This window comes from Ornithinimicrobium murale (assembly GCF_003352835.1).
In the GTDB taxonomy this organism is placed as follows: domain Bacteria; phylum Actinomycetota; class Actinomycetes; order Actinomycetales; family Dermatophilaceae; genus Ornithinicoccus; species Ornithinicoccus muralis.
The window spans coordinates 57,672-115,342 of record NZ_QLVD01000001.1 but is presented as its reverse complement, the minus strand read 5'-3'; the positions used below and the strand labels follow the sequence as shown (position 1 = coordinate 115,342).

Here is a 57,671-nt window from a genome sequence, read left to right as displayed (position 1 = left end):
GACGTCCTCGCGACCTGCGTTGACACGGTGCCGCTGACGGTGCTGGACACGGGGTTCTGCCTGGAGTCCGACGAGGAACTCAGCTTTGACACGGCGGCCCCACGACGCAACGGTGCCACCCTGGCCGCGCTGGAGGCGGCGGATGAGGTGGTCGCCGTCGGCGCCGCCGACCCGGTGTCGTTGCAGCGACTGGTCCGGGGGTTGGACCAGCTGGCCGAGGTGACCAGTGCGCCGACCAGCGTCGTGGTCAACCGGCTGCGCTCCGGTGCCGTCGGACGAGACCCTGCACGGCGGGTGCGGGAAGCTCTGGAGCGCTTCGCAGGAGTCACCGACGTGGTCCTGGTCGCCGAGGATCAGGCAGGAGTCGATGCGGCGGTGCTGGCCGGACAGACCCTGCGGGAGGCCCGGCCGGGCAGCCCGGCCCGCACCGGCCTGCGGGAGCTCGCTGCACGGGTGGGTGGCCGACCCCTGGCGCCACCGCGCCACAGCCGGCTGGCACGGCGCGACGCCCGTGCCTGAGGTTCGATGGTCGTGCGCTGCCGCGATGTGCTCGCGGTCTGACACGATGTGCTCGTGCTAGATCGCCTGACGCCGGTGGACTCCTCGTTCCTCTACCTCGAGGGACCGGCCACCTCCATGCACGTGGGTTCGGTGCTCGTCTTCGACATGCCGGAGGGCGGCTTCGACCACGACACGCTGCTGGACCTCGTGGCCAACCGCGTCGCCTACGTGCACCGGTACCGCCAGCGGGTGCGCCAGGTTCCGGCGGGGCTCGGTGGCCCGGTGTGGGTCGATGACGCTGACTTCGACCTCAGCTATCACGTCCGTCGGTCGGGGTTGCCGCGACCGGGGAGCATGGAGCAGCTGTCCGAGTTCGTCGCCCGCGTGCAGTCTCGCCCGTTGGACCGGGCTCGACCCCTGTGGGAGATCTATCTGGTCGAGGGCCTGGCGGACGACCGGTTCGCTCTGGTCAGCAAGACACACCAGGCCATGGTCGACGGCGTGCACGGGCTCGACATCGGCCAGGTCATCCTCGATGAGTCACCCAACGACGTCGTGCCGATCGCGCAGACCTGGACGCCGTCGCCCGAACCCAGTGACGTCGAGCTGATCACCCGATCAGCGATCAACACCGTCACCTCGCCGCGTCGACTGTGGGACGGGGTGCGCGGGGGCGTCACCGATCTGCGGCACACCGGCGGCAGGGTCGTGGAGGCGGCTCAGCAGGCCGGCACAGCACTCGTGCGCACCGCCGCCAGCCCGGCACCGGACACCCCGCTCAACACACACGTCGGATCGACCCGCAGGGTGCACCTGATCGATCTCGACCTGGAGGACTTCCGGCAGGTCCGCGGCCGACGCTTCGGGGCCGGGGACCTGGGTCACGTCACGGTCAATGACGTTGTCCTGGCCACGCTCACCGGGGCGCTGCGGGAGTGGCTGATGACGCGTGGGGAGCCGATCAGCTCCTCGAGCACGCTGCGGGCCATGGTCCCGTTGTCCATCGAGGACGGCGAGGTCGAGTCGCAGGTCGGCGGGCCGGTTGTCGCCGCGTTCGTCGACCTGCCGGTCGGTGAGCCCAGCCCGGTGATGCGGTTGCAGCAGGTCAGCTACCGGATGGCCAAGCAGCTGCGCGACGGTCGGGCCATCGGAGCGGCCGGGATCGCCGGGCTGGCTGGGTTCGCCGCCCCCACCCTGCACTCGATGGCGGCCCGAGCGGCCAGTGCGATGTCCCGCCGCGTCTTCAACCTGGTCATCAGCAATGTGCCCGGGCCGCAGGAGGCCCGCTTCGCCGGCCCGGCCAGGCTGTGGGCGACCTACCCCGTCATCCCACTCGCCCAGCGCCAGGCGCTCGCTATCGGCCTGACCTCCTACGACGGTCGGGTCCATCTCGGACTGAACGCCGACCGGGAGGCCATGCCGGACCTCAACGTGCTCGCGGAGTGCATCGACTCCGCCCTCGCCGAACTCGTCGCGACCGACGACTGACAGGAGACCGACATGGCACAGATTCCCCAACAGATCCGGTGCTACCTGCCGTTGACCGCCCAGCGGGTCGCCGAACTGGACGAGCAGGGCGCACTGGTGGGTGACCTCGTCGCCTTCCTCGTCACCGAGTCCGTGCGGCGCTCGGATCCCAACGGTGACGAGGAGGCCTGGGAGTACGCCGCCCTGCAGGATGCCGCGGCCTACTGCCAGCAGGAGGGCCTGCCCGTAGTGGTCGCCGCCGTGGACGTGGGGCGGGACACCATCGACGACAGCGGGCCGATGGGGTCGCGGGTGCTCGTGCACGGTCCGGTGGGACTGCCACGCGTCGCTTCCCTGCACGTGGGTGACGACCTGGTCGGGGAGGTGGCCATGGTCTCGACCGATGCCGAGGTGATCGAGCTGTCCTGGTATGACGCCACAGAGCTCGCGGATGTGCGTTCTCTGCTGTCGGCCTGAGACGATAGAGACTGGACTCGATGACGAGCCGACCCAACCGACTGGAGGAACAGACCGATGGATGCCGTGACGACGGTCCCCGATCCGATCAATGAGCCGGTGCAGGAGTATGCCCTTCACAGCGCCGAGCGGGTTGAGCTTGAGGCGACGCTGAAGGAGATGGCGGCTAACCCCGTCGACCTGACCCACGTCATCGGCGGCGAGCGCGTGACCGGTGCTGGCGAAGCCATCGACGTCGTCCAGCCCCACGCCCACTCCGAGGTGCTGGGCACGCTGCGCAACGCCCAGGCAACTGACGCGGCAGCAGCCATCGATGCCGCGGCGCAGGCGGCGCCGGCGTGGGCGGCCATGGACTTTGACGACCGTGCGGCGATCCTGCTACGTGCTGCGGAACTCCTGTCCGGACCCTGGCGATCCCGGATCAACGCTGCCACCATGCTCGGTCAGTCCAAGACGGTTCACCAGGCCGAGATCGACGCGGCCTGCGAGCTCATCGACTTCTGGCGGTTCAATGTCCACTACGGGCGCCAGATCCTCGCCGACCAGCCGATCCGCAACGCCCGCGGGGTGTGGAACCGCACCGACCAGCGACCGCTCGAAGGTTTCGTGTATGCCGTCACGCCCTTCAACTTCACCGCCATCTCCGGCAACCTGCCCACCGCCCCCGCTCTGATGGGGAACACGGTGGTCTGGAAGCCGGCGACCACCCAGCAGCGCGCGGCATCCGTCGTCATGGATGTGCTCATGGAGGCCGGCCTGCCGCCCGGGGTGATCAACATGGTCACCGGGCACGGCCCCGAGGTCTCGGACGTGGCGCTCCAGCACCGCGACCTGGCCGGCATCCACTTCACCGGCTCCACGCGGGTGTTCCAGATGCTCTGGGGGCAGATCGGAGCCAACATCGCCGACTACCGGTCCTACCCGCGCATCGTGGGCGAGACCGGGGGCAAGGACTTCATCGTGGCCCACCCCTCCGCGGACCCGGACGTGTTGCGCACTGCGATGATCCGCGGAGCCTTCGAGTATCAGGGGCAGAAGTGCTCGGCAGCCTCCCGTGCCTACGTCCCGGAATCGCTCTGGGCCGACCTGCGCGATGAGCTGGCCGACATCACGAACTCGATCCCGGTGGGCGACGTGCGCGACCTGAGCAACTTCATGGGTGCGGTCATCGACGACCGGGCATTCGCCAAGCACCAGGATGTCCTCGACCGCGCCAAGGCCGACGACGCGGTGACGGTCGTGGCCGGCGGCACCTACGACGACTCAGAGGGCTACTTCGTGCGACCGACCGTGCTGGAGGTGAGCGACCCGACCCACGACACCTTCACCACCGAGTACTTTGGCCCGATTCTGGCGGTGCATGTCTACCCCGACGACCAGTTCGAGCAGATGCTCACACAGATGGAGTCGGTGGCCGGCTACGCCCTCACCGGTGCGGTGATCGCCCGGGACCGCGCGGCCGTGGCCCAGGCGACCGAGAAGTTGCGTTTTGCCGCGGGCAACTTCTACATCAACGACAAACCGACCGGTGCGGTCGTGGGGCAGCAGCCCTTCGGTGGCGCCCGGGCGTCCGGCACCAACGACAAGGCCGGCTCGATGCAGAACCTCATGCGCTGGAGCAGCGCCCGCTCCATCAAGGAGACCTTCGTGCCGGCAACTGACTGGCGCTACCCGCACATGGGGTAGGGGCGCCTCAGGCCGGGTTCTGCTCGAACCACTCCACGGACAGTCGGGACTCCAGCCGGAGCGCCCGGGCCAGCACCGGCGCAACGGCGGCCTCGATCTTGCTCCCGAGAAAGGGGACGTTGGCCTTCAGCTCGCCCTCCACGGTGTGCTCGGTCCCGGCACCGCCGGGAGCGAGCGACACGCTGCCGGACATGCTGACCGGGGTCCTGGGGATCTCGAGGTGGAGCGATGCGGTGTGGCCACCATCCTCGTCACCGCTCAGCCCCCAGACCTGGGTCTCCACCACGTCGACCGCGTCCCCGACGAACTTCCGGGCGAAGTCCGGGAAACCGTCGGTGGGCAGGCGCCGCCGCGTGATGATCGTGCGGGCGTCGTCCTCGACCTCGATGGCTACCTCGTGCTCGAGCGCACCACTGCGGCTGCACTTGAGCTCCTGGTAGTCGGCGGAGCAGATCATCTCGAACACCTGCTGCGGCGTGGCGCCGTGCTCGACGGTCTCGTGGATCCTCATGGGATCACTTTAGGGTGCCGCGCCGTCGAGGACGGCGACGGCGCGACGGAGCACCCGCAGGAGCCGTTGGCGCACGACGGGTGTCGGCTCGTGCGGGAGGTCCTGCACCAGACCCTGAAGACCGCGGGACAGCAGCCGAAGACCGTGGGCGACCCGGACCGCGAGCGGCTGGTCGGGCAGGCTGGAGAGTTGGGTGGCCGCTCGCTGGCAGAGGGCCGCCAGCGCCGAGCAGGAGGCACGATCGGCTGCCGCCAGGTCGGCGGGCCCGAGTGCGCGGACATCCGGAGGGGGTGGAGTGCGCGAGGGTCGTTCGTGCCCCTGGGTCACATCCACGATGGAGTCCACGAGGCGGTCCAGGAGGTGGCGCAACAGGGTCTCGGCAGCGGGGTCCGCCAGGTGCACGTCGGCCGCGCTCAGCTCCTCGGCTGTGCCGAGCAGCACCAGGGGTGAGCGGGTCGCGGACATGCCGCACACCCTACGGTTGACCGGGGACACCGTGCCGTGGCTGTCCACCGGACATCCCGGAGCCAGCCCCTGCCCGTCCGCGGTGCCGAGGAGCGCTAGGCTCAGACTGGCGCACGACGAGGTGCGACGACGCGGCACGCAATCACAGGAGACACGCCTGATCATGTCGTTCGACGACACGTTGCTCGATCGGTTCTACCGACACGTTTCGCACACCACCCTGCGGGAGCGGGACCACGAGGTGAGGCAGGCGATCATCGGTCAGGTCGCGGAGCTCTCGGCAGCTCGCCGCCCCGGCACCACCACGGTCCGGGTCTTCAACCCCTCGCGGGCCGACGACGGTTGGACCTCTCGGCACACCGCGCTGCAGGTCGTCACGGACGACATGCCCTTCCTGGTGGACTCGGTGCTCGGTGAGCTCAATCAGCGTGGCCTCTCGGTGCACCTGCTGGTCCACCCCCAGATCGTGGTGCGACGCACTGGTGAGTCCTCTCGGGTGCTCGACATCGCCGCCACGGAGGCCGGCCCGGAGGACACGGTCGAGTCCTGGATGCACCTGGAGATCGATCGCCTGCCGCGAGAGGCCTCACGCGAGGATCTGCAGGGCCGCCTCGAGGTCGTGCTGGAGGATGTGCGCCGGGCCTGCCAGGACTGGCAGGCCATGCGGGAGAAGGCACGGAGCATCATCTCCGAACTCGAGGCCGGTGTGCCCGACTCTGTTGACCCGGCCAGCGTCCAGCCCACGATCGAGTTCCTGACCTGGCTGGAGGACAACCACTTCACCTTCCTGGGCTACCGGGAGTACGAACTGGTGCAGGACGAGGGGACCGACGCCCTCCGCTCGGTTCCGGAGACCGGCCTGGGGATCCTGCGCTCCGATCCCGGGCAGCCCGGCAGTGTGAGCCGCTTGCGGCCGGAGGCCGTCGCCACCGCACGGGACCCGCGGCTGCTGACGATCACCAAGGCCAACTCGCGCGCCACGGTGCACCGGCCCGTCTACCTCGACTACGTCGGAGTGCGGAAGTTCGACGAGCAGGGTGCCGTCATCGCCGAGCGGCGCTTCCTGGGGCTGTTCACCCAGAGCGCCTACGCCGAGTCGGTGAGCCGGCTGCCGGTCATCGGCAACAAGGTGCGCGCGATCCTGGACCGCAGCGGCTACGCCTCGGACAGCCACTCCGGCAAGGACCTGATGGGGGTCCTGGAGAACTACCCCAGGGACGAGCTGTTCCAGGCCGACACCGACTGGCTGTCCGACAGTGCCAACGAGGTGCTCCACCTGCAGGAGCGCCGCGGGTCCCGGTTGTTGGTCCGCAAGGACGAGTTCGGTCGGTTCGTCTCCGTGCTGGTGTATATGCCCAGGGACCGGTTCAACACGGCGGTCCGCGTGCGCATCGAGGGAATCCTGAAGGAGGCCTACGGCGCCGACACCGTCGACTACACGACCAAGGTGGGCGAGGCCACCCTCGCGCAGGTGCACTATGTGCTGCGGATGCCGACCGGTGGCAACATCCCGGTCGTCGACACCGAAGCACTGGAGGCACAGGTCCTGGGAGCCATGCGCACCTGGGAGGAGAAGTTGACCGACGTCGTCCAGGAGCACGAGGAGGACGAGACGGTCGGGGACACGGCCGCGAGCTTCTCGGCAGCCTTCCCGGAGGGCTACAAGGAGGACTTCGACCCGGCCACCGGCTACGCCGATCTGGCGCAGATCCGCTCGGTGGTCGAGGACCCGAAGCGGGGCATGCGGCTCCACCTGTATGCCGAGGAGGGGGCACCGCCGCAGGAGCGACGGTTGAAGCTCTACCGGCAGGATGCGATGACCCTGACCGAGGCCATGCCGATCTTCAGCCACCTCGGCGTCGAGGTCACCGACGAGCGGCCCTACGTCGTGGAGGAGGAAGAGGACGACATCGCCATGCGCATCTACGACTTCGGGCTCCGCGCCAAGCGGGCCGAGGTCTGGGAGGGCAACGACCTGCGCACCGCGGACGAGGTCGCCTCCGACTTCGAGGAGGCCTTCTCCGTCGCCTGGAGCCGGCAGGGCGAGAGCGACAGCCTGAACAACCTCGTGCTGGACGCCGATCTGTCCTGGCGCTCCATCGTCATCCTGCGCACCCTGGTCCGCTACCTGCGCCAGGTGGGCGCTTTCAGCCTGGACTACCTGGAGTCGGCGCTCGTGGCCAACCCGCGCATCGCCCGGATGGTCGTCGACCTCTTCGCGGTGCGTTTCGACCCCTCGACGGCGGCGGACAACCAGACCCGCGACCAGGAGGCGGCAGAGGTCATCGCCCGGATCCACGAAGCGCTCAATGACGTGGCCAGCCTCGATCAGGACCGGATCATTCGCCAGGTGGTCTCGGTCGTCGAGGGCACGCTGCGCACTAACTTCTACCAGGCGGACGAGGACGGTCGGGGCAAACCCCACGTCTCCCTCAAGCTCAGCCCGCGCGACATCGACGGGCTGCCCGATCCCCGCCCCGCCTACGAGATCTGGGTCTATGCTCCGCGCATCGAGGGGGTGCATCTGCGCTTCGGCGCGGTGGCGCGTGGTGGCCTGCGCTGGAGCGATCGCCGGGAAGACTTCCGCACCGAGGTGCTGGGCCTGGTCAAGGCGCAGATGGTCAAGAATGCTGTCATCGTCCCCACCGGCTCCAAGGGTGGCTTCGTGGCCAAGCAGCTCCCCGACCCCAAGGACCGGGAGGCCTGGCTGAACGAAGGCATCGGCTGCTACAAGATCTTCATCAAGGGGCTGCTGGACGTCACCGACAACCGCGTTGGCGGAGCCATCGTGCCCCCGGAGAACGTCGTGCGCAGGGACGCGGACGACAGCTACCTCGTGGTGGCCGCGGACAAGGGCACTGCCAAGTTCAGCGACATTGCCAACGGGGTCTCGCGCGAGTATGGCTTCTGGCTCGATGACGCTTTCGCCTCCGGCGGGTCCGCGGGCTACGACCACAAGGGCATGGGCATCACCGCACGCGGTGCCTGGGAGTCGGTCAAGCGGCACTTCCGTGAGCTCGGGCACGACACGCAGACGCAGGACTTCACCGCCGTCGGCATCGGCGACATGAGCGGTGACGTCTTCGGCAACGGCATGCTGTTGTCCGAGCACATCCGACTGGTCGCAGCCTTCGACCACCGGCATGTCTTCCTGGATCCCACACCGGAGGCCGCCAGTTCCTACGCCGAGCGGCGCAGACTCTTCGACCTGCCCGGCTCGAGCTGGGCCGACTACGATGCGTCGCTGATCAGCGAGGGGGGTGGGGTCTACCCGCGGTCGGCCAAGGCGATCCCGGTCAGTCCACAGGTGCGTTCGGCGCTCGGGCTGGAGGAGGGCGTGAGCTCCCTGACGCCCAATGAGCTGCTCAGCGCCGTGCTGAGGGCGCCGACGGACCTGCTCTGGAACGGCGGCATCGGAACCTATGTGAAGTCAGCGGCGGAGACCGACTCCGACATCGGGGACCGGGCCAACGACGCCATCCGGATCAATGGTGGCGACCTGCGGGTCAAGGTCGTGGGTGAGGGAGGCAACCTCGGATTCAGCCAGCAGGGCCGGATCGAGGCGGCCCTGGCCGGGGTGCACATCAACACCGACGCTATCGACAACTCGGCCGGCGTGGACACCTCCGACCACGAGGTCAACATCAAGATCGCCCTGGCCCCCGTGGTCGCCGGCGGCGAGATGACCCTGGAGCAGCGCGACGAACTCCTCGCGTCGATGACGGAGGAGGTGGCCGCCACCGTGCTCCGGACGAACTACGAGCAGAACGTCCTGATCGGCAACTCCCGTGACCAGGACGGGGTGATGGCCCCCGTCCACCGTCGGCTCATGGCACACCTGGAAGAACACGCCGGGCTCGACCGGGACCTGGAGTTCCTGCCGGACGACCGTGGCATGCACGAGCACGAGATGAACGGCACCGGGCTCACCTCGCCCGAGTTCTCGGTCCTCGTCGCCTACTCCAAGCTGAACCTGAAGTCCGAGCTCATCGACTCCGATCTTCCCGACTTCCCGTTCTTCGAGGACGCACTGCACTCCTACTTCCCGGGTCCCCTGCAGGATCGGCTCGGGGACAGCCTGGGGGAGCACCCCCTGCGGCGGCAGATCATCGTCAACGACCTGGCCAACGCCATGGTCAACCGTGGTGGCATCACGTTCGCCTTCCGCTGCATCGAGGAGACCGGAGCCACGGTTCCGCAGATCGCACGGGCGTTCGTGGTGTGCCGAGAGGTCTTCGACATGAGCGGCTTCATGGCCGCCGTCGAGGCGCTGGACAACCAGGTGCCGACGCAGCTGCAGACCAAGCTCTACCTCGAGTTTCGGCGGTTGATGGACCGCAGTGTGCGCTGGTTCCTCAACAACCAGTCGCTCACCGGTCAGCTGGATCATGAGATCGCCCGGTTCAGCGAGGCGGTGCGAACGCTGCGCACGCAGTTGGGTGGACACCTCCAGGCTGCGGAGCGCGAGCGCTTCGAGCACCAGGCGCAGGAGGCCCGCGACGGTGGTGTTCCCGAAGAGCTGGCGCTCTGGTATGCCGGGCTGCTCGACTCCTTCTCGGTCCTCGACATCGTGGAGGTCGCCGAGGAGACGGGTCGTTCCCTGGAGGAGACCGCTGCGCTCTACTTCGCTGTCTCCGAGCGGTTCCGCGTCGATGCTCTGCTCAACTGGGTGGGAGAGCTGCCGCGGCAGGACCGGTGGGACAGCCTGGCCCGAGGCGCGATGCGAGACGACCTCTACGGCGTCCTGAAGGCCCTGACGCGCACCGTGCTCGGTAGTTCCGACGGCACGGAGCAGGGTGTTGAGGTGCTGGGTGCCTGGAGCGAGGCGAACGCCGAGGCCCTCACGCGCATCCGGCAGGTCCTGAGCAATGTCGACCGTCTGGAATCCCCGGGCATGGGGCCGCTCTCGGTCGCCCTGCGGACGCTCCGTGGTCTCGTGCGCCAGGGAAGCAGCAACTGACACTGTCCTTCCCGGACCCGGGGCAGTGCGCCCGGGTCGGAAGGTCAGGCACGGCGCTATCCGCCCCTGATTCCGGCTGGGGCGGCTGCGGGGGTTACCCTGCGGACGTGCCGACCCTTCGTGACGTCCTGGGCCATGAGGTTGCACTGCCACGTGCCGACGCGGACTGGCTGCACCGGCTCGTCGGTGACTGGCAGATGGTGGCCGACCTGTCCTTCTCCGACCTGACCCTCTGGGTGCCGGCTGGCGGAGACCGAGACGACTGGGTGCTCGCCGCCCACGCCCGGCCGACCACCGGGCCCAACTTCTATAACGACGACGTGGTCGGCAGCACCCCCGAGCCCGCCCGGCGCGAGGTACTGGACACCGTGCTGCGCACCATGCGCCCCCTGGACCCGCCGCAGGCCGACTCGGTGCGCGAGCAGTACGTGCCCGTCGTCCGGGCCGGCCGGTCCGTCGGAGTCCTCGTGCGGCATACCGACCTGCACAGTATGCGACAGCAGGGCGGCCTGGAGGTCAACTACCTGCAACTCGCCCAGTCGCTGCTGCGGATGATCGGGCAGGGTGCCTTCCCCAGCGAGATGGCACCCACCGGCGTCGGGCGGGGGACTCCGCGGGTGGGGGACGGGGTGCTGCGTCTCGGTGCCGAGGGGCTGATCGAGTATGCGAGCCCGAATGCGATCTCCGCCCTCCGGCGGTTGGGCCACACCGATCAGGTCGCCGGAGCCGACCTGTCCGAGATCGTCACCGCCAGGCTGCCCACGGGCGTGACCCTGGACGAGACGATGCCGCTGGTGCTCACTGGTCGGGCACCGTGGGGCACCGAGATCGAGACGGTTCGGAGCAACCTGACACTGCGGGCAGTGCCGCTGTTGGACCAGGGCGCCCGCTACGGGGCGATGATCCTGCTGCGTGATGTCAGCGAGCTGCGGCGCCGGGAGCGCGAGCTGATGACCAAGGACGCGACGATCCGGGAGATCCACCACCGCGTCAAGAACAACCTGCAGACGGTGTCCGCCCTGCTGCGGCTCCAGTCGCGACGGATGGACAACCTGGGCGCCCGGGCCGCCCTGCAGGAGGCGGGCCGCCGGGTGTCCACGGTCGCGCTGGTGCACGACACGCTCAGCCACGGCTTCGATGAGACAGTGCTGTTCGACGAGATCGCCGTGCGGATCGCCCGGGCCACGGTGGAGGTCGCCTCGCAGGGTGGCGCCCGGGTCGCGGCCGAGCACCGGGGATCCTTCGGTCGCATCCGCGCAGAGGACGCCACGCCGTTGGCGATGATGCTGGCCGAGCTCGTGCACAACGCCGTCGAGCACGCCTTTGACACCAGCACCCCCACGACCGACGGCGACCCGGTGGGAACGGTCATCGTGGAGGCAGCACGATCGGCTGGCTCAGGGGGCGAGGCGACCGCGGCACCGGGAGGTGACCTGCTCACGGTGACGGTCACGGACAACGGCCGTGGGCTGCCGGAGGACCACCAGCCTGGCACTGGCCTGGGGATGCAGATCGTGCAGGCACTGATCAGCGACCTGCGGGGCGAGATCCACTGGGAGACGCAGGAGCCGCACGGAACCGTCGTGCGGTTCGTCGTGCGGCTCCGTGGTCTGTCAGCCGAGGGGTGAGGGGCGCGTCTGCAGCGCTGCGAGCTGTCTCAGCCGGCGCGGCGAGCGCGAGCCTTGCGGCGCTTGAGAGCGCGACGCTCGTCCTCGGAGAGGCCACCCCACACGCCGGCGTCCTGGCCGGACTCGAGCGCCCACTTCAGGCAGGTGTCCATCACCGGGCAACGACGGCAGACGGCTTTGGCCTCCTCGATCTGCTGCAGGGCGGGCCCGGTGTTGCCGATCGGAAAGAACAGCTCGGGGTCCTCGTCCAGGCAGGCAGCGCGATTGCGCCAGTCCATCTATGTGCTCCTCGTTCATCTCCCGGGCGGTCGCGGTGGAGGCCCGGGGTGGTGTCCGGGTGCCCCGTGATCAGCGGCACCCTGTTCTGGTGTAGCGTGAACGTCCAGAGATCTGTGCTGAAAAAGACAGTGCCGCTCACGCCGCAGGTCACCACTTTGTGTCCTGGTTGTTCCTTCCTGTGTCAACGCAGGCTGCGAGCACAGTGTTCCTATCTTCACAGGTAGTTGAAGCACGCACAAGCGTTTCTGGAGAGAAACTCCTGCTGAGCACTGAGTGATGAGTCACACCAGTCCCATGGCTCTCGACGGCCCGATCAGTGGTAGTCACCCGGCCGAGCCACGGGTGACTCGGTCACGCTCTCCGCGCCCTCGGTGACCCGCCCCGATCGTGCGCTTTAGTCTGAAGGCGGCCCGACGGCATACGTCGGTGCTGTGCGGCCCCACCGGGGGTCGTTCCAGTCTCGTGCCGGATTTCGGCCCTGAGGAGGACCTGTTATGACCCTGGCCATCACCAACGCCCACGTCGTCCCGGTGGAGGGTGACCCGTTCGCAGGCACCGTCGTCGTGGAGGACGGCACGATCACCGCCCTGGGGACGGACGTCTCGATCCCGGAGGGTGCTGAGGTGGTCGATGCTGCTGGCCAGTGGGTGCTGCCCGGCTTGATCGATGCGCACGTCCACCTCGGGGTCTGGGAGGAGGGTGAGGGCTGGGCCGGTCAGGACACCAACGAGATGACGGATCCGGTCATGGCGGCCGCCCGCGCCCTGGACGGGATCAACCCCCGCGAGCAGGGTTTTGACGACGCACTCGGTGGCGGCATCACCTCCGTCAATGTCAACCCCGGCTCCGGTAACCCCATCGGTGGCCTGACCGTCGCGCTCAAGACCCACGGTCGCTATGTCGATGAGATGGTGCTGCGCAGCCCGTCCGGCCTCAAGGCGGCGCTCGGTGAGAACCCCAAGCGGGTCTATGGCGAGCAGAACAAGACTCCGTCCACGCGTCTCGGCGTCGCCCTGATCCTGCGGAAGGCCTTCACCGAGGCACGCAACTACCTGGAGAAGACGACCAAGGCGACCCAGGACGGTGAGTATGCCGAGGGGCACCTGGTCAACCAGGCGCTCGTCCAGGTGCTCGAGCGGGAGATCCCGTGGCGGCAGCACTGCCACCGGGCCGATGACATCGCCACGGCGATCCGGATCGCGGAGGAGTTCGGCTACCAACTGGTGCTGGACCACGGCACCGAGAGCTATCTGGTCGCGGATCTGGTGGCAGAGAAGGGGATTCCGGTTCTGTACGGCCCGATGATCGTCAGCCGTTCCAAGGTCGAGGTTCGTCAGCGGACCGCCGCGGCGCCGGGCATCCTGGACCGCGCCGGGGTCCGTGTCTCACTCATCACCGACCACCCGGTCGTCCCGATCGAGCACCTGATCACCCAGGTCGCCCTCGCGATCAAGGAGGGTATGGACCGGGACGCGGCGCTGCGAGCGGTGACCATCAACCCCGCTGAGGTGATGGGGGTCGCCGACCGGGTCGGCTCGCTGGCTGTGGGCAAGGACGCCGACCTGGTCCTGTGGTCCGGCGACCCGATCGACCTGCAGTCCCGCGCGCTCCGCGTGTGGATCGAGGGGCGCGAGGTCTACAGCTATGACCAGGAGACACGGACCGGGACGGTCCTGGCCCGCTGACCGTCCAGGCTTTCGTGCCCGCTGATCGTCGGCTCCGCTGATCGTCTGCGGGGCCCGACGGCTCGGGTCAGGCGGCCTTCGGACGCTTGCCCTTGGGCTTGCCGCCGTCGAGCTTGACGAGCTTGCGCTTCTTGACGGTGTAGCCCTCCGGGAGGGTGCCGTCGGACAGCATGCGCAGTGGGCAGCGTGCGCACTTGGGCTTGCTGACACAGCACTTCTTCTTGGGTCGGCGCGTGGCCTTCTTGGCCTTGCGCGCCCTGTCCTTCTTCGACACCTTGTCAGAATACGCCCGCAGGTGAGGCTGACCTCACCTGCGGGCGTTGCTGGCGCGATCAGGGTTGCGGGCATGGGTCTGGGGGGGCTGCTCGACCGTGGGCGTCCTCTGCTCGACCGTGCGAGTCGTCTGCTCGACCGTGCGCGTCGTCTGCTCGACGACGGCGGCCGGTCAGTGATGGGTGTCGGCGGGGTGCCCGGGGCGCACCAGCACGCAGTCCGGGCAGAGGCCGTGGCCGGGCAGCCGGTAGTACAGGCAGCAGCCGTTGCGTCGGAACTGGTCGCCGGCCTGCCGGTCATCCTCGGACGAGCGGAAGGAGCCGCCCGCGGCCAGGAAGGGCACCGTGAGCAGGGCCCGGGCCACCCGGTCGAGGTGCTCGGCCCGTCCGGGCACCTGCCGGCCGATCACCCGCGCAGCCGCCAAGAGGCTGGAGGCCGCGTTGCTGACGAGCACGTTGGCAGAGGTCCGGCCGTGCTCGCCGCACGCGTCGGTCACCGCGGCCACCGCGCCGTGGACCACCAGTGCCTCCAGCGCGGCCACCGTTTCGGTCGTCCCGTCAACCGCGTGGCCAACCCCCCGCTGGCCGGCTCCCTGCTGACCATCCCAGCTCACGGCGATCGGTGAGGGGTTGCGGTGGCTCCGATCCACCCAGATCCGGTCGGCGCTCAGGTCGGGCACCCGGTCGCGCAGCGCCACGGCGGCCAGCGCGATCGACCAGAACCGCGACACCAGGCCCACCTGGGCGGCGGAGACCGCGGTCCTGGGCTGCACCTCGGCGACCGGCAGCCCAGTGCCGACGGCCAACCCGGCGCGGGTGGCGGTGAACCGCTCCTGCAGGTGCTCGGCGTCCAGAGCGGTTCTCAGGGGGAGCAGGCCGTCGGTCTCGAGCTGCACCACGGCGAAGCCGCCGAGCTCGGTGAGCTCGGCGGCCAGGCGTGCTGCCGTGAGGGTGATGAGGCGTGACCGTTCGCTGGGTGCGGGTCAGTCCTGCTGGGCGTCCAGCACCGCGCGGGCGGCGGAGAAGCGCGCGATCGGCACCCGGAACGGTGAGCAGGAGACATAGTCGAGGCCGATCGACTCGAACAGCGTGATCGAGGCCGGGTCGCCGCCGTGCTCACCGCAGACACCCAGCTTCAGGTCGGCCTTCGTGCGGCGGCCGCCTTCGGACCCCAGCCGGACGAGGCCGCCCACGCCGTCGACGTCGATCGAGGCGAACGGGTTCTCGGGGACGATGTCGTCGTCGACATACGGCGCCAGGAACGACCCCTCCGCGTCGTCGCGGGAGATGCCGATACCCGTCTGGGTGAGGTCATTGGTGCCGAACGAGAAGAAGTCGGCGTGCTCGGCGATCTGGTCGGCGACGACGGCCGCTCGGGGCAGCTCGATCATCGTGCCGACCGTGTAGTCGAACTGCTGCCCGCTGGCCGCAAACTCCTCGGCCAGCGTCTCCTCGATGATCTGCCGCACCCGACGCAGCTCCTCGGCAAAGGCGACCAACGGCACCATGATCTCCACGATCGGCTCCCCGCCACGCTCACGCACCGCGAAGGCCGCCCGGGCGATGGCGCGCACCTGCATCGCCGGGATCTCGGGGTAGAGCAGCGCCAGGCGGACGCCACGCGTGCCGAGCATCGGGTTCATCTCGGTCAGCTTCTTGACCTGGGCCAGCAGCAGTCGCGCGTCGCGCAGCTCCTCCTCCGTGCCGCCCTGCAGCTCCAGCCGTTGCACGGTCAGGGCCTGCTCGACGAGGTCGGGCAGAAACTCGTGCAGCGGCGGGTCGAGCAGCCGGATGGTGACCGGAAGGCCGCTCATCGCCTCGAAGATCGCCTCGAAGTCGGCCTGCTGCATCGGCAGGATCTTCTCCAGGGCGGTGGCGCGGGCCTCCTCGTCCCCGGCCAGGATCATCTCGCGGACGGCCGGCAGACGGTCCTCGGCCATGAACATGTGCTCGGTCCGGCACAGGCCGATGCCCTGCGCGCCGAACTCGCGGGCGCGCGCGGCGTCCTCGCCGTTGTCGGCATTGGCGCGGACGTCCATCCGCCGCACCTCGTCGGCCCACCCGACCACGGCCGAGAAGTCCTCGTTGACCTGTGGTGGCACGAGCTCCAGAGCCCCGGCATACACCTCGCCGGTTGAGCCGTCGAGGGTGATCGTGTCGCCCTCACGGAGCACAGTGTCACCGATGGTGAGGGTCTTGGCGGTCGCGTCGATCTTGGCGGCCGAGGCACCGGCCACGCAGGGCTTGCCCATGCCGCGCGCAACGACTGCGGCGTGCGAGGTCATGCCACCGTGGGCGGTCAGCACGCCTTGCGCGGCGATGGTGCCGGCGATGTCGTCGGGCGTGGTCTCCCAGCGCACCAGGATGACCGCCTCGCCGGCCTTGCCGCGGGCCTCGGCGGTGTCGGAGTCGAAGACGATCTCACCGACGGCCGCGCCGGGGGAGGCGTTGAGGCCCTTGGTGATCGGTGTCTGGCCGTGCTCGGGGTCGATGGCCGGGTGGAGCAACTGGTCGAGCTGGGAGGCCTCGATCCGGCGCAGTGCCTGCTCCCGGGTGATCACACCCTCCTCGACCAGGTCCCGGGCCACCTTGAACGCGGCCGGCGCGGTGCGCTTGCCGTTGCGGGTCTGGAGCAGGTAGAGCGTGCCCTCCTCGACCGTGAACTCGATGTCCTGCATGTCGCCGTAGTGGCCTTCGAGGCGCTTCATGGTCTCGAGCAGCTGGCCGTAGGCCTCCGGGAGGACCGTCTCCATCTCCGCGAGGGGACGCGGGGTGCGGATGCCCGCGACGACGTCCTCGCCCTGGGCATTGACCAGGAACTCGCCGTAGAGCTCCTGGGCACCCGTGGAGGGGTTGCGGGTGAAGCAGACACCGGTGGCGGAGGTGTCGCCCCGGTTGCCGAAGACCATCTGCATGACGTTGACCGCGGTGCCCAGGGTGTCCGGGATGCCGTGCGCCTTGCGGTAGACGCCGGCACGGGGGTTCATCCACGACCGGAAGACGGCGTCGATGGCGCGCTGCAGCTGCTCGCGGGGGTCGGTCGGGAACTCACCACCCATGTGCTCCCGGGCCACGCCCTTGAACTTCTCGACCAGTCCCTGGAGGTCCTCGATGGACAGCTCGGTGTCCTGCTCGACACCACGGGTGCGCTTGAGCGCGGTGAGCTCGTCCTCGAAGGCGTGGGCCGGGACTCCCTCGACGACCTCGCCGTACATCTGGATGAACCGCCGGTAGGAGTCCCAGGCGAAGCGGGCGTTGTCGGCCTCGGCGCCGAGGGCCGCGACCGTGTCGTCGCTGATGCCGAGGTTGAGGATGGTGTCCATCATGCCGGGCATCGACACGACGGCGCCGGAGCGGACGGAGACCAGCAGCGGGCGCTCGGAGGAGCCCAGCGTGCGGCCGGTGCGTTGCTCGAGCCGCTCCAGGGCCGCCTGCGTCTCGTCCCAGAGCGTCGCGGGCCACTCCCCGCCCGCGTTCATCGAGTCGATGGACGCGGTCGTGGTGATCGTGAACCCGTCCGGCACCGGGACGCCCAGGCGCATCATCTCGGCGACGTTGGCCCCCTTCCCGCCGAGCAGGTTCTTCATCGACGCATCGCCGTCGGCGAGGTCGTAGAGGTATCGGGTGGTCTGGTCGGCTGAACTCGACTCTGGGCTCATGTCAGGCGTCTCCTCGGTGACGTCGTGTGCTCTGGGCCGGCCCGCACCGACCCACCTGGGCAGACTACTGGCACCCGGGAGCGACCCGTGGCGGCGGGGACGTGAGTTTCCTGACAGTGGTCAGCTGCCCGTGGCGGCCTCACGCCGCCGGTCGACGATCTCGATCACGCGGCCGGCGGCCTCCTCCAGGGCCAGGGCGGTCGTGTCGATGACGGGGCAGCCGAGCCTGCGCTGGATCGACCCGACCTCGTCGAGCTCGTCATAGATCCCGATCAGCTCGGTGTAGCCGTCGCCCTGGCGGTGCCCGCCGAGCGCCCGGACCCGCTTCTGCCGGATCTCCCGGAGCCGCTCGGGGTCCAGTGTCAGGCCGACGACCTTCCAGCGATCCGCACCGAACAGCTCGTCGGGGGGAGCGATGCCCCGGACCAGCGGGATGTTGGAGGTCCGATAGCCGAGATACCCCAGATACATCGACAACGGTGTCTTGCCGGACCTGGACACACCCACCAGCACGATGTCGGCCTGGCTGAGCGGGTTGGTCAGGTGACCGTCGTCGTTGGCGATCGCGAACTCCATCGCCTGGATCCGCTTGAAGTAGTCCTCGCCGACACCGACGGGACGGATCACGCGCTCCGGTGCCGCCCCGGTGGCCGACTGCAGCGCGCTGAGTGCCGGCTCGAGCAGGTCGGCGTGCGCGATGCCGCGCTCCGCGCACAACTGGGCGACCAGGGCACGTAGCTCGTCGTCGACGACCGTGGAGAAGACCGCCATGCGGTGCCGCGTCGGATCCAGGTTCCGGATCACGGCGCGCAGGCCCTCGGCGGAGGTGATGCGTGGGTGCCGGATGATCCGCACGTCATAGGTCGCGTACTGGGCGGCGGAGGCCCGGGCCACGCGGGCGGCGGTGTCACCGGTCGAGTCGGCGACGACGTGCAGTTCCAGGGGGGGACCACTCATAGCCCCAGTATGTCGGCACGCACCGTGGCCGGTCGGCCCACCTCGGTCTCCTCCCGGACCCGGCGGCTTTCGTGTCACACTGCCGCCGTGCCAGGGAACGTGACCGAGGACCTGCCCGTGGTCGCCGTCGTCGGGGCGACCGCGACCGGCAAGTCCGACCTCGGTGTTGCCCTGGCCGAGCGACTCGGTGGTGAGGTCATCAACGCCGATGCCTCCCAGCTCTATCGCGGCATGGACATCGGCACCGCCAAGCTCACCCGGGGTGAGCGTCGGGGCATCGTGCACCATCAGCTCGACGTCCTGGACATCACCGAGGAGGCCAGCGTCGCGGCCTACCAGGCCACCGCCCGCGCGGACCTGGCCGCGATCCGCGCACGGGGACACGTGCCCGTCGTGGTCGGTGGCTCGGGGCTCTATGTGCGGGCACTGCTCGACCTGCTGGAGATCCCACCGACCGACCCCGCGGTGCGCGCCCGGTGGGAGGAGGAGCTCGCGCGGGTCGGCGCCGCGGCGCTCTACGCACAGCTTGCCGACCGGGACCCCGAGGCAGCGGCCCGGATAGAGCCCCGCAACGGTCGCCGGATCGTGCGCGCCCTGGAGGTGATCGAGCTGACCGGACGCCCGTTCAGCGCGACGCTGCCGCGCCGTGCGCATGCGCAGCCGACCGTCCAGCTGGGGCTGGCAGCCGACCGGTCGGTGCTGGATGAGCGGATCGCCCGCCGGGTGGACAGCATGTGGGAGCAGGGACTGGTGGCGGAGGTGCGCGGACTGGAGGAGCAGGGCCTCCGTCAGGGGCGCACCGCCTCGCGCGCTATCGGCTACGCCCAGGTGCTGGCGCTGCTCGACGGCACGCTGGACGACGCGGGAGCCCGGGAGGGCACGGTCACCGCGACGCGCCGGCTGGTGCGCAGGCAGGAGGCATGGTTCCGTCCTGACCCGCGCATCACCTGGCTGCCACACGACGCCGAGGACCTGCTCGACCGCGCGCAGCAGATCGTCACCGCCTCCCGCTAAGGTGCTCCTGACCGCAGCTCCGGCCACCCGCCGACCCAGGAAAGAGGGACGTGTTCTTCAGAGCCCGCAGCGACAGCCTCTGAGTCGCCACTGACACCCGCAGGCCCGCGCCCCGACGGCGCCGGGCCGGTGTCGACGTGCTCTGACCCTCCACTGCTTCCTGAGGTGACTCATGCCTTCGCGCACCCCTGATCCTGTCCCGTCCGCTCCCACCACCGGCCGCCCGCTGGTGCTCTCCAACGCCCTGGACGCCGCCGGACGCAACGCCGCCGACCTGGCGACCGATGTGCTCGCGGTTGCGGTGCTCGGCGCCACCGCCGCCCAGATGGGACTGCTCAATGCCCTGGGCACCCTGGCGTTCCTCGTCCTGGGCATCCCCGTCGGCGTTCTGGTCGACCGTTCACCCACCGTCCGGTTGCTGCTCGCCTCCGGGCTGGTGCGGGCGGCGCTGCTGGGCAGCCTCGTCCTGGCCTGGGCGCTGGGCGACCTGACCCTGCCCCACCTGTATGCCGTGGCGACCCTCGCCGGGACCGCCGCGGTCGTCGTCGAGACGACCCAGACGGCCATCGCCCCCCGGGCGGTCGGCCCGGCCGGCGTGTCCCGGCTGGTCGCGCGGATGCAGTCGGCCGAGTCGGTGATCTCGCTCGTGGTCCCCGCTGCCGCGGGCGTGCTGGTGGCCCTCACCGGTGCCGGACCCACGCTGGCCGTCGCGGCGGCGCTGACGGCGCTCGCGGCCCTCGTCGTGGTGCGGCTCCGACTGACCGCCGGACCCGCGGGCCAGCCTGCGGCCGGGGCAGCATCGGCAGCATCCCCGGTGCGGGCCCTGACCCGGTTCCTGCAGGAGGGACGTCTCGGGTGGTCGACCCTGCGGGCCCGCCGGACACTCTGGCGGCTGACCCTGGGGTCGATGGTGGTCAACCTCGGTCTCGCGGTCCACTCCGCCGTCGAGGTGGTGCTCGTGCTCCGCGAGCTGGACCTCGGCCCGACCGTGCTCGGGCTGCTGGTCTCGGCCGGCGGTGTCGGAGGCCTGCTCGGCTCCTTCGTGGCGGTGCCTCTCGGCGACCGGATCGGTGTGCCGCGGGTGGTGCGCGGGGCCGTGGTGCTCCTCGCCCCGGTGGCGGCGTTGACGCTCACGGCGCTGCTCGACCGGGACCGGGCCACCGCGTGGTTGCTGGCCGGGTCCTTCCTGTGGGGCGTGGTGATCGTCGTCTACAACGTGCTGCTGGCCGGTGTTGCGGCCGAGCTCACGCCCACCGCCCTGATGGGCAGGGTGTCGGCGACGCGGCGCACCCTCACGATGGGGATCGTGCCGGTGGGCGGCGTCGCCGGTGGCCTGCTGGCCGACCAGGCCGGGCTGGCAGCGACCATCACCGCCTGGATCGTGCTCAACGCGGTGGGAGCGGGCATCGTGGCCACGGTTCCCTTCCGCCCGGCCGTCGACCGGGCGTGAGCCGGTGTCAATCCGTCAGCGGCGCAGCGCCGTACAATCCGGCATGCCACTTCGCCAGGACAACTCCCACCCTCACCCACCGGGCCGCGACGCCGCGAGCCCCGGGCGCCAGATCCACGGACCCATCAGCCGGCCCCCGCTGCGCCGCGCGGCGGCCGCGGTCCTGGCCCTCGGCATACTCCCTGCCGTGCTGTCCGGCTGTTCCGGTGACGACGAGCCGGACTCGCCGGCGGCCAGCGTCGAGGACGGGGCCGCACTGATCACGATCGCGGACTTCGAGTACGCCACCACCGGGACGATCGAACCCGGCGCCGAGGTCACGGTGACCAACCAGGACGAGGTCGGCCACACGGTCACCTCGGACGAGGAGGGGTTCTTTGACGTCGAGGTCGGCCCCGGGGAGACCGTCACCTTCACCGCGCCGGACGAGCCGGGGGACTACTCCTACCACTGCATCCCGCACCCGGCGATGGTGTCGGTCCTCACGGTGGGGTGAGGTCGGTGGCCGAGCGAGTGGTCCGGGGGCTGGTCGTGCTGGCCCTGGTCCTCGACGCGGTGGTTCATCTCAGCCTCGCGTCACAGATGCAACTCGCGGCGCCGGGCGGGATCGGCGGTGGTTGGTTGTTCCGGATCCAGGCGGTCGCGGCGCTGGCAGCGGCGGCCTATCTGCTGCTGCGGTCCTCGCGAACTGCCTATCTGGTGGCCGGCGCGGTGGCGCTGTCCGCGTTCGTGCCGGTGCTGCTCTACACCTATGTCAACGTGCCGGCCCTCGGCCCGATCCCCTCGATGTATGACCCGTTCTGGACCACCCCGAAGGCCATCAGCGCAGTCGCTGAGGGGCTGGGGGCGGTGCTCGCCGGGATCGGGGTGTGGCTGACCTCGCGGCCGGTCAGGGGCGCACGACACGGATGAGGCGGAACCCGCCGCTGGTCGCGGGGCGGTCCACGGTCAGCTCCGGGAACTCTGCCGACAGCCACTTCATCAGGGAGTCTGCGCCAAGGTTCTTCTGCACCACCAGCCAGGCCTGCCCACCCGGTGCCAGCCGGGGGAGCCAGGTCTTCAGCATCTCGTGCAGCGCCGCCTTGCCGACCCTGATCGGGGGATTGGACCAGATCAGGTCGTAGGCCGCATGCTCCGGGACCGCGTCCGGGGTCATCGCGGTCACCATGGCACCGAGCGCAGTCGCGTTGCGGCGCACCAGGTCCAGGGCGCGCTGGTTGACGTCCACGGCGTGGACGGTCGCGGCGGGGGAGCGCAGGGCCAGCGTGAGGGCGATCGGTCCCCACCCGCAGCCGAGGTCCAGGAAGGTCCCGGCCTTCGGTGGCTCGGGAACGTGCTTCAGCAGGACGGCGGTGCCCTTGTCGATCCCGTCGGGGGAGAAGATCCCGCTCGCGGTGTGCACGGTCACGGTCTGTCCGGCGAGTTCAACCACGCGCTCTCGCAGCTGGGTTGGCGTCGCTGGCTCCGCGGAGAAGTAGTGGTCCTGTGCCATCGCGGGCAGTCTACGGCCTCACGGGGGACGAAATCGGTGGTCACCGGTGTTGAACAGTGAGATCCTGAGGAGAACATGACTGAGACCAACAAGCACCACCCGAAGCGGAGCGGCCTGCTGGACCACCGCGCTGCCGCACTCAACGCCGACCCGGCCGACCCGACCTACGAGGAGGGCCTGGAGTCCTTCGACGGGGAGCAGTTCGACCGCGAGGAGCGCGAGGCTCTGCGCCGCGTGGCGGGGCTCTCGACCGAGCTCGAGGACATCACCGAGGTCGAGTACCGCCAGCTGCGACTCGAACGCGTGGTCCTGGCCGGCATCTGGACCGAGGGCACCCAGCTCGATGCCGAGAACTCTCTGCGTGAGCTGGCCGCGCTGGCCGAGACCGCTGGCTCCACGGTGCTCGAGGGGCTGATCCAGCGTCGCACCAACCCCGACCCGGCCACCTATCTTGGCTCGGGGAAGGCCCAGGAGCTGCGCGACATCGTGATCGCCGAAGGGGCCGACACCGTCGTGGTCGACGGCGAGCTCGGTCCCTCACAGCGGCGTGCCCTGGAGGACGTCGTCAAGGTCAAGGTGATCGACCGGACCGCGCTGATCCTGGACATCTTCGCCCAGCACGCCAAGTCCCGTGAGGGCCGCGCGCAGGTCGAGCTGGCGCAGCTGCAATATCTGCTGCCGCGGCTGCGCGGGTGGGGTGAGTCGATGTCCCGGCAGGCCGGTGGCCGAGTCGCCGGCGGTGAGGGCATCGGCTCCCGCGGCCCCGGTGAGACCAAGATCGAGCTGGACCGGCGCCGGATCAACCAGCGCATCGGCAAGCTCCGGCGCGACATCTTGGGCATGAAGACCATGCGCGACACCAAGCGCGCCTCGCGCAAGGTCAACCACGTGCCCTCGGTCGCCATCGTCGGCTACACCAACGCAGGCAAGTCCTCCCTGCTCAACCGGCTCACCGGTGCTGGTGTGCTGGTGCAGGACCAGTTGTTCGCCACGCTGGACACCACGGTCCGCCGTTCCGAGACCGCGGACGGCCGTTCGTTCACGCTGACCGACACGGTCGGGTTCGTCCGCGCGCTGCCGCACCAGCTCGTCGAAGCCTTCCGGTCCACCCTGGAGGAGGCTGCCGACGCCGACCTGCTGCTCCATGTGGTCGACGGGGCGCACCCCGACCCCGAGGGCCAGATCGTCGCGGTGCACGAGGTGCTCGCCGACGTGGACGCCAGCGAGATCCGGGAGATCATCGCCGTCAACAAGGCCGATCTGGCCGACCCCGAGGTGCTGGACCGGCTCGAGCGCGCCTACCCCGACGTCGCGATCGTCTCGGCCCGCACCGGCCAGGGCGTGGAAGCGCTCATCGCCAGGGTCGAGGCCGCGCTGCCCCGGCCGGAGATCGAGGTCGACGTGCTGGTGCCCTATGACCGCGGCGACCTGGTCAGCCGGCTGCACGCCGAGGGCGACGTGCTGACCGAGGAGCACACCGCCGACGGCACGCGCATGACCGCCAAGGTCGCCGAGGACCTGCACGGCGTCCTGGGCTCCTACGCCGTCTAACCCATTTTTGGGGAGGTTCGGAACGGCTCCCGCGCGTTTTGGGGAGGTTCGGAACGGCGCGACGCCACTCTGTGGGCGCTCAGGGGAGGGGTGCCCTCTCCCGCAACGTCATGTGATGGGTACAGTAAGCGCGTGTTAGTTCTTCAGGAACAGCTTCTGCTGGTGCGCCGGCTCCATGTGGACCTTGGGTGCCTGGCCAGCGACCTGTGTCGTCGGTGAGTCGATCTCGCAGCCGACCACTCCGCATACCCGAAGGACTCTGACCCATGACTGACCACCTGCCTGTCCTCGACCTGTCCCTGGCCGACGATCCCGCCACCGCCGCGCAGTTTCGTGAGCAGTTGCGCGAGGCCACCCACGACTACGGCTTCTTCTATCTCGTCGGCCACGGCATCGCTCCGGCCCTGACCAGCGAGATCATCACCGTCTCGCGCGAGTTCTTCGCCCTTCCCGAGGCAGACAAGCTCGAGATCGAGAACGTCCTGAGCCCGCACTACCGCGGCTACACCCGCGTCGGAGGCGAGCGCACCCAGGGCAAGGTTGACTGGCGCGAACAGATCGACATCGGCCCCGAGCGCGAGGCGGTGCCACCCGGGCCGGGCGTTGCCGACTACTGGGTGCTCCAGGGGCCGAACCTGTGGCCGGCGGCGCTGCCACGCGTCCGGGAGGTCGTCGAGACCTGGAACGAGACGCTGGCGGAGGTGTCCACGCGCCTGCTGGCCGAGTGGGCCGAGTCGCTCGGGCAGCCTCGGGACGTCTTCGACGACACCTTCCGGGGCACGCCGGCGACGCTGACCAAGATCGTGCGCTATCCCGGCCGGGTGGAGGGCGGCACCGAGCAGGGTGTCGGGTGGCACAACGACTCAGGTGTGCTCACCCTCCTGCTGGTCGAGCCGGACAAGGCGGGGCTCCAGGTCGAGCGTCACGGGGAGCCGCTGGACGCACCGCCGATCGAGGGTGCCCTCATCGTCAACATCGGCGAGATGCTGGAGTGGGCCACCGACGGCTACCTCAGGGCCACGAACCACCGGGTCCTCGCACCGGAGCCCGGCACGGACCGCATCTCGGTGCCGTACTTCCACAACCCGGCCCTGGATGCCGTCTTCCCGAAGCTGTCCTTGCCGTCCGACCTCGCGGCGCAGGCTCCGGGCGTGACCCTCGATGAGAGCAACCCGATCGTGGGCGTCTATGGCGCCAACGCGCTGAAGAGCCGGGTCCGGGCCCACCCGGATGTCACCGAGGCGCACAACCCGCATCTCATGACCGAGCGGCGCCGCAGCGCCTGAGGCCGCCGACCGGTCCGAACCTCCCCAAGAATGGGTGGGAGCCGGTCCGAACCTCCCCAAGAATGGGTGGGATGGCAGGGTGGGCGCGTGAACGCCGAGCAGCAGCGAGTCAACGAGTCCGAGGACCCCCGTGCGCTCTGGCGTCGCTGGGGCCCCTACGTCTCAGCCCGCCAGTGGGGCACGGTCCGCGAGGACTACTCCGCCGATGGCAACGCCTGGGAGCACTTCCCGTTCGACCACGCCCACCAGCGGGCCTACCGCTGGGGTGAGGACGGTCTGGCGGGGCTGTGTGACATCGACGGTTACCTCAACCTGGGGCTGGCGCTGTGGAATGGGCAGGACGACCGACTCAAGGAGCGGCTCTTCGGCCTGACCAATCCGCAGGGCAACCATGGGGAGGACGCCAAGGAGTACTGGTGGGCCCTCGAAGGGACGCCCACCCACAGTTTTGCGCAGTGGCTGTACCGCTACCCACAGGCGCCCTTCCCATATCAGGACCTCCTCCACACCAACGCGGCCCGCGGCTTCGCGGAGGACGAGTACGAGCTGTCCGACACCGGTGTGCTGGACGAGAACCGGTTCTTCGACGTGGTCGTCACCCATGCCAAGGCGTCGCCCACCGACATCGTCGTGGAGATCGCCGCGACCAACCACGGGCCCGACCCGGCGCCGCTGCACCTGGTGCCGCAACTGTGGTTCCGCAACACGTGGGCGTGGGGTCTGGACGACCGTCGTCCCGGGATTCTCCTGGGGGGCGGGGAAGGGGAGTATGCCGAGGGGCAGGTCACTGTTTTGGCTCGCCACCAGGCACTGGGCGAGGTTCGCCTGACGGCCGAAGGATCTCCACGGGTGCTGTTCTGTGACAACGAGACCAACAATGCAGCGCTCTATGGGGCGGGCTCGGTCCCGGCCGGCCACACGGCCTACCCCAAGGACGCGATCGACCGGACCATCGTCCACGGTGAAGCGGCCACCAACCCCGACCAGACCGGCACCAAGGCAGCGCTGTGGTGGCGGTTCGACCAGGTGCCGCCGGGTGAGACCGTCCGCATCCGCCTGCGGCTCACCCAGCTGTCCGGTGGGGCTGCTGAGGGCGATGCCGAGCAGGTGCTCATGGACCGCCGACGGGAGACTGACGAGTTCTATGCCGAGGTCATCCCGGAGGGCACTTGCGAGGAGGACCGGCACATCGCGAGGCGTGCCTTCGCAGGGTTGCAGTGGGGCAAGCAGCTCTACCTCTACGACGTGCCCCGGTGGTTGTCCGGGGACCCGGCCGGGCCACCGCCACCGCCGCAACGGGCTGATCGACACACGGGCCGCAACACGCACTGGCAGCACGTCAACCTGGCCGAGGTCATCTCGATGCCCGACGAGTGGGAGTACCCCTGGTTCGCGACGTGGGACCTGGCCTTCCACACCGTGCCACTGGCCCACGTCGACCCGGCCTTCGCCAAGTTCCAGCTCCTGCTGATGTGCCGCGAGTGGGCGATGCACCCCAACGGGCAGCTGCCGGCGTACGAGTGGAACTTCTCCGACGTCAACCCACCCGTGCACCCGTGGGCGGCCTGGCAGGTCTACAGCATCGACGGCAACCGGGACCGGGACTTCCTGCAGCGCATCGTGCTCAAGATGCTGCTCAACTTCCCGTGGTGGGTGAACCGCAAGGACGCCGACGGGTCCAACGTCTTCGAGGGCGGTTTCCTCGGCATGGACAACGTCGGCCTCTTCGACCGCTCTGAGGAACTGCCCGGTGGCGGGCGGCTGGAACAGGCCGACGCCACGGCCTGGATGGGGATGTTCTGCCTGCGCATGCTCCGAATGTCGATCGAGCTCGCCCGCGAGGACCCCGCCTGGGACGAGGTGGCCACCAAGTTCCTGGTCCATTTCCTGGCGATCGCCGAGACGATGGAGGACACCGGGGTCGATGATGTCTCGTTGTGGGACCCGGACAGCAACTTCTTCCAGGACGTCCTCGTGGACTCCGACGGAACAGCGCACCGGATGCCAGTCCGCTCGATGGTCGGACTGCTCCCGCTGACCGGAGTGGCGATCCTACCCAACTGGGTGGCCCAGGAGCTGCCGGACCTCACCGACTTCCTGCGCGGGTGGACCGAGCGCCGCCCGGAACTGCAGGATGCCTTGCTGCACACCAACTTCCATGGCTATTCGGTGCGCACACTGTCGATGGTCAGTCAGGAGCAGCTCACCTCGCTGGTCGGTTATCTGCTCGACGAGGAGGAGTTCCTGGCGCCGCACGGCATCCGCTCGCTGTCCGCGGTGCACCGGGACGGACTCACGGTGCGGGTGGGCGGCGACGAACTCGGGCTGCGCTACGAGCCCGCAGAGTCACGCTCCGGCATGTTCGGCGGCAACTCCAACTGGCGCGGACCGATCTGGTTCCCGGTAAACACGATGCTGACCGACGCGCTGCGGATCTACGGCCGCGGTGCCGGCATCGACCTGCAGGTGGAGTTCCCGTCAGGCTCCGGGCGCAGGTTGGCGCTGACCCAGATCGCGACCGAGGTCGAGCAGCGTCTGGTCTCCCTGTTCCGGCAGGGGCCTAACGGGCGCCGCCCGAGCACCCCGATCCATCACCCGAGCGGCCCGCTGTGGGACGTGCACCCGACGTTCAGCGAGTACTTCAACGGCGACGACGGCACGGGACTGGGCGCCTCGCACCAGACGGGCTGGACCGCGATGGTGGCGCACTTCATCTGTGCGCCGGAGGGGATCCGTAATCGATGATAGGTCTTGGGTGGCGTACCTTATCCTTGTGCTCGGCGCTATACGATGGTTGACTGTGGTCACGCCGTCATTGGGGCGGGGAGAGCGAGGAAGGGGCGGAGGATGAAGGGCAACGGGCCAGTTCGATTTCTGGGGACCTTGGCGGTGACAGCACTTTTCATGCTCATTGGGGGGGGGTGGGGCCAGCTGCTGCAACCGCAACATGGGAATCGTGTGGGCAGAATGAGACGTGCGGAATTAATACGAAGCAGAATGGTGTTTCCACGCATTATATCGATGGTGCTGTGGTTTCCTACAAATCCACCACAGGCTGGCACTATTCACGGACGCATGTAGGCGCGGGAACCCGGCACGTTGAAGCATGGACCGATGGTCAGTTTACGGCGGGGCAGAGTTCAAACTGCTACTGCGCTCCAGGCGACGTGTGCGGAGGCTGACCTTGGTGGGCAGCGCTGTCTGCAGCGCTGCCCTTCTGGGCGGTTGCTCGGGAACCATTGATGAACCGATCGGATCGGTCGACACCCTCCCGTCGACGGCACACCAATCTGCTTCCTGGGAGACCGGTAACGCAGCTCCCGGGGCCGATTGGCCGAGTTACAACGAGGCGGAATTAGTCGCACTGCATGAAAGAACGGTCAAGGAATTCGCCGAGTTCCGAGATATCGATCCGCTGCCCGACCTTGAGCGTGGGCCATTTCTGAACCAAGCAGAATGGCCACAAGCGCAGACGGAGTGCTTTCAGGACCAGGGGTTTGATGTCTCAGTGAATGGTGGTGCTGTCTCCTTTCCTCGGGTGCCTCAGGAGCAGTCGGAGGCACTTGACCTGGTGCTATACACCTGCATGGTGAAGGTGCCCGCGGACCCCCGGGTGAGCGATCAGTTGCCGCGCGTTCAAGCGGAGAAGCAGTATGCCTATCTTGTTGAGGTGGTCGCGCCGTGCATCCGCAACGAGGGCTACGCAATCGCCGAGGCCCCGACAGAGATCACGTGGCTGGAGTCGTACTACAGTGGTCAGTCCCCCTGGGACCCATACGGCGAGGTGCCCGGTGAAGCGGCTCTGGAGCTTGTCCAGACATGCGGTGAACACGCGCCCGGCATCTGGCCCGAGATCCCATGATTCGCGCACGGCTTCCCCCTTCAACCGCCTGACACTGGGGCGGTGTAGGCGGTGAGTGCGCGGGCTCCGCCACCACCAGGGGGCACCGTCATCGAGTTCGGCTCCCCATGGTGGCGGGCAGTGGCCGGAGCGGCTCCTCTGCGGGTTCGCCGGCGCCGTCCTGCAGGCGATAACGAGCCTAGACCATGATCTGATCGGGCCGATCCCGGGCGTTTTGACATCGACCAGGTCGTAGTCCTCCATCCAGTGCCGGTCCGCGGCGGTCGCCGGGTGGTCGGCACCGTTCGTCACGTCGATATCCCGCATCCCGTCGGCTGCCTCCATCGAGATCTCTGCGGCACTGACCAGCCCCAGTCCGAGCCGGGCCGGTTTCTCGTCGGCAGAGGTTGCTCCCAGTCCCACCCGCCAGAGAAGTTCCCCGGTCCGTGGGTCTAGCCGGACCAGGTCGATGTCGACATCCTGATAGGTGAGTTCACCGTCGACAGCCCCCACCAGGACCGAGTCGTCGGCAAAGCTGTCGAACGACCAGCCAGTGTTGGTGGACTGCCGGGGCCGAACGCCTCCGTCGTGGTGATCTCCCACGCCAGGTGGTCGTCAACGACGCGTCCGACCTGCGTGCTCTCCTCGGCGCCACGGCTGAGCCGGAGCGGTCCGATCCCGGTCCAGCCAGCCACGCCAACACCGTCGGTAGGGGGTGTGGCGAAGCTCCCGTCCGCGGTCAGCGCCTGCTGACTCCACTCGCCGTCGACCGGGACCGTGGCGCACGCCAGGGTGGCATCGTGTGGGACCGGGAGGGCAGGGCGGCATGGCTCAGGGCCCGCTCGAAGAGCCGGCTTCGCCGCCGTGCTGAGGTGGGGTGGTGGCGGTCGCGATGCTTGTGTCGTTGGTGTTCTGCGAGGACTCGACCTCACTACCCTCGCGGGCGGTGATCGCCAGAACCAGGCACGGTAGAACGGTCAGCAGTGTGGAGTGGCGCATTCCCGCAGCAGCGCAGTCGTGGTCCACAGCGCAGAAGTTGTCCACAGTCGCCCTGGTGTGACCACCGGTGTCGGCTCCGCGGCATACCCTGGGGTCATGCCAGCCGATCTCGATGCCCTCCTGCACGCAGCGGTCCAGGGAGTCGGCGGCACCGAGCGGCCCGGGCAGGTCCAGATGGCCCACGCCGTTCGGGATGCGGTGGAGCGCGAGGAGCACCTGCTCGTGCAGGCGGGGACTGGCACCGGCAAGTCGCTGGCCTATCTGGTGCCCGCCATCGCGCACGGCATGGCGACCGGGAAGCCGGTCGTCGTGGCCACGGCCACCCTCGCGCTGCAGGCCCAGATCATTGATCGCGACCTGCCGCGCATCGCCGAGGCCATTGAGTCGGTCGTGGGTCGGCGGCCGACGTTCGCGCTGGTCAAGGGGCGGGCCAATTATCTGTGCCAGCACAAGCTCGGCGGTGGCTTCCCCGACGAGGATGAGGACACCCTGATGTCCGTCGGGCAGGTCGACAAGGAGCGTTCCCGCCTCGGCGAGGAGGTGCTCCGGCTCCGCGAGTGGTCCGAGCTGACCGAGTCCGGCGACCGCGACGAGCTGGTGCCGGGCGTCAGCAACCGTGCCTGGCGGCAGGTCTCGGTCTCGGCGCGGGAGTGCCTCGGACAGAGCTGCCCACAGGTGGGGGAGTGCTTTGTCGAGTTGTCGAGGGCCGCTGCCCAGCAGGTCGACGTCATCGTCACCAACCACTCGTTCATGGCGATCGACGCCTTCGAGGGCCGGCAGATGCTGCCCGACCACGACCTGTTGATCATCGACGAGGGCCACGAGCTGGTCGACCGGGTCACCTCCACGATCACCGATGAGCTCACCTCGGGCACCATCGCCGCCGCCGCCAAGCGGGCCGCTCGCATGGGGGAGACCGCCGAACTCAACGAGGCCGCCACCCGACTACAGACCGTCCTGGACGAGTTGCCCGAGGGGCGGATGACCGGTCTGCCCGACCGGCTCGTGCTGGCGCTTACCTCCGTGCGCGACACGGCGCGAGCCCTGCAGTCCGAGCTGAAGCCATCCGGCAAGGAGGAGGCCGACGGCGCCCGGCAGGTCGCCCGCGTCGCGGTCGACGAGGTCTTTGACACAGCCGGTCGCGTCCTGGAGGAGCGCGAGCTGGACGTCGCCTGGATCACGCAGGACCGGATGCGGGGAGCGGTCCTGCGAGTGGCCCCGATGAGCGTGGCGATGTTGCTGCGCGACAAGCTGTTTGCCGACCGCACTGTTGTGCTCACCTCCGCGACCCTCGAGCTGGGTGGCAGCTTCGACTCCGTCGGCGGCACCTTGGGACTCACCGGCCGCGGTGGGCCTGCCTGGAACGGCCTCGACGTGGGCAGCCCCTTCAACTACAAGCAGCAGGCCATCGCCTACGTCGCCAAGAACCTGCCGCCGCCAGGCCGGGACGGCACCTCCGACAAGGTCTTTGACGAGATCGAGGCCCTGGTCCGCGCGGCAGGTGGTCGGACGCTGGGCCTGTTCAGCTCCCGGCGAGCCGCTGAGGCGGCCACCGAGGAGATGCGCAGCCGGCTGGAGGGCGCGGGCATCACCGTGCTCTGTCAGGGCGATGACCAGACCCCGACGCTGGTGCGCCAGTTCGCCGCCGACGCCTCCACCTGCCTGTTCGGCACCATGTCCCTGTGGCAGGGAGTCGACGTCCCCGGGTCGGCATGCCAGTTGGTGATCATCGACCGGATCCCCTTTCCCCGGCCCGACGACCCGCTGTCCTCGGCCCGCTCCGAGGCGATCGCCCGCATGGGAGGCAACGGTTTCATGCAGGTCGCAGCCACCCACGCTGCGCTCAAGCTCGCCCAGGGCGCCGGGCGGCTGGTGCGGCGCGGCCAGGACCGCGGTGTCGTGGCCTTCCTCGACTCACGGATGATGACCGCCCGCTATGCCGGGTTCCTGCAGAAGTCGCTGCCGCCGTTCTGGCCGACCACCAACCGGCAGATGGTGCTCGATGCGCTCAAACGGCTCGACCAGACCGCGCCCGAGACGTTGCCGGTCGCCGAGCCGGTGCTGCGGGGGACCGGTGCGGCGGCGCCCGCGTCGGCGACCGAGGGAGCCAACGGGGCTGACCGGGCACCGGTGGCGGATCCACCGCCGGTGGCCCGCAGCGCTCGCACGGCCGTGACCGGTGGGCACGCCTGGACCGATGAGCAGGACGAGGAGCTGCGCGATGCCGTGGAGGCCGGGATCGACCTGGCCGAGGCCGCCGACCACCTGCAGCTGCCCCCCGATGCGATCACAGCACGTCTGAACCAGCTGGGTCTGGAGCTGCAGGCCGATGGGATGCTGGAGCTGTGAGCGAGCCCGACGTCCCCGATCTGGTCCTGGTCTCGGGCCCGGAGCAGATCCTGGCCCAGCGCGCGGTGAACACGGTCCTGACCACCCTGCGAGCCCACGATCCCGAGCTCGACGTGGTGCGGATCGCGGCCACAGACTACGAGCCCGGTGCGCTCGGCGTGCACGCCAGCCCCTCGCTGTTCGGCGGCTGGACCGCGCTCGTCGTGGAGGACTTCGACGAGGCCGACGACGCGCTGGTCGAGGATGCGCACTCCCTGGCACAGGCTCCGCCCGACGGGGTCACGCTGATCGTGCGGCACAAGAGCGGCAACCGTGGCAAGCGGGTCCTGGACGTGTTCAAGAAGTCTGGCCGGGTGATCACCGCGCCCGCCGTGAAGTCCGACCGGGACAAGATCGCGTTCGTCCAGCAGGAGTTCAAGGACGCCAGGCGGCAGATCGAGGAGCCGGCCGCCACGGCCCTGGTGCAGGCCGTCGGCAAGGATGTCGCCGAGCTGGCCACTGCCTGTGCCCAGCTGGTCCGGGACACCACGGGCAAGGTGCGGACGACCGACGTGGAGACCTACTACGGCGACAAGGTGGAGACGACCGGCTTCAAGGTCGCCGATGCCGCCCTCCGTGGTGACACGGCCGAGGCCCTGCGCCTCCTGCGGCACGCGCTGGCCGGGGGACTGGACCCGGTGCCGATCATCGCGGTGCTGGCGATGCAGCTGCGTCAGGTCGGCAAGGTCGCCAGTGCCGGGCGGGCGAGCTCAGGGAACCTCGCGCGAGACCTGGGGATGGCGCCCTGGCAGGTGGATCAGGCTCGACGCACCGCGCAGGGCTGGGACGGGCCGCGCCTCGGCCGGGCGATCCAGGCCGTTGCCGCGGCAGACGTGGAGGTCAAGGGCGGGGTGCGCACCGGGACCGCGGTCGCCCGGGACCCGGAGTATGCCGTGGAGATGGCCGTCCTGGCCGTGTGCCGGGCGCGTCGGGGCTGAGCGGGTTAGGGTCTGGGTTAGCGCCGAACGGCTGGGCTACGTTACCGTAGGTTACGCAAGCGAAACTTACGGTGACGTAAGCCGAGCACCCAAGACCCATGAGGAGGCCCCTGTGGCTCCCACTACTCTCCCCGTCGTGATCCAAGGGGGCATGGGCGTCGCCGTCTCCTCCTGGCAGCTCGCCCGCGAGGTCGCCATGACCGGTCAGATGGGCGTCGTCTCCGGCACGGCCATGGACGCGGTGCTCTCCCGCCGCCTGCAGGACGGTGACCCCGGTGGCCACATGCGGCGTGCGATGGCCGCCTTCCCCGACGCCGACATGGCCGCGCGGGTCATGGACAAGTACTTCATCGCCGGTGGTCGTTCGCCGGGCACCCCCTACAAGCCGATCCCCAAACTGACGCTGGCGACTGCCCGCGCGGGCCAGGAGCTCGGCGTGGTGGGGAACTTCGTCGAGGTCTGGCTGGCGAAGGAAGGGCACGACGGTGCCGTCGGCATCAACTGTCTCGAGAAGGTGCAGATGGCCACGCCGACCGCCCTGTTCGGTGCGGTGCTGGCCGGTGTCGACTACGTGCTGATGGGCGCTGGTATCCCGCGCGAGATCCCGCGGCTGCTCACCGAGATCTCCGCCGGACGGCCCGGGCGGATCACCGCCGACGTGCTCGGTGGCCGGATCAAGCGTCACATCGAGGTCGACCCCGTTGACCTGCTGGGGGACTCCCTGCCCGCGATGCGCCGTCCGGACTTCCTGGCCATCGTGTCCGCCGACGCCCTGGCCAACTACCTCTATCGCGACCCGGAGATCCGCCCCGACGGATTCGTCGTCGAGGGCCCGGTCGCGGGTGGGCACAGCGCGCCGCCGCGCGGCAAGATGCAGCTCGACGAGCACGGGGAACCGGTCTACGGTCCCCGCGACGACGTCAACCTGGCCAAGATGGTCGAGTTGGGCCTGCCGTTCTGGCTCGCCGGCGCCTACGGCACGCCGGAGCGGGTCGAGGAAGCCCTCGCGGTGGGCGCCGCCGGTGTCCAGGTCGGCACCCTGTTTGCGCTCTCTCTCGACAGCGGCATCACCAACGCCACCCGCAGCACCATGCTGCAGGAGCTGCGGGACGGCACACTCGATGTCAAGAACGACGCGCTCGCCAGCCCGACCGGCTTCCCCTTCAAGGTGGCCAGCCTCGAGGACACCGCCAGCGAGGAGGAGACCTACCAGGCACGTCCCCGTCTCTGCGACCTGTCCTACCTCCGCACGCCGTATGAGCGAGAGGACGGCGAGGTCGGCTACCGCTGCGCGGCCGAGCCGGTCCACATGTTCCTGAAGAAGGGCGGCGACGAGGAGGACACCGTCGGCCGCAAGTGCCTGTGCAACGGTCTGATGGCCAACATCGGCCTGGGGCAGGAGCGCAAGGACGGCTACGCCGAGACCCGCCTGGTCACGCTCGGACAGGACCTGGCCGGAGCGCGCGAGCTGATCCGCACCTATGTCGAGGGCTGGTCCGCGCAGCAGGCCGTCGAGTGGCTGTTGACACGGGTGCCGACGGCACGGCTGCGCCGGGTCCAGTTCGCCTGAGCCGGGCGGTCAACCGGCCCGCTCGACGGCCTCCGGCAGGGGCCGGGTGCCGGCAGTGAGGTCCATGACCACGGCCGCGGCCGTCACCTGCCCGGCGCTCGCGGCGGCCAGGACCGAGGCCATGGGCATCGGCAGGCTCGCCCGGTGCGCCAGGTCGCCCGCGGCATAGATGCCGGGCACGCTGGTCCGCCCGAAGTCATCCACCTCGACGCAGCCCGAGGACAGCAGGTCCAGCCCCAGCTGCTCGACGAGCGGAGAGGCCTGGCTCAGGACGGTTCTGATGAACAGGCCACCCACCTCCACGACGGTCCCGTCCGCGAGGGCGACCTCCGCTCCGAGGCTGCTGGACTCGACTCCGGTGACCTGCTGAGGGTGCACCGTGACCCCGAGCGCCCGCAGGTCCTCCGCGAGCTCTTCCTCGGGTGCGGTCCCGTCGCCGAACACCAGCACCTCGGAGGCGACAGGCCCCATCACCCCCGCCAGGTGTCGGGTCGCGGGTCCGAGGCCGAGGAGCCCGACGGGCTTCCCCGCGAACTCGTGGCCATGGCAGTACGGGCAGTGCGCGACGACATCGCCCCACAGCTGCTCCAGGCCGGGCACAGCCGGCAGGGTGTCGCGCAGCCCCGTGGCCAGGACCACGGCCGCCGCGCGCACGGCATACCCCTCATCAGTGTGCACCACCCACCGACCGAGGGCTCCCGCGATGTCGGTCACCTCCCCGTCGTGGACGGTGATGGTCTCGTATGCCGGGAGGTCGGCTCGGGCGCGGGTGCGGAAGTCCGCGGGTGGGACCCCATCGAGGGTGACGAAGTTGCGCAGGTGGGTGGCCGCGTCGTTGCGGTAGCGGCCGGAGTCGACCAGGAGTGCCCGGCGGTGCACGCGGCCGAGGGTGAGGGCGGCCTGCAGTCCCGCGGGACCGCCGCCGATGATGACGACGTCGACCTCCTCCGGCACGCGCGGCTCGTGGATGATCGGTGAGACGGGGGTGGTCATAGCGTTCTCGCTCTCGTGTCGACGTTGCTTTCCACCCCAGGATGTGACTTCATGTAAACATGAAGTCAAGGTCAGCGGGTGGAGTGCGTGACGCGGCCGAGCCGGGGTGGTCGGTGGGGGAGCTGGCGCAGCGGTTCAACCTGCCCACCCACGCTCTGCGCTACTGGGAGGACGAGGGACTGCTGCACCCTGCGCGCGACGGCGGTGGACGCCGCCGCTACGGACCGGACCACCTCACCCGGGTGGCGATCATCGTGCGCAGCAAGGCGGCGGGCATGAGCCTGGCCCAGATCAGGGTGCTGCTGGACGCCCGGGCCGCGGGTCGGCATACGATCCTGGAGGAGCATCTCGCCGATCTGGAGCGGCGGATGCGCGACATGGAACGCTCCCGGGAGATGACCCGGCACGCCCTTGAGTGCCAGGCCCACGACATCACCACCTGCCCGCGCTTCCGAGCTGCCGTCCAGGACCTCATCGACGGCGCCGCCGTCACCGACCGTCACCTCGCGTAGTCTGTCTCTTTGTGGCACTGGACTTCGACAGCGAGATCAAGACCCTCCGGACGACTGTGAAGTCGGTCCGGGACGTGAGTGACCTGGACAAGCTCGAGCGCCAGATCGAGGACCTGGAGGCGCAGGCTTCCGCGCCGGACCTCTGGGACGACGTGGAGCATGCCCAGCAGGTCACCAGCCAACTCTCGCGGGTCAAGGCCGAGCATGACCGGGTGACCTCGATGGAGGCCCGGGTCGACGACCTCGAGGCACTCGTGGAGATGGGGCAGGAGGAGTCCGACGCCGAGACCCTGGCTGAGGCCGAGGTCGAGCTGGCCAAACTGAAGAAGGCCGTCGGTGAGCTCGAGGTTCGCACGCTGCTCAACGGGGAGTATGACGAGCGCGAGGCCGTCGTCACGATCCGCGCGGGAGCCGGGGGCGTGGACGCGGCGGACTTCGCGGAGATGCTGATGCGGATGTACCTGCGCTGGGCGGAGCGTCGGGGCTACTCCACCGCGGTGCTGGACACCTCCTACGCCGAGGAGGCGGGCCTGAAGTCCGCGACCTTCGAGGTCAAGGCCCCGTATGCCTACGGCACGCTGGCCGTCGAGGCTGGCACGCACCGGCTGGTCCGGATCAGTCCGTTCGACAACCAGGGGCGCCGGCAGACCAGTTTCGCAGCGGTCGAGGTCGTCCCGCTCATCGAGTCCACCGACACGATCGAGATTCCCGAGGCGGATCTGAAGGTCGATGTCTTCCGCTCCTCTGGCCCGGGTGGTCAGTCGGTCAACACCACGGACTCAGCCGTGCGGATGACGCACATCCCGACCGGCACGGTCGTCTCGATGCAGAACGAGAAGAGCCAGATCCAGAACCGCGCCGCCGCCCTGCGGGTCCTGCAGTCGCGACTGCTACTGCTCAAGAAGCAGGAGGAGGACGCGGCCAAGAAGGAGATGGCTGGCGACATCAAGGCCAGCTGGGGCGAGCAGATGCGTTCCTATGTCCTGCATCCCTATCAGATGGTCAAGGACCTGCGGACCGAGTTCGAGGTCGGCTCCACCGGTGCTGTCCTCGACGGTGAGATCGACGCCTTCATCGAGGCCGGGATCCGCTGGAAGCGTGGCCAGGAGCGCGCGGCCGCGGAGGAGTAGGCGGGACGTCGCGCGGTCCGAACCTCCCCAAGAAGATGTGGGGCGCGGTCCGAACCTCCCCAAAAATTGGTCAGACGACGCGCACGGGGGTGCCGGTGGTCATCGTGCCGCCCCAGAGCATGTCCATGGCGGCGACGGACACGCGGGCGCACCCGTGGGAGTCGGGCCACGGCGGGATGTGGTCCGAGCCGTGCACCGCGATGGCCCCGTTGAAGTACTGCGGTCGGTACAGGTCGCCCAACGGTCCGGTCTGCCAGCCCTGGCTGTAGGTCGAGAAGACCGCGAACTCACCGGGCGGCGTGGTGGCCTTGACCTCGCGCCCGTACCAGTCATACGGCTCGCCGTTGCCCGTCGAGGTGTTCAGGGTGAGCTGCAGGGCACCGTCGTGCAGCACGGTCAGGAGCTGGCGCTGCAGGTCGATGACCACCCGGGTGCCGGTCCCCTCATCGAGCACCGGCGGCAGGACCCAGTGGGCCAGCGCTCGCAGCGTGTTGCGACCGACGATCGCATCCGGAGTCAGTCCACCGGCCTTCTGGATCGCATAGACGGCCTGCTCGGTCAGCCCGCCGAAGTAGCCGTCCGGGGCGCCACACCAGTAGCCTCGCTCGCCCAGCATCCGCTGGACGGCCCACACGTGGTCCCCGGCAGCGCCGGTGGTGAAGGTCGGCCAGGCCGCCTGGCTGGGAGTGGCGGCCAGGACTGCCAGGGCACCGCCGACGGCGCTGGCCGCCCCACCGCGGAGCAGGCTCCGCCGAGAAGGTGCCCACCCTGATCTGGGTGCGGTGGATCGTGTCATCGTGTGCCTCCCCGAATTGTCAAACCCTGTCCTTGCTCCAACGCTCCCGGGGCCGAGAAAGGTTGCGGGCTCCGAGGGACACACCACGCCCGAACCGGGCGATTTACCACAATCACAGCAGCCTCACACGTAACGTGGCAAGTACCCGAGACAACCCCGTGTCGCAGGGTGGCCGACCGGTCGCGGCCCACAGGCCGGACGGTCCCGCACGACGAAGGCAGCGGACCAACAGGATGATCACGTTCGAGAACGTCACGATGCGCTATGCCAAGGGTGACACCCCGGCGCTGCAGAGCGTCGACGTCGAAATCGGCCGGGGGGATTTCGTCTTCGTGGTGGGGGCCTCCGGTTCGGGCAAGTCCACCATGATGCGCCTGATCATCCTGGAGAAGGAAGCCACGCAGGGCAGGGTCCTGGTGGCGGGCAAGGACCTGTCCCGGCTGCCCAACCGCAAGGTGCCCGGCCTTCGGCGCCAGGTGGGCACGGTCTTCCAGGACTTCCGACTCCTGTCGGGGAAGACGGTCCATCAGAACATCGCCTACGTGCTGCAGGTGCTGGGGGCGCGCCGGCACACGATCCGGCAGCTCGTCCCCGAGACCCTCGAGCTGGTGGGGCTGCAGGGCAAGGGCAAGCGCCTGCCCCACGAGCTCTCCGGCGGTGAGCAGCAACGGGTGGCGATCGCCCGTGCCATGGTCAACAAGCCCCCGATCCTGCTCGCCGACGAGCCGACCGGCAACCTCGACCCGGAGACGAGCCAGGAGATCGTGGCCATCCTGGACCGGATCAACCGCACCGGCACCACCGTCGTGATGGCCACCCACGACACCACCATCGTCAACCGGTTCCGCAAGCGCGTCGTCCAGCTGCGCGACGGGGTGCTGGTGCGTGACCAGGCCGAGGGCGAGTACGAGGCCGTCGAGGAGCGACTGGTATGAGAGCCGGTTTCCTGTTCGGCGAGGTCGGCAACGGTCTGCGCCGCAACACCTCCATGTTCGTGGCCGTCGTGCTGGTCACCATGGTGTCCCTGTTCTTCCTGGGCAGCGGGCTGCTGGCCCAGCGGCAGGTCGACACGCTCAAGGGCTACTGGTACGACAAGGTGCAGGTCTCGATCTTCCTGTGCACACCCGACTCGACCGACGTCGCATCGTGCGCGGGCGGCGGAGTGACCGAGGTCCAGCGCGAGGGGTTGACCGGCGACCTGGACCGTCTGGACGGGCTGGTCGAGGAGTACTGGTACGAGTCGAACGAGCAGGCGTACGAGCGCTTCCGGGAACAGTTCCGCAACTCTCCGGTCCTGGACTCCATCCCGCAGGATGCGATCCCGGAGAGTTTCCGGGTGCAGCTGGCCGACCCCACCAAGTACGAGGTCGTCGCCAGCGCCTTCGAGGGAGCACCGGGGGTGGAGAGCGTGGAGGACCAACGGGAGGTCGTCGACCGCCTGTTCACCTTCCTCAATGCGGTGAGCCTGTCCGCGGTCGGGTTAGCGGCGGCCATGGTGGTCTGTGCGGTGCTGCTGATCAGCACGACCATCCGGCTCACGGCCTGGAGCCGGAGACGGGAGACCAACATCATGCGCCTGGTGGGGGCCTCGGCCTTCACCATCCACACACCGTTCCTGGTGGAGACCGTGCTGGCCACGCTGTTGGGGGCTGGCCTGTCCATCGGTCTGCTCTGGGCCATGGTCCAGTACGGCATCAGCGGGTTCCTGACGGACCTGCTGGCCGGTCAGACCGGCATGATCGGACTCATCGGTCCCCGCGACCTGTGGGTCATCACCCCCATCCTCGTCGGCGGCGCGGTGCTGCTGGCGGTAGTCACGTCCTGGTTGGCGCTACGGAGGCACGTCCGTGTCTGAGAGGCGGTCAAAGATGACGAGCACACGACGGAGGCTGACCGGTGTGGTCGCCCTGGCGATGGCCGGCCTGATGGTGGCCGGCCCGGCCTTTGCGCTGGACGACATCAGGGACCGGATCAGGGAGGTGGAGGAGCAGCAGGAGAAGGGCCAGCAGGACCAGGAGGTGTCCCAGCAGCGGCAGGAGGAGCTGGAGCACGAGCTGTCCGAGACCAGTGTCGAGCTGCAGGCGGCTGACCAGAAGCTGCGGGAGACGACGGCTCAGGTCGAGCGGGCCCGTCTGGACCTCACCCTCGCCGAGGATGAGCTGGCGGCGGCCGAGGCTGCGGAGGAGCGCATCGCCGGGGAGCTGGAGGTCGCCTATGCCAACGAGACCAAGATCGAGGACAGTCTGGCCGAGAACGCCGCAGCCCAGGAGGAGACCCGCAGCGCCGTCGGTTCCATCGCCCGTGAGTCCTACAAGTCCGGTGGCGTCGGCAACCTGGCGATGACCCTGGAGGTGCTCTCCGGTGGAGACAACGCCGTCCGGGAGATGTCGATGGCGCGCACGGTGATGCGTGTCCAGGACAGCCAGATCCAGCGGCTCGGGACCATCCTGGCGGAGGAGACCGCCGAGCAGGACCGGCTGGCCGGCGTGCGGCGCGACATCGCGCTGCTGCTCGCCGAGGCAGAGGCGACGACGATCCGCAAGGGCGAGGCCCGGGACAGGGCCGAGCAGCTCAAGAAGGACCTGGAGGCCCTCGAGGCCCAGCAGGCCGAGGACAAGGCGGCGCTGGAGACCGAGATGGCCAAGCTGGAGAAGACGCTGGCGCAGGAGCAGCAGGAGGCCGACGCGCTGGAGACCCAGCTCAAGAAGCTGGCCGAGCAGAAGTACGGCCTCAAACAGGATGAGAAGGCCGAGAAGGAACGCCTCGCCGAGGAGGCCAGGAAGAAGAAGGAGGCCGAGGAGCGGGCCGAGCGCCAGCGCAAGGCCGAGGAGCGCCGCAAGGCGGCGGCAGCCGAGGAGGAGCGGCGCAAGGCCGCTGAGGAGCGCCAGAAGCGTTACCACGACCCGGCACCCCCGCCACCGGTGGCGCCCGCTCCGGACCCGGCCCCCGTCCCACCCCCGGCACCCCCGCCGGGCAACGGCACCCTGAGCTGGCCGGCCAACGCGCCGGTCACCAGCGAGTACGGCTGGCGGGTCCACCCGATCATGGGCGTGGGCCGACTGCACGCAGGGATGGACATCGGGGCGCACTGCGGCGAGCCCGTCTACGCGGCCGCCTCCGGCACGATCATCGCCAACAGCTACAACAACATCGCCGGCAACAAGGTGATCCTCGACCACGGCGTCATCGATGGCGTCAACCTGGTGACGACCTACCACCACCTGCAGAGCTTCGCCCGGGACACCGGTCCCGTCGCGCGCGGCGAGATCGTGGGCTATTCCGGCACGACCGGTGGGTCCACCGCCTGCCACCTGCACTTCGAGACTCACGAAAACGGCACCAAGGTCAACCCGCGCAACTGGCTCTAGACCGACAAACGGCTCTGTATCTGCGCTCCCAGCCGGTAACCTGGGGAGTTGCACCGGGAGCACTGCCCGGCGCACTCCGCATACCGACCGAGGAGGTGGCACGACCGTGGCCAGGGAGACCGGGCGCAAGCTCATCGCCAGCAACAAGAAGGCGCGGCACGACTACCTCATCGAGGACACCATCGAGGCCGGCCTCGCACTCACCGGCACCGAGGTGAAGTCGCTGCGGATGGGCCGGGCCTCACTGGTGGACGGTTACGCGACCGACTACAACGGGGAGCTGTGGCTGGAGGGTGTCCACATCCCGGAATACGTCCAGGGCAACTGGACCAACCACACGGCGCGTCGTCGGCGCAAGCTGTTGCTGCACCGGCACGAGATTGACAAGCTGCTCGCCAAGGCGGGCCAGCAGGGCCACACCATCGTCCCACTGGCCCTCTACTTCAAGGACGGTCGGGCCAAGGTCGAGATCGCCCTGGCCAAGGGCAAGAAGATCCACGACAAGCGGCAGACCCTCCGCGAGCGCCAGGACCAGCGAGAGGTCCAAAAGGCGATGTCGGCGCACCTCAAGCAGCACGGCTGACCGGACCGGCAGGACGCGCTTCCGGTTGCCGGTCGTGGCGCGCTGGGCAAGGGTGGGGTCGACGCATCCACCCATGCAAGGAGTCGTGATGAGCACAGCACGCGAGATCATGAGCAGCGGCATCCAGACCCTCAACGAGGACCAGTCGCTGGCCGAGGCCGCCGTCCTGATGCGTGATCTCGGGGTCGGCGCCCTGCCGGTGCGGAGCGCGGACGGTGCCCTCACCGGCATCATCACCGACCGGGACATCGTCGTGCAGGCCTGTGCCGAGGAGCGTGACCTGGCCTCCACCCTGGCCGGCGACCTGGCCCAGGGAATTGTCTCCACGATCGGGCCGGACGAGCCAGTGGAGACCATCGTGGACCTGATGGGCACCCAGCAGGTCAAGCGCATGCCGGTCGTGGAGAACGGTTCGGTGGTGGGCATCATCAGCGAGTCCGACCTGGCCCGCCACGTCGCCGAGGACCAGATCAACCACTTCGTGACGATGGTCTACGGCCGCGACTGAGTCGGCCGTCCCGCACTGAGCCGTATGCCGAGGGGCCGGGTCCACCCGGACCCGCGCCTCGGCATACGCGCTGGTCAGGCCAGACGGCCCAGGAGCTTGTCGGCGAACTGGGTGCGTGCGCCGCCGGCGTCCAGGGCCCGCTCGTAACGGCGCAGCACGCCCTCGTGCGGGAAGACCAGCCACAGCATCAACAGGACCGTGGGGACCGCGGTGATCGCCACGGTGACCCATGAGGGCTCCTCGGCCAGGAACATCAGGACCACCGACAGGATCGCGGGTGCCTCCATGACTGCCAGTCGCAGGATGTGCACGCTCTGGACCTTCGGCAGCATCGACCCCACAGGGTCACCCTGGGAGGCGGCTGGCACGCTGCCCACCATCACCAGGGACAGCACGGTGGACGCGGCGACCAGGCCCAGCAGCACCGCGAGCACCCACGGCTCGGGCACGATGACCTCGGGGGCCACGACGACCATGATGCCGGTGAAGACGGCGATGCCGCCGATGAAGGCACCCGAGAGCATGCGCAGGGTCATCAGGTGTGGTGAGGCAGTCACAGCGAGGCACTCTATCCGAGGCTCGGTCCGCGGGAATCATGTGGACCGCCCCGGCGTTGGGCGGGTAGGCTGGGTCCTCCGGCCACGGTTCTGGCCACGGCCGGGACTGGTTGACAACTGCACAGTGTGACGTGCCCCCGCAGCATGGGGGTGATCGGTTTCGACGTTGTACGCAACTCCAGGAGAAGCGGGTCGAGAACGCAAGGTCAACTCGTAAATGTCCCTTGCAAACTATTAGGTGCCGATTCCAAGCGCACCGACTTCGCCCTCGCCGCCTGAGCGAGCCACGAAGTCTGTCAGCCTGAGCTAGTTTCCGACTCAGTGTCTGGCATCAGCTAGGAAACTTGCTGCGTGATCATGTTGGGGGATCACGTGGGACTCTTACTCAACTGGGCCTGTCAGGGAACGTGTGCGCGCGAGCCCTGGGGCCGAGAAACTCCATAGCGCACTGCACCCGGAGAAGTCCTGGTCTTCCGGCAGCGGACGCGGGTTCGATTCCCGCCACCTCCACCACTCGCGGTGGGCACGTCACACATCTGCGCACGTTGTCGCACGTCAACCCCTAGATCCCCGCTCTGACGTGGGGGTCTAGGGGTTTTCGTGTTACCGCCACAAGGGGGCAGATGTATGCTCTTCTGAGCGTCCGATTTGTCACAGGGTTGTCACAAGGTGTCAACCTGCGGAGGAGTGGGTACCTTGCGCGTAAAAGAACCCAAACTGCCCATGGGGATCACGTCATACCGGGGTCGGTACCGGGTCCGGCTGCACCACGATGGCACCACGCACGCACTCGGGGTCTACGACACCATCACCGATGCGCGTGCCGCTCTGGACATAGCTCGCGCCGACGTGGCACGGGGAATCTTCGTGCCGCCCTCTGCTCGCCGGGCTGCTCGGAAGGCGGAGTGCGAGAGATCCGAGGCCGAGTCGCTCACGCTCAGACAGTGGTCCGACACGTGGTTGGCGCAAATGGAGGCCAACCCAGAGCGCTCACGCGCGACAGTTCTGTCGTACAGGTCCGTCCTCAAGAACCACGTCTTGCCAGAGTTGGGCGATGTTCGTCTGAAGGAGTTGACGACACGACAGGTGGCCGATCACCTGGGTTTGCTGGCGAGCCGACCCAGCAAACGACACCCTCGGGCCAGGGTCAACGGCGTGACGCCCAATGTGGTGATCGCACTGCGCTCTTGTATCAATGCTGCAGTCAAGGCAAAGGCCGGGGGCCTGGAGTCGTTCGAGTTCCCAGCTGCTCCCAAGCACCGGCGGGTTCGGCCAGAGGACGAACACGGGGACGTCGCAACCCCCGAGGAAGTCAGGGTTATGACTGAGGCTATGCCAGAACGTCTGCGCATCGCTCTACCGCTAGCCGCATGGTGCGCTCTCAGGCTCGGGGAGGTCTTAGGTCTCGAGCGTAGGGACCTCGAGCACCTGGAAGACCCCGAGAGGGCTGTCCTTCACGTGCGGCGCCAGTTCAACGTCAAGGCGAACGCGGTCACGCCACCCAAGGCAGACAGTGTCAGGACCATCGCCATCCCTGCGGCACTCCTACCCGCGTTGCGACATCACCTAGGTACCTACACCCCCGCTGCTCGGACGGCCCCAGTCCTTGCTGGCACCAGCGGGCAGCGAGTCTCACAGACGACGTTGGACCGACACTGGAGGGCAGCGCGAGATGAGGCACGTAGGCCCGGCTTTCACTTCCATAACCTGCGACACACCGGGCTGAGCAAGTATGCCGAACAGGGCGCGACGCTGGCAGAGTTGCTGCACAGGGGTGGCCACACGGACGTCACGGTAGCGCTTCGCTACCAGCACGCCACTGCTCAACGGGACAGGGCACTGACCGAACGGCTGAGCAGGGATATCGCGCTCTAGCCGTACGGTGTGACGGTCGGGATGCGCGTTAGAAGACCGTCGACATCTGCAGGGTCGACTCGAATGATGCGCGGCCCGCTGCGGTAGGCGGGTAACCTACCTTCAGCGATCCTGCGACGCAGGGTATAGGTGCTCAGGCCAGTGCGTTCGGCCGCGTCGGCGAGAGACTCGAACTGTCGCCTCGTGGCCGTCTCGATCTGCTTGCTCATGCCTACCAAAGGCCCCAACGCGGATCAGTGGGGACTCACTAGATGCTGCGCGCCCGACCGATACATGGTCGGACGCGGGCAGAAGGTTCAAACCCAGTATCGCCCACGCACAGAAGCCCCCTTTGACCAGCGAAAATGGTCGAGGGGGTTTCGCGTGGGGGGACTACGGGGGGAATGACACAGTGCCTGCTCGAGCTGGTCGTGCGATCAGAAGGTCGAGCGTGGAGGGTTCGAGTCACGTCCACCCAGCCTGTTGTCCTCTCACCAGCAGATATGTGGGTGAGAGGCCTTCCTCCGGCCATCCACGTGCATCTCACGTCCATCTTGTGCCAGTGAGTGATCCCTGGTCCGGCCAGGGCACGAGCCGAGCGACGGGCCAGAGGCGGTTGCGCGGGCGAGGCAAGGGAGTTTGCCCTCAGCCAACTGCAAGAGTCGCTGCGCGAGGCTGGCTCACCGTCTCAGATTAGTCATGCCGCCGCGCCGACCCGATCCGCGAAACCATCCCACCGGACAGGCCCGCAACCTCGGCGACCCTGCCGCCTGCTACTCCGCCCTTCAGCGCAGCGCGCACCGCGCCGTCGCGGATCTCCCGCGCGCGGGCCGCAGCGGCATCAACGCGGACAAGATCTACGGCGGCAGCCTCAAGCCGGTCCAGCAGCCGCTGCTCGTGCGACGCAGACGCGCCGATCTCGCTCAGTACCATCCCGTGACGGTAGCCGAGGCTGCGTGGGCCAGGGACCGATCGACGGCACCCTGTGGACAATTGGTGTTGGGGGAAACGGATCAGCGTGGCGCGGATACCGTGCGGCCCGGCGGGCGCAGGACCGTGAGCAAAAGCGCGTCTTCTTAGCAGCGGTCAACGTGCAGAAGGCGGCTCCGCGCCACTCGCCCACGACGACGATACGAGGCCGCGCCTTCCACGACCTGGTGTGTGCTCTGCTGGCTGCCAGACCTTCCGGAGACATGCCGGAATCGCTGGCCGGCCGTACAGCAGCAGCGGCTGCCGGCCGCCCTGGGCACCAGTGTCCCACTGGAGACGCGAACATCTGGGCCACGGCACACCTGACGTGAACCACTTCTTGGGTACACGACCGCGTCAGTTCGGCTCATTATGGGGCAGCGTCAGATCGCCCACTTTGGGGCAGCGTCGATCCGCCCAGTAGGACACATCGTTTGGTCGAGTCTCGCCCGAGGGCGAAGGCGCGCTGCGCCTACCAGGACCTTCGGTCCGGCTGAGTCTCGGGCTGTGCACCGTCAAAGCGGAGCTACTCCCTGTCCAGGTAATTACGCGGTAGCGATGACAGTGACAACAGCGCAACTCGTGTCGACATTTCGTGCTGGTCGGCTCAACTAGTCCCCCGGAATTCGCCACCTGGCCACTGGTCTATTCGGCTGCGACTGCCGGCCTCTCGAACGGATCCGAATGGTCGATGTCATCCTCGCTCCAACCGTACCTGGCCCGAAGAAGCTCCAGTACCGCAGCCGATGGCAGCGGCTCCGGCCGAACGACCAGACTCCACCAGGTCTGGGCGCTGGACGTGACGGTCACCAGTAGTGCCTGTCTCAACGCCTCGACGGTGAACAGGTCGGTTGCCACCGGGTCGTCCTCCGGCTCCGGGGCCATGAACACCTCGCGCAGCTGCCGCGCCTCATCGGGTGACCCCGGCGCGAGAAATGTGTGCCGTGCGTTCTTCGCGACGTTGTGGACCGCGATCAGTATTTGCCAGTCCCTCCAGCCCTCGTCGCGCAGCGTTACGACCACATCGGCAAAGGCGGCATCGTTCCGCAACGCGTCGAGAGTTGGCCTCATCCGCGACGGCAAGTCGTTGTAGCGATGCTGGATCTCCTCTCGGCTCCGGTCTGGGTCGTACCCGGGCCCTCTCGTGCTAGGAGCTGCGAGCTCTCGATGTGATTCAGCCGAGGTCACGTCCGGCGCTGAGAGTGGCGCGGTCGTGCGCGGTCGGGCATCGAAACTCGCCTCGGATACGGCCGAGCGCCAGAGCACGTCGTACGGGACAGCGAATGTGATGTCGGTTAGCAGATCATCCTCAAGACCACCGACCAAGATCTCCTGGAACCGTTCATCGGACAGCGTGGAAACCTCCACGACCACGGCCGTGACCGCCGCCAGTGTCCGCCGAGCGACCACGTTGGCCGACTCATGCGTCAGATGGTCGACGGCGGGCAGCAGCACACTGAGCCTGCTTTCCTCGGGCGTCGATGCCTTGTCCTCGACGCTAAAGTCAGCGCCTGCGGGAAGCGCGGTGACGTAGACGGCCCTGCACATCGGTACGAGGCCCAAATCCTTGTCAGCCAGATGCGCCAGTACGACCTGCAAAGCGGCCGCGAACCGCTCACCGACCGCAACGTCGGCATACAAGTTGCGAAACACGACCTTCCAAGTAACCCCTAGGGCATCGAACCGGACGTGGCGGACTTCGGTCGTGTCACCGAACGGTGGCCTCCCGAGATCGTCGACCACCCGATCGACGTGCTCGTCGAACTCGATGTCCTCGAACCACGGCCGTCGACCCTCAAACGTTTCAGCGAGAAGGACATCCAGGAACTCGCTGATCCCGCCGCGGACGATAGCGCCCTCAACGTCCGCCCAGTACGGATCCCCGGCCTTGCGAGCCAAAGACCTGATCTGGGTCAGCTCGAAGAACGCGCCCGTGAGCCAGCCATGCTGATCGAAGTCCATCGGCCGCTCGGCGAGCAGACGGTGTGACACCAGTGCCACGCAGTTCATGTGAGCCGCGCTGCACCACGACCCCTGGTGGTAGTCGGCGAACGCGGCGTACGCCAACCCGATCGAGTGCTGAGCTGGGTCCGTGCTATCGACGAGATATGCCGCCGCCAGTGCGTACTGCTTGGCCGCCATGTACAGGCCCAGCTCTCGGTAGGCGACGGAGGTTGCCAGAGTCGCGTGCACCATTTGTTCCCGGCTGTCCCCCGAGAACAACCCGTTCCGAGCCCGGTGCAGCTGCTTAAGCGCAGCGACTCGCCGTTCCGCGCTGATCAACGCCTGGCACCGATCGAGGGCGTTGTTCGCAGCTGTCGCCTCTCCGCTGGTCGTCGCGACCCGCGCGTCGATGGCATCGACCACCTGGTCGTAACCGGGGATGTCAACCAGGACCGGCGCAAACATCGTCAACACCTTGCCAAGAGTCTCCACAGGGAACAAGGGTGCCCCTGGGAGAACCTCCAGCAGCCTCCTGTACGCGCCGATCGCACCCGCCGGGTCCACAAGTGGCACTTTGACCAGCGTCAGTTCACCGGCCGCCAACGCCGCTAGGCGCTCCTCCGAGGTCATGTCTGTGAACTCGTCACCGATGACGTACCCGTCCTCGGTCTCGTTCGCGGTCATCACATCGGGCTGAAGCCGCAGCCACCCGAGCGTGTCGAGGAGGACGCAGGCGGCACCAGGAGGCGGGTCCGCGTTTAGGAGCACCTCGACCCTTTCGGACAGGCCGACGTTCCAAGCATGAAGGGTCTCCGCAGCGTGCCCAGTCCTGCCACGTGCCGCCGCACCAGTCATGTACATCAGGAGCACCGACGCGTCCGAGAGTTCCTGACCGTCAGCGGTTATGAGGGCTTCGTTCAGGTACTCCGCGGCCCGATCATCGGCCGGAGTCAGGTCGCCCAGGCCGCGGATGTTCGCGGCCACGCACTCGTACAGCGCCCTCCTGCGAAGCGATTGCGGACGGCCTGGCTCGAGGGCACTCTCCAGCCGCTCGAGCCAAAAGGGCAGGTCGGGGCGGCCCTCGCGGGTCACGCACGCGTAGTGCAAGCACCCAGCGAGGTCGAGCAGGCGACCCACCGTGTCGACTGGGTCGGTATCCGCGCGCCAGCGAGCAAGGTCCTCGCCGTACCAGTCGGGCCGGTCAACGGGCACGGGCAGCACCCGCGCTGGAAGGTGCAGGTACGTCTCTGCGATCCAAAACATTGCATGGTCCGAGAGAAGCTCAGCGATCGCGTTGCCGTCGAAGACGGCCAGGCGCACCCGGTTTCGCTCCATCGCATCGCGCTCGATTGCGTGCCGCCGCGCGACCGGGATATCCGCCTCGCAGTACGCGACGATGAACTCGACCTCGGACCCGCCGGCGACGATCTCGGCGACATCAGCACGGATCTTCCCGCGCAGGTCGTCCTGCTGCAGTGTGCACGCGAAACCGGCCATGGCCCGGTCCGGGACGCCGAGGTCGCGCCCGATCCGCTGGACCTGTCCCGGCAGCTGCGTCGGGAATGTCTCGAAGTCGCGGCCCTGGTCTCCACCACCGGCGACCGGCCCGGTTGCCGGCAGCAGGTTCCGGGTCACCGTCGCCCTGGCGAGCATCCGCGTCAAGGTCTCGAACTCGTGTTGGCCGTTCCGAACGCGCAGTTGATTCAGCGCGAACCGGATTTCGTGTCGAACTTGCTCGACATCGTCAGCCATCGACAGACGCTCTTACAACGGTGTGCGTTCTCGACCGTCGACCTACCCCGGAGGGGTATCGACGGCCCCAGCCAGTACGCCAGGAGACGATCGCGGGCGCTCGTACAGCGTCCAGCGGCCGTGCCCCGCCGGGTTCACGCAGTGCAAGATTCACTTCAATCGCGACGTCCACACGACGATGGAGCGCGGATTCGAGCAGCGGTGGTCCTTCCAGAAGTGGACCGGGAGATCTCATCTCCCGTCCATGACCCACGCGTCGAGGACGAGGCGCCTGTAGGACTTGAGTGTCTGGCCGCCGCGCCCCACTAAGAGTTCTCTGGCGATTCGACCAGATCTGCGCCAGGAGGGCCCGGGAGGCGACTCACTAGCAGAGGGCCCATCTCGGCGGTGCGGAGCCGGGTTGCCAGAAGTGTTCACTAGACCAGCGTGGCACAGGCCCCGACCCCGCCTGAGGTTTGGCCCCGCTAGCAACGCAGCCAGAACATCGTGAATCAACGTAGGGTCACTCTCAGAGCGAGGAGATGTATGAAGCAGATGCCTGAACTCAGCCCCGAGCCTTCGAACGATGGGGAGATACCGTTCAACGAAGACCCAGAGGCGGAGCTCGGCCTGTTCGCGGGATGCCACACCCCGACAGACCTTCGAAGGGTGTTCCGCGCCGAGGTCGACACGGCGGTGGAGCAGATGCTCGCCTTGGTGACTGACGCGGACGCGTTCGACGTCATCGAACTCATGCGGATGCAAGAGTTCTTCCCCCTGAGCCCGCTCCTTACCCTCCCCGACGCGTCAGCACTGAACGTCGAGATCGTCGCAGCCATGCTCCTGGGCCGACCTTCGCGCAGGCGCCCACCTACACCGCACGAGGATTCACGCCCTGACGGTGTCATCCCTGAAATTCGCGATCGCTCGTCGCGCCTGATTCGACTAGCGAACTACCGTCACCTGTCGGAGGCCAAGTTCCAGGGCGACTCGTTAGCGCTGCTCGCCGCGCAGTACCAGTCGTCCGTCCTGCTCATCCGCAACCTTCGGTACGACAGCATTCGCGACGCGCAGGATAGCCAACTGTTCGACAACCCGAGAGTCACGCCGCTCATGAGTGAGTACCTCGGGTACACCTATCCAGATGTTGTCGCGGTCCGCAGCACGATGAAGAACCTCGGCGGGGAGCGCTTGGAGTCGGTTGTCGACGAGACCATCGATGTGTTCGGACGCGACCGAGGGACCGCGCAAGCCGACATGCCAGAGGAAGGGCGGAAAGCGCTCCAGGTAGCCCTCGAGAAGCTCTTGATCCGGCCAGCGGGCAGAGCAGTGATGACGCCGGCACAGGTGGCCCAGCGTGCTGGGATCTCGGAAACGGCTGCGTTCGCTGTCATGAACTCCTCGGCCCAAGAGTTCGACCCGAGCGTCGCACCGGCAGACCGGGTGTTCGAACTACTGACTTCGACAAACCCGTTTCTTGCCAAACCTCTGGTGTCGGACGGGGCCGGGAACTTTGTCGAGACCACCATCGGTGTCGGACTGGACTCCTTGCGTCGTACCGTCGAGGGTGCGCTCACTAATACCAAGCACTGGCACACCTACGACCAGAAGGTCCGGCAGGTCGTCAGCGAACGTCTTGCCCTCGACTCCCTACAACGGGTCTTGGGGGCGCCACCGGCCCTGGCAGGCGTCAAGTACTACGCACCCACGGACGACGCCAGCGCACACCTGCTTGGTCGGGACAGCGCGGATCTGAAGAGTGTAGGGAAGATCGTGGAGGGTGACGGGCTGTTCGTCATCGGCGACGTGGCGATCTGCGTCGAGGTGAAGGGCAAGTCGATGTCAGCCCCGGCTCGTCGGGGGAGACATCCGCCGACTATGGAACGACCTGCGCGCGACGATCGGGAACGGCCATGCACAGGCTGCACGTCTACAGGCGCTCATCGAGAACAACCACGGGATCTGGTTGCGCGACGGCACCTGGTTCGACCTGAGCCCCGTGCGTGAAGTCCGGTCTGTGGTCGCACTCCTTGATGACATCGGTCCCTTGGGCACGAACCTCGGCGATCATCGCAGCAGCGGGTTGCTACCAACACACGGCACTCCGTGGATCACATCGCTGCACGATCTTGAGACCATCGCCCAGGTTTGCCAACGGCCCTCGGAGTTCCTCCTGTACCTGCGCCGACGCACCGACTCGGACGTAACTACCTATTACAAGGGCGCAGACGAGCTCGATCTCTTCATGCTGTTCATGGACGCCGACCTCTACGTCGAACCCGACCCTGACCAGCTCCACCCGCAGCACCCCGACGCTCCAAGAGAGACGAAGCGCGCCCGCCCGACTCACGACGAGGACGCGGTCCTGACGTTTGTCGGCGACCAGTGCGCCGAGCTGGACGCGTGGATGAACCGTGACAGCCTGGTCCCGGGTGCTCCCCAACCCGTAAAGCCGACTTACCGGGCGCTTCCCCGGGTCCTCGACCTCGTCGACGCAGTCGAGGCGCACGGAAACGGCATGGTCCGCTTCGGCGCTGACATGTTCGCCCTGTCGGAGGAAACCCAGCAGACTGTGCTGAAGGGTATCGACGAGTGCATCCGACGCACCCGCCTTGACGGGCAGCCCCACGACGGGATGATCTCCCTCGCCGGCGCGTGGGGACACCCGACCCTCTTCTTCTTCACGCGACCCCACGCTTCCGACCAAGACCCGGTCCTACGCCGGTTCGCTGCCTACATCCGCCTCAAGCGTCACCAGCTCGGGTCAGACCGGTCGTATGGACTGCTCTTCGACGAGGACGGTAACTTCGAACTCGCCATGTACTTCAACAGCCTTCCGGAGGCCGACGCAAACCTCGACGCCCTCGTCAAGGCGGCGAACCTCCAAGAACCCGCCGCGGCCGGCCCCCGCGTCCCCCCATTCGCTCGCCGAACGACTCGTCGTATCCGAAGCGGCAGGAAGAACCGCTGACCGATGAACGCGTCCGCCCCCATCGCCAACCTCCCGTCACGTCAGACTCTGGCGCCGCGGAGGAGGTCGTCGCCAACCCGCCCGCCGCATCCCTCGTCAGGAGAACACGCTGCCGCGTCGAATGGCCAAGCCGGTCTAGCATCGGCGCATCAGCGACAGCCCACTGGGAGATTTCGAAATCATGATCCCACTAAACAGGCACGACATAGACCCAGGCCCACTCCGCCAGCCTTGATTCGCTTGGGGAGCGGGCGTCTTGGACTGTGCTTCGAGTCATCCCGGGATTATGCGGCTCAAACCAAACCGAGCACCGCCGGGCCCTCTAGCATCACGGTTCCGACCAGCGTCCCACCGCAGGCCGGCGCGGGAGATCTTGGCCCCCAGGGCAGCCGCGGCGGTGGTGTCCCGACGCCACACGTGGCCGCACCCGGAGCACCGGTAGCCGAGAATGGTGAGCAGCTGCGTGGTGGGTCGCCACCCGAAACGGCTCGTGCGCCAGGTCCCGGGTCACGGTGTCCCGAGGAACCCCTTGGCACCCGCACCGCCGGCACCAGTCGTCCAGATCATCGACCCGGCAGGCCAGCACCGCCCGGCCGGGTTTGAGCAGCTGGCCAGTGACAGCGTTTGGCAGGACAAGCGCGGACGGTGTTCGGCAGGGCAAAGCAGAAATCGCCCCGGGACGCCCGGGCCACTCGCAGAGCCATGGAGGTGCAGGGCGTCCGAGTCATGCTCGACTACTTCGACGCGATCCGGCCGCCCGGGTGGCCGCCATCGGAACCGCCACTCCGAACTGAAGAGCCGTGGGCGCACACCGTGCCCCCAGAGCCCGAGGACGACGCCTGAGACGCAGACCGGTCTTCATGCGGACGTGGAGTATGTCCGTAACGGGTGGTATGCAGAGCACATGACTGACACCGACTGGATCGCCCTCGGTGCGATCGCGGGAGCCGTAACGGCGCTTGGGACAGCCGCTATGGCCGTTGCCATCATCGTCACCGCCCTATACGCACGAGACACTCTGCAAGCGACACGGGACGACAGCCGAGCGCGAACTCGACCGGTGATCGTCGCCGAATTGCGGCGGGAGAGCCTCTCGAAGGGCACCGCGCTCTTAGTGCTGAAGAACCTCGGACAGTCTGTGGCTGCGAACGTGTCGGTGACCTTCGACCCCGAGCCTCCTAAGGACGTGGCAAGCCTGCCCCTGGACAACATGTTGAAGTGGATCTACGAGCGGTACGCCAACCCAGTGACGACGTGGGCACCCGGATGGACGGCAAGCAACGTGATTCGCGCGGGGCACGATGACTTAGAAGCAATCACCGTGAAAGTGAAGTACGAGGGTCCCGACGAGACGAAGTACGAGGACTCTTATGACCTTCACCCGGACCACGTGCTCAAGCACACCGAGTCTAACCCCTCTAAGGTGGACAATCCGATCAAACTGGAGCAGCAGAAGGTGAGTGCCCTGCAAGCTTTGGTCAGGACGATCCGCGAACACTGACTGCCGGATCGTCGAACGGCAGTCTGAAGCCACTCGCTGATTGTGAATCGGATGTCAAGCGCTCGCGTTTGAGGTGTCCGCGCGAAGGGCTGAGTCGCCGACAGTGCACGCGCGTGGTCGCGGAGGGCAGACAGCCGGCGGCGGCCTCCCAGCCGTCGCGGAATCCGAGCGAGAGAGCGGTAGGCAAATCCATTGGGCTGGCCGGACCGCTCTTACCGATGGGCGCTCACCGACCGCAGCTTGCCGCCGCGAGCTGCCACGTCCTACCACCGCGTTCCGCCCCACAACGACACGTCAGTGCTTGTGTTCCGCGGTTCACCCCAGGTCGGGCCGGACCGCTCGACAGCGCGTGGCGCTGGCCCGAGGAATGGCTGGCGATAGATGCGGGTCCAAGGGGTGGCTGGCGATAGATAGGGTGGCCTGCGTGTCACCGGCCCGCGCACCCCTGAGTCCCGAACGGCTCAGGCAGGCCCGAGAGAAGGCGGGCTTCACGCAGCACCAGCTGGCCCGGCTGATTGACGTCGCCGGGGGGGAGCGGATATCCCGCTGGGAGCTCGGTATGTCACTGCCGCGCCCGGACGTGCTCCGCCGGGTCGCGGAGGCGTTGGGGATTGATGTCGTCGACCTGCTGGAGGTGCCCCCGGGCGGACCCGGACTCCGGGAACTGCGCCTAGCTGCCGGCCTGACCCTGACAGGCCTGGCGAGGGAGGTGCTGGTCTCCACGAGAACAGTGCATCGGTGGGAGCAGGGCGACTTCCAGAGGCTTCCAACGGAGGCGACGATCGACCTTCTGGCGCAGGCTCTGGGCGCGACAGAGTGGACGGTTGTCAGCGCACTGAGAGCCAGCCGCGACCGGAACCCCTGATCATCTCGCAGTCATCCACACGGCAGCGGTCCGTCCCCGCCTCGTCCACAGGACCAACACCTGACCAAATTTTTACCGGGCGTGGTGCCGCACGCCCGGACACCAGGGCTAGCGTGCTTGACATGGACCGGGGAAACCTGATAGCTCCGCAAGAAGCACAGGCCGAGACGTGGATGACATATAAGAACTAGTGCTATCGTGACGATTACTGGTTGCGTGACCCCTTGAGGGCACGGCTGGTGGCTTTCGGTAGTCGAGGAGGTACTCCGATGGGACGGACGCGGACCACGACACGCGACCTGGCCATGCTGCTGCTGGCCGGGAGCCTCATGGCTGGTTGCGCCGACTCGGATGAGCCCGAGGAGACCACCATGCCCGAGGCTCAGACCACGCCAACTCAGGCCGCGGCACCGACCACCTCGGAACCGGTCAGCGACGACACCGAAACAACAACCGCACCGCCCGTCGGCGAGACGCCCACTACAGAGGCACCCAGCAGTGCCGACCTGGAGGACGAGGGACAGGAAGCCGCCAGCCAGGCCGTGGTCGACTTCTGGAAGGTTCTGGACTCGCTAGCCCAGGACCCCGATTTGCCCATTCAGGAACTCGCAACGGTTGCAGGAGGCCAGGCCATCACTCAATGGGTCAGCACTGCTCAGGGTCGACGTGACAGTGGCCAACTTCAGACTGGCGATTCTCATGTGACTGTGACGGGCGTGGAAACGATCGAGGAGGCGGAGCGGTACGAAGTGACTGTGTGCCTGAACTGGACCGACGTCATGGTTGACGCGGAAAAGCCCGACCGGGGAGAGCTGGGGGACCACGGTAAGACGACCTACGTGGTGGAGGCAGACCCCGCGAGGGAAGGCGAACTGATCGTGACCGAAGACCCCATGGAGTACGAGCCGTGCGTGCCCTAACAAGAGCGGTCACGCTCTTGGTGGGGCTCCTGTTGCTCCTTGCAGGAGCGATATCGCCAGCCCAAGCCGGTGTGGCGGACTGTCCACCGGGACAATACTGGGACCCCATCTGGGCAACGTGCGTAGTGAAGGTCGTGATCCCTCCGGGCGGCGGTACTCCGATCGTTCCTGGCCCACCCGAGGCTGATCCCGTGCCTGTTGACCCGAAGTGCATCGAGCCCATATCCGGGGATGAGGTCCCGTGCCGGATGGGGGACTGGTACTGGGTTCCGGGATGGATGGCGTATGCGAAGTTGACTGACCCTCAACCCCCCAAGAGCGACCCCGTATGGGAGGGGCATGAGGATGGCGCGATTTACACGACCGGCAGATGGATGGGGGACCCGCGGATCAATCCGGGGGAGATTGGGGAACGATGGTCACCAGAGCCTCCGTGGGAGAACCTTCCGAACCCGATCGAGATTGCGCTGGAAGCTGTAGCGGCGATGCAACTGAGAGCGGTTTACATCGGCATTGTTCCTGATGACGCTGAGGGCAGTGTGGGTCTGATTGGTCTGCCCACGTGGATGTGGGCAGAGGATCCGACTGAGAACACGGTCGGTCCGATCACGCGTTCTGCATCAGCTGGTGGTTACACGGTGACCGCCACTGGTGAGTTGGACCGTGTGGTGTGGGACATGGGCGATGGCACGACGATCACGTGCGAGGGGCCCGGGACCCCGTATGAAGACGGCTACCTGGATTCCGATTCTCCGGATTGTGGGCACCGGTACCAGTCACCGGGGGAGTACACGGTGACGCCGACCTCGCATTGGGTCATCAACTGGTCCGGTATGGGCCAGTCCGGGGTGTTCCTGCTCGAGGTGTTGGACAGCACGACCATCACGATCGGGGAGGCCCAGGTGATCGTGCAGTGACTCGGAGGGATACCTGACCGCCCCACGCCAACGTGTAGCAAAGCCAACGAGTCCAAGGGGAAAGGGATGACGATGGCGAAGAAGAAGGACACGCAGGACCACCCGATGGGTGGTGGCGCACTACCGGAGGCCGAGGCTTCACAGGCTGCGGTCGGGCAGGACCCGCCGGCGCCGCCGAAGTTGCGCCGCCGGCCTCTCATGGCACTGGGGGGAATCGCCCTGGTCGTGATGGGCGCGTTGCTGGCGGTGTGGGCATGGTTGGCCACGAGTGAGACGAGCGAGGTCCTCGCCCTGCGTAACACCGTGATGCGGGGCGAGTCCATCGGTGCAGAGGATCTTCTCACGGTCCAGGTCGGCACCGACCCCGCTCTACAGTCCGTGCCCGGTGACGAGTTGGAGTTGTTCGTCGGCCAGAGCGCCTCGATGGACATGGCGGCGGGGTCGTTGCTGACCCGGGAGGCGGTGACCAGCGAAGT

Annotated in this window: 47 protein-coding genes, 1 other RNA gene and 2 pseudogenes (2 of these 50 cut by a window edge); 35 read left to right on the top strand and 15 right to left on the bottom strand. The window is 68.1% G+C overall.

Translation table 11 applies throughout. The features are described from left to right. The 4 genes in view from DPQ65_RS00480 to pruA are tightly spaced (at most 57 nt apart) and all read left to right on the top strand, a layout consistent with a single transcriptional unit that may run on beyond the window. Positions 1 to 519, top strand: the final stretch of a protein-coding gene (locus tag DPQ65_RS00480) for a CpaE/TadZ family protein (protein ID WP_114905499.1). It extends 816 nt beyond the left edge of the window; the window shows 519 of its 1,335 coding nt (coding positions 817–1,335); the start codon falls outside the window, past its left edge; the stop codon is at positions 517 to 519. A gap of 54 nt (positions 520 to 573) precedes the next feature. Continuing rightward, the gene (locus DPQ65_RS00475; protein WP_114905498.1) at positions 574 to 1,989 is read left to right on the top strand and encodes a WS/DGAT/MGAT family O-acyltransferase; all 1,416 of its coding nucleotides are present in this window, start codon (positions 574 to 576) and stop codon (positions 1,987 to 1,989) included. 12 nt (positions 1,990 to 2,001) lie between these two features. Continuing rightward, entirely contained in the window at positions 2,002 to 2,445 is a 444-nt protein-coding gene (locus tag DPQ65_RS00470) for a DUF6912 family protein (RefSeq protein ID WP_114905421.1), read from the top strand. 57 nt (positions 2,446 to 2,502) lie between these two features. Beyond that, positions 2,503 to 4,131: an L-glutamate gamma-semialdehyde dehydrogenase gene (gene pruA / locus DPQ65_RS00465; protein ID WP_114905420.1), complete on the top strand. Its 1,629-nt coding sequence runs from the start codon at positions 2,503 to 2,505 to the stop codon at positions 4,129 to 4,131. Positions 4,132 to 4,138: 7 nt separating this feature from the next. Here pruA and DPQ65_RS00460 read toward each other — a convergent pair whose 3' ends face one another. Both DPQ65_RS00460 and DPQ65_RS00455 read right to left on the bottom strand, forming a co-directional pair. Further along, positions 4,139 to 4,642: a DUF2505 domain-containing protein gene (locus DPQ65_RS00460; RefSeq protein WP_114905419.1), complete on the bottom strand. Its 504-nt coding sequence runs from the start codon at positions 4,640 to 4,642 to the stop codon at positions 4,139 to 4,141. A gap of 9 nt (positions 4,643 to 4,651) precedes the next feature. Further along, the gene (locus DPQ65_RS00455) at positions 4,652 to 5,107 is read right to left on the bottom strand and encodes a hypothetical protein (RefSeq protein WP_114905418.1); all 456 of its coding nucleotides are present in this window, start codon (positions 5,105 to 5,107) and stop codon (positions 4,652 to 4,654) included. A gap of 163 nt (positions 5,108 to 5,270) precedes the next feature. Here DPQ65_RS00455 and DPQ65_RS00450 point away from each other — a divergent pair, with 163 nt between their 5' ends. Then, on the top strand, positions 5,271 to 10,067 hold the full coding sequence (locus DPQ65_RS00450; protein ID WP_114905417.1) for an NAD-glutamate dehydrogenase: 4,797 nt from the start codon (positions 5,271 to 5,273) through the stop codon (positions 10,065 to 10,067). A gap of 107 nt (positions 10,068 to 10,174) precedes the next feature. Beyond that, positions 10,175 to 11,695, top strand: coding sequence for a sensor histidine kinase (locus DPQ65_RS00445; protein WP_114905416.1), 1,521 nt, complete (start codon positions 10,175 to 10,177; stop codon positions 11,693 to 11,695). A gap of 29 nt (positions 11,696 to 11,724) precedes the next feature. Here DPQ65_RS00445 and DPQ65_RS00440 read toward each other — a convergent pair whose 3' ends face one another. Continuing rightward, positions 11,725 to 11,973, bottom strand: coding sequence for a WhiB family transcriptional regulator (locus DPQ65_RS00440; RefSeq protein WP_114905415.1), 249 nt, complete (start codon positions 11,971 to 11,973; stop codon positions 11,725 to 11,727). A 495-nt stretch (positions 11,974 to 12,468) separates the two neighbouring features. Between DPQ65_RS00440 and DPQ65_RS00435 the strand changes: the two genes are divergently transcribed. Next, positions 12,469 to 13,659, top strand: a complete 1,191-nt coding sequence (locus DPQ65_RS00435; RefSeq protein ID WP_114905414.1) for an amidohydrolase — start codon at positions 12,469 to 12,471, stop codon at positions 13,657 to 13,659. Between the two features lie 67 nt (positions 13,660 to 13,726). On the opposite strand, the gene DPQ65_RS00430 is transcribed toward DPQ65_RS00435, so the two are convergent. From DPQ65_RS00430 to DPQ65_RS00415, 4 genes are all read right to left on the bottom strand, one after another. Further along, complete coding sequence (locus DPQ65_RS00430) at positions 13,727 to 13,933, bottom strand: hypothetical protein (RefSeq protein ID WP_114905413.1); 207 nt, start codon at positions 13,931 to 13,933, stop codon at positions 13,727 to 13,729. A 171-nt stretch (positions 13,934 to 14,104) separates the two neighbouring features. Next, the gene (locus tag DPQ65_RS00425) at positions 14,105 to 14,827 is read right to left on the bottom strand and encodes a (2Fe-2S)-binding protein (protein WP_162801931.1); all 723 of its coding nucleotides are present in this window, start codon (positions 14,825 to 14,827) and stop codon (positions 14,105 to 14,107) included. Positions 14,828 to 14,914: 87 nt separating this feature from the next. Continuing rightward, positions 14,915 to 17,590: a pyruvate, phosphate dikinase gene (ppdK, locus tag DPQ65_RS00420; protein ID WP_114905411.1), complete on the bottom strand. Its 2,676-nt coding sequence runs from the start codon at positions 17,588 to 17,590 to the stop codon at positions 14,915 to 14,917. 120 nt (positions 17,591 to 17,710) lie between these two features. Next, positions 17,711 to 18,547: a pyruvate, water dikinase regulatory protein gene (locus tag DPQ65_RS00415; protein WP_114905410.1), complete on the bottom strand. Its 837-nt coding sequence runs from the start codon at positions 18,545 to 18,547 to the stop codon at positions 17,711 to 17,713. An 87-nt stretch (positions 18,548 to 18,634) separates the two neighbouring features. Here DPQ65_RS00415 and miaA point away from each other — a divergent pair, with 87 nt between their 5' ends. The 4 genes from miaA to DPQ65_RS00395 all read left to right on the top strand — a co-directional run bounded on the left by miaA (position 18,635) and on the right by DPQ65_RS00395 (position 21,923). Further along, positions 18,635 to 19,561, top strand: a complete 927-nt coding sequence (gene miaA / locus DPQ65_RS00410) for a tRNA (adenosine(37)-N6)-dimethylallyltransferase MiaA (RefSeq protein ID WP_238146591.1) — start codon at positions 18,635 to 18,637, stop codon at positions 19,559 to 19,561. Between the two features lie 172 nt (positions 19,562 to 19,733). Next, positions 19,734 to 21,011 (top strand): MFS transporter, encoded by a 1,278-nt coding sequence (locus DPQ65_RS00405; protein WP_114905408.1) that lies wholly within the window; start codon positions 19,734 to 19,736, stop codon positions 21,009 to 21,011. A 43-nt stretch (positions 21,012 to 21,054) separates the two neighbouring features. Beyond that, a complete protein-coding gene (locus DPQ65_RS00400) occupies positions 21,055 to 21,507 on the top strand; it encodes a plastocyanin/azurin family copper-binding protein (RefSeq protein ID WP_114905407.1) in 453 nt (150 codons plus the stop codon). A 5-nt stretch (positions 21,508 to 21,512) separates the two neighbouring features. After that, entirely contained in the window at positions 21,513 to 21,923 is a 411-nt protein-coding gene (locus tag DPQ65_RS00395; RefSeq protein WP_238146590.1) for a hypothetical protein, read from the top strand. Here the strand turns inward: DPQ65_RS00395 and DPQ65_RS00390 are convergent. Then, positions 21,901 to 22,503, bottom strand: coding sequence for a class I SAM-dependent methyltransferase (locus tag DPQ65_RS00390; protein ID WP_114905405.1), 603 nt, complete (start codon positions 22,501 to 22,503; stop codon positions 21,901 to 21,903). The two genes, DPQ65_RS00395 and DPQ65_RS00390, sit on opposite strands and share 23 nt — an antisense overlap. 75 nt (positions 22,504 to 22,578) lie before the next feature. On the opposite strand from DPQ65_RS00390, the gene hflX reads away from it, so the two are divergent. From hflX to DPQ65_RS00350, 7 genes are all read left to right on the top strand, one after another. Beyond that, positions 22,579 to 24,054 carry a GTPase HflX gene (gene hflX / locus DPQ65_RS00385; protein ID WP_114905404.1) on the top strand — a complete coding sequence of 492 codons (1,476 nt, stop codon included), beginning with the start codon at positions 22,579 to 22,581 and terminating at the stop codon, positions 24,052 to 24,054. A gap of 266 nt (positions 24,055 to 24,320) precedes the next feature. After that, complete coding sequence (locus DPQ65_RS00380; protein WP_114905403.1) at positions 24,321 to 25,340, top strand: isopenicillin N synthase family dioxygenase; 1,020 nt, start codon at positions 24,321 to 24,323, stop codon at positions 25,338 to 25,340. A gap of 87 nt (positions 25,341 to 25,427) precedes the next feature. After that, positions 25,428 to 28,085 carry an MGH1-like glycoside hydrolase domain-containing protein gene (locus DPQ65_RS00375; protein WP_114905402.1) on the top strand — a complete coding sequence of 886 codons (2,658 nt, stop codon included), beginning with the start codon at positions 25,428 to 25,430 and terminating at the stop codon, positions 28,083 to 28,085. A gap of 442 nt (positions 28,086 to 28,527) precedes the next feature. Further along, complete coding sequence (locus DPQ65_RS15425) at positions 28,528 to 29,202, top strand: hypothetical protein (protein ID WP_162801930.1); 675 nt, start codon at positions 28,528 to 28,530, stop codon at positions 29,200 to 29,202. Positions 29,203 to 30,276: 1,074 nt separating this feature from the next. Next, positions 30,277 to 32,529 (top strand): ATP-dependent DNA helicase, encoded by a 2,253-nt coding sequence (locus DPQ65_RS00360; RefSeq protein ID WP_114905497.1) that lies wholly within the window; start codon positions 30,277 to 30,279, stop codon positions 32,527 to 32,529. Then, positions 32,526 to 33,506: a DNA polymerase III subunit delta gene (holA, locus tag DPQ65_RS00355; protein WP_114905399.1), complete on the top strand. Its 981-nt coding sequence runs from the start codon at positions 32,526 to 32,528 to the stop codon at positions 33,504 to 33,506. The genes DPQ65_RS00360 and holA overlap by 4 nt, the downstream gene beginning before the upstream one ends. A 136-nt stretch (positions 33,507 to 33,642) precedes the next feature. Then, positions 33,643 to 35,076 (top strand): nitronate monooxygenase, encoded by a 1,434-nt coding sequence (locus DPQ65_RS00350; RefSeq protein WP_238146588.1) that lies wholly within the window; start codon positions 33,643 to 33,645, stop codon positions 35,074 to 35,076. 9 nt (positions 35,077 to 35,085) lie between these two features. Here the strand turns inward: DPQ65_RS00350 and DPQ65_RS00345 are convergent, their stop codons facing one another. Next, positions 35,086 to 36,069 carry an NAD(P)/FAD-dependent oxidoreductase gene (locus tag DPQ65_RS00345; protein WP_114905398.1) on the bottom strand — a complete coding sequence of 328 codons (984 nt, stop codon included), beginning with the start codon at positions 36,067 to 36,069 and terminating at the stop codon, positions 35,086 to 35,088. 59 nt (positions 36,070 to 36,128) lie between these two features. Here DPQ65_RS00345 and DPQ65_RS00340 point away from each other — a divergent pair, with 59 nt between their 5' ends. Together DPQ65_RS00340 and prfB are read left to right on the top strand one after the other, a co-directional pair. Continuing rightward, positions 36,129 to 36,581 (top strand): MerR family transcriptional regulator, encoded by a 453-nt coding sequence (locus DPQ65_RS00340; protein ID WP_114905397.1) that lies wholly within the window; start codon positions 36,129 to 36,131, stop codon positions 36,579 to 36,581. 11 nt (positions 36,582 to 36,592) lie between these two features. Continuing rightward, on the top strand, positions 36,593 to 37,711 hold the full coding sequence (gene prfB / locus DPQ65_RS00335) for a peptide chain release factor 2 (protein WP_114905396.1): 1,119 nt from the start codon (positions 36,593 to 36,595) through the stop codon (positions 37,709 to 37,711). A 70-nt stretch (positions 37,712 to 37,781) separates the two neighbouring features. On the opposite strand, the gene DPQ65_RS00330 is transcribed toward prfB, so the two are convergent. Continuing rightward, positions 37,782 to 38,507 carry a L,D-transpeptidase family protein gene (locus DPQ65_RS00330; protein ID WP_114905395.1) on the bottom strand — a complete coding sequence of 242 codons (726 nt, stop codon included), beginning with the start codon at positions 38,505 to 38,507 and terminating at the stop codon, positions 37,782 to 37,784. A 233-nt stretch (positions 38,508 to 38,740) separates the two neighbouring features. Between DPQ65_RS00330 and ftsE the strand changes: the two genes are divergently transcribed. The 5 genes from ftsE to DPQ65_RS00305 all read left to right on the top strand — a co-directional run bounded on the left by ftsE (position 38,741) and on the right by DPQ65_RS00305 (position 42,966). Then, positions 38,741 to 39,442, top strand: coding sequence for a cell division ATP-binding protein FtsE (gene ftsE / locus DPQ65_RS00325; RefSeq protein WP_114905394.1), 702 nt, complete (start codon positions 38,741 to 38,743; stop codon positions 39,440 to 39,442). Next, positions 39,439 to 40,362, top strand: coding sequence for a permease-like cell division protein FtsX (gene ftsX, locus DPQ65_RS00320; protein ID WP_114905393.1), 924 nt, complete (start codon positions 39,439 to 39,441; stop codon positions 40,360 to 40,362). The genes ftsE and ftsX overlap by 4 nt, the downstream gene beginning before the upstream one ends. A gap of 13 nt (positions 40,363 to 40,375) precedes the next feature. Continuing rightward, the gene (locus DPQ65_RS00315; RefSeq protein ID WP_114905392.1) at positions 40,376 to 41,875 is read left to right on the top strand and encodes a M23 family metallopeptidase; all 1,500 of its coding nucleotides are present in this window, start codon (positions 40,376 to 40,378) and stop codon (positions 41,873 to 41,875) included. A 106-nt stretch (positions 41,876 to 41,981) separates the two neighbouring features. After that, positions 41,982 to 42,458 (top strand): SsrA-binding protein SmpB, encoded by a 477-nt coding sequence (gene smpB, locus DPQ65_RS00310; RefSeq protein ID WP_114905391.1) that lies wholly within the window; start codon positions 41,982 to 41,984, stop codon positions 42,456 to 42,458. A gap of 88 nt (positions 42,459 to 42,546) precedes the next feature. Beyond that, the gene (locus DPQ65_RS00305) at positions 42,547 to 42,966 is read left to right on the top strand and encodes a CBS domain-containing protein (protein ID WP_114905390.1); all 420 of its coding nucleotides are present in this window, start codon (positions 42,547 to 42,549) and stop codon (positions 42,964 to 42,966) included. A gap of 74 nt (positions 42,967 to 43,040) precedes the next feature. Here DPQ65_RS00305 and DPQ65_RS00300 read toward each other — a convergent pair whose 3' ends face one another. Next, on the bottom strand, positions 43,041 to 43,523 hold the full coding sequence (locus DPQ65_RS00300) for a hypothetical protein (protein WP_114905389.1): 483 nt from the start codon (positions 43,521 to 43,523) through the stop codon (positions 43,041 to 43,043). A 146-nt stretch (positions 43,524 to 43,669) separates the two neighbouring features. Here DPQ65_RS00300 and ssrA point away from each other — a divergent pair. The 3 genes and pseudogenes from ssrA (at position 43,670) to DPQ65_RS15945 (ending at position 45,398) form a co-directional block, all read left to right on the top strand. Continuing rightward, positions 43,670 to 44,036: a transfer-messenger RNA gene (ssrA, locus tag DPQ65_RS00295) on the top strand. A 210-nt stretch (positions 44,037 to 44,246) separates the two neighbouring features. After that, positions 44,247 to 44,600: pseudogene (locus tag DPQ65_RS16420) on the top strand (tyrosine-type recombinase/integrase); the annotation flags it as partial. A gap of 78 nt (positions 44,601 to 44,678) precedes the next feature. Further along, a complete protein-coding gene (locus tag DPQ65_RS15945; RefSeq protein WP_238146587.1) occupies positions 44,679 to 45,398 on the top strand; it encodes a tyrosine-type recombinase/integrase in 720 nt (239 codons plus the stop codon). On the opposite strand, the gene DPQ65_RS00285 is transcribed toward DPQ65_RS15945, so the two are convergent. From DPQ65_RS00285 to DPQ65_RS00275, 3 genes are all read right to left on the bottom strand, one after another. Continuing rightward, positions 45,395 to 45,607 carry a helix-turn-helix domain-containing protein gene (locus DPQ65_RS00285; RefSeq protein ID WP_238146586.1) on the bottom strand — a complete coding sequence of 71 codons (213 nt, stop codon included), beginning with the start codon at positions 45,605 to 45,607 and terminating at the stop codon, positions 45,395 to 45,397. The genes DPQ65_RS15945 and DPQ65_RS00285 overlap by 4 nt on opposite strands. A 463-nt stretch (positions 45,608 to 46,070) precedes the next feature. Beyond that, positions 46,071 to 46,310: a hypothetical protein gene (locus tag DPQ65_RS00280; protein ID WP_114905387.1), complete on the bottom strand. Its 240-nt coding sequence runs from the start codon at positions 46,308 to 46,310 to the stop codon at positions 46,071 to 46,073. Positions 46,311 to 46,991: 681 nt separating this feature from the next. Further along, positions 46,992 to 50,042 carry a hypothetical protein gene (locus tag DPQ65_RS00275; protein ID WP_114905386.1) on the bottom strand — a complete coding sequence of 1,017 codons (3,051 nt, stop codon included), beginning with the start codon at positions 50,040 to 50,042 and terminating at the stop codon, positions 46,992 to 46,994. 525 nt (positions 50,043 to 50,567) lie between these two features. Here DPQ65_RS00275 and DPQ65_RS00270 point away from each other — a divergent pair. Next, positions 50,568 to 52,028: a hypothetical protein gene (locus DPQ65_RS00270; protein WP_114905385.1), complete on the top strand. Its 1,461-nt coding sequence runs from the start codon at positions 50,568 to 50,570 to the stop codon at positions 52,026 to 52,028. Positions 52,029 to 52,038: 10 nt separating this feature from the next. Beyond that, positions 52,039 to 52,992 carry a hypothetical protein gene (locus DPQ65_RS00265; protein ID WP_162801929.1) on the top strand — a complete coding sequence of 318 codons (954 nt, stop codon included), beginning with the start codon at positions 52,039 to 52,041 and terminating at the stop codon, positions 52,990 to 52,992. Between the two features lie 348 nt (positions 52,993 to 53,340). Here DPQ65_RS00265 and DPQ65_RS15940 read toward each other — a convergent pair. Then, positions 53,341 to 53,611 (bottom strand): annotated as a pseudogene (locus DPQ65_RS15940) (ISL3 family transposase); the annotation flags it as partial. Between the two features lie 285 nt (positions 53,612 to 53,896). Between DPQ65_RS15940 and DPQ65_RS00255 the strand changes: the two are divergent. The 5 genes from DPQ65_RS00255 to DPQ65_RS00235 form a co-directional block, all read left to right on the top strand. After that, a complete protein-coding gene (locus DPQ65_RS00255) occupies positions 53,897 to 54,493 on the top strand; it encodes a COG1361 family protein (protein ID WP_162801928.1) in 597 nt (198 codons plus the stop codon). A gap of 424 nt (positions 54,494 to 54,917) precedes the next feature. Beyond that, complete coding sequence (locus tag DPQ65_RS00250) at positions 54,918 to 55,358, top strand: helix-turn-helix transcriptional regulator (protein ID WP_162801927.1); 441 nt, start codon at positions 54,918 to 54,920, stop codon at positions 55,356 to 55,358. A gap of 371 nt (positions 55,359 to 55,729) precedes the next feature. Then, positions 55,730 to 56,278, top strand: a complete 549-nt coding sequence (locus tag DPQ65_RS00245) for a hypothetical protein (RefSeq protein WP_162801926.1) — start codon at positions 55,730 to 55,732, stop codon at positions 56,276 to 56,278. 278 nt (positions 56,279 to 56,556) lie between these two features. After that, complete coding sequence (locus DPQ65_RS15420) at positions 56,557 to 57,195, top strand: hypothetical protein (protein ID WP_162801925.1); 639 nt, start codon at positions 56,557 to 56,559, stop codon at positions 57,193 to 57,195. Positions 57,196 to 57,261: 66 nt separating this feature from the next. Further along, positions 57,262 to 57,671: the 5' portion of an SAF domain-containing protein gene (locus tag DPQ65_RS00235; RefSeq protein ID WP_238146585.1), read on the top strand. Its footprint extends 304 nt past the window's final position; 410 of the gene's 714 nt are visible here — the first part of the coding sequence; it begins with the start codon at positions 57,262 to 57,264; the stop codon falls past the right edge of the window.

Excerpts from the sequence above, each read along its gene's own strand:
- DPQ65_RS00470 (WP_114905421.1), top strand. The coding sequence starts at position 2,002 with ATGGCACAGATTCCCCAACAGATCCGGTGCTACCTGCCGTTGACCGCC.
- pruA (WP_114905420.1), top strand. The coding sequence starts at position 2,503 with ATGGATGCCGTGACGACGGTCCCCGATCCGATCAATGAGCCGGTGCAG.
- DPQ65_RS00460 (WP_114905419.1), bottom strand. The coding sequence starts at position 4,642 with ATGAGGATCCACGAGACCGTCGAGCACGGCGCCACGCCGCAGCAGGTG.
- DPQ65_RS00455 (WP_114905418.1), bottom strand. The coding sequence starts at position 5,107 with ATGTCCGCGACCCGCTCACCCCTGGTGCTGCTCGGCACAGCCGAGGAG.
- DPQ65_RS00450 (WP_114905417.1), top strand. The coding sequence starts at position 5,271 with ATGTCGTTCGACGACACGTTGCTCGATCGGTTCTACCGACACGTTTCG.
- DPQ65_RS00440 (WP_114905415.1), bottom strand. The coding sequence starts at position 11,973 with ATGGACTGGCGCAATCGCGCTGCCTGCCTGGACGAGGACCCCGAGCTG.
- DPQ65_RS00435 (WP_114905414.1), top strand. The coding sequence starts at position 12,469 with ATGACCCTGGCCATCACCAACGCCCACGTCGTCCCGGTGGAGGGTGAC.
- ppdK (WP_114905411.1), bottom strand. The coding sequence starts at position 17,590 with ATGAGCCCAGAGTCGAGTTCAGCCGACCAGACCACCCGATACCTCTAC.
- DPQ65_RS00415 (WP_114905410.1), bottom strand. The coding sequence starts at position 18,547 with ATGAGTGGTCCCCCCCTGGAACTGCACGTCGTCGCCGACTCGACCGGT.
- DPQ65_RS00405 (WP_114905408.1), top strand. The coding sequence starts at position 19,734 with ATGCCTTCGCGCACCCCTGATCCTGTCCCGTCCGCTCCCACCACCGGC.
- DPQ65_RS00400 (WP_114905407.1), top strand. The coding sequence starts at position 21,055 with ATGCCACTTCGCCAGGACAACTCCCACCCTCACCCACCGGGCCGCGAC.
- DPQ65_RS00390 (WP_114905405.1), bottom strand. The coding sequence starts at position 22,503 with ATGGCACAGGACCACTACTTCTCCGCGGAGCCAGCGACGCCAACCCAG.
- hflX (WP_114905404.1), top strand. The coding sequence starts at position 22,579 with ATGACTGAGACCAACAAGCACCACCCGAAGCGGAGCGGCCTGCTGGAC.
- DPQ65_RS00380 (WP_114905403.1), top strand. The coding sequence starts at position 24,321 with ATGACTGACCACCTGCCTGTCCTCGACCTGTCCCTGGCCGACGATCCC.
- DPQ65_RS00360 (WP_114905497.1), top strand. The coding sequence starts at position 30,277 with ATGCCAGCCGATCTCGATGCCCTCCTGCACGCAGCGGTCCAGGGAGTC.
- DPQ65_RS00345 (WP_114905398.1), bottom strand. The coding sequence starts at position 36,069 with ATGACCACCCCCGTCTCACCGATCATCCACGAGCCGCGCGTGCCGGAG.
- DPQ65_RS00340 (WP_114905397.1), top strand. The coding sequence starts at position 36,129 with ATGAAGTCAAGGTCAGCGGGTGGAGTGCGTGACGCGGCCGAGCCGGGG.
- DPQ65_RS00330 (WP_114905395.1), bottom strand. The coding sequence starts at position 38,507 with ATGACACGATCCACCGCACCCAGATCAGGGTGGGCACCTTCTCGGCGG.
- ftsE (WP_114905394.1), top strand. The coding sequence starts at position 38,741 with ATGATCACGTTCGAGAACGTCACGATGCGCTATGCCAAGGGTGACACC.
- ftsX (WP_114905393.1), top strand. The coding sequence starts at position 39,439 with ATGAGAGCCGGTTTCCTGTTCGGCGAGGTCGGCAACGGTCTGCGCCGC.
- DPQ65_RS00315 (WP_114905392.1), top strand. The coding sequence starts at position 40,376 with ATGACGAGCACACGACGGAGGCTGACCGGTGTGGTCGCCCTGGCGATG.
- DPQ65_RS00305 (WP_114905390.1), top strand. The coding sequence starts at position 42,547 with ATGAGCACAGCACGCGAGATCATGAGCAGCGGCATCCAGACCCTCAAC.
- DPQ65_RS00285 (WP_238146586.1), bottom strand. The coding sequence starts at position 45,607 with ATGAGCAAGCAGATCGAGACGGCCACGAGGCGACAGTTCGAGTCTCTC.
- DPQ65_RS00280 (WP_114905387.1), bottom strand. The coding sequence starts at position 46,310 with ATGGTACTGAGCGAGATCGGCGCGTCTGCGTCGCACGAGCAGCGGCTG.
- DPQ65_RS00275 (WP_114905386.1), bottom strand. The coding sequence starts at position 50,042 with ATGGCTGACGATGTCGAGCAAGTTCGACACGAAATCCGGTTCGCGCTG.
- DPQ65_RS00270 (WP_114905385.1), top strand. The coding sequence starts at position 50,568 with ATGAAGCAGATGCCTGAACTCAGCCCCGAGCCTTCGAACGATGGGGAG.
- DPQ65_RS00255 (WP_162801928.1), top strand. The coding sequence starts at position 53,897 with ATGACTGACACCGACTGGATCGCCCTCGGTGCGATCGCGGGAGCCGTA.
- DPQ65_RS00245 (WP_162801926.1), top strand. The coding sequence starts at position 55,730 with ATGCCCGAGGCTCAGACCACGCCAACTCAGGCCGCGGCACCGACCACC.
- DPQ65_RS15420 (WP_162801925.1), top strand. The coding sequence starts at position 56,557 with ATGGCGTATGCGAAGTTGACTGACCCTCAACCCCCCAAGAGCGACCCC.